The organism is Metabacillus sp. 84 (assembly GCF_050107715.1).
GTDB lineage: Bacteria > Bacillota > Bacilli > Bacillales > Bacillaceae > Metabacillus_B.
Genome location: NZ_JBNILN010000016.1, coordinates 1 through 57,671, shown reverse-complemented (window position 1 = coordinate 57,671; position 57,671 = coordinate 1). Strand labels below are relative to the sequence as shown.

The 57,671-nt window shown below is 44.1% G+C and carries 57 protein-coding genes; 38 read left to right on the top strand and 19 right to left on the bottom strand.

The genetic code is table 11. The annotated features are described in order from the left end of the window. The first annotated feature begins 163 nt into the window (after positions 1-163). Positions 164-457 carry a hypothetical protein gene (locus tag ACQCV8_RS18580; RefSeq protein ID WP_426846947.1) on the top strand — a complete coding sequence of 98 codons (294 nt, stop codon included), beginning with the start codon at positions 164-166 and terminating at the stop codon, positions 455-457. Then, on the top strand, positions 457-756 hold the full coding sequence (locus ACQCV8_RS18575; RefSeq protein WP_426846946.1) for a hypothetical protein: 300 nt from the start codon (positions 457-459) through the stop codon (positions 754-756). The genes ACQCV8_RS18580 and ACQCV8_RS18575 overlap by 1 nt, the downstream gene beginning before the upstream one ends. 54 nt (positions 757-810) lie before the next feature. Here ACQCV8_RS18575 and ACQCV8_RS18570 read toward each other — a convergent pair whose 3' ends face one another. Continuing rightward, complete coding sequence (locus ACQCV8_RS18570; RefSeq protein ID WP_426846945.1) at positions 811-969, bottom strand: hypothetical protein; 159 nt, start codon at positions 967-969, stop codon at positions 811-813. Positions 970-1,226: 257 nt separating this feature from the next. Here ACQCV8_RS18570 and ACQCV8_RS18565 point away from each other — a divergent pair, with 257 nt between their 5' ends. Continuing rightward, positions 1,227-2,651, top strand: coding sequence for an NAD-dependent succinate-semialdehyde dehydrogenase (locus ACQCV8_RS18565; RefSeq protein ID WP_426846944.1), 1,425 nt, complete (start codon positions 1,227-1,229; stop codon positions 2,649-2,651). A 103-nt stretch (positions 2,652-2,754) separates the two neighbouring features. Next, positions 2,755-3,291 (top strand): YtxH domain-containing protein, encoded by a 537-nt coding sequence (locus tag ACQCV8_RS18560; protein ID WP_426846943.1) that lies wholly within the window; start codon positions 2,755-2,757, stop codon positions 3,289-3,291. Positions 3,292-3,386: 95 nt separating this feature from the next. Here the strand turns inward: ACQCV8_RS18560 and ACQCV8_RS18555 are convergent, their stop codons facing one another. After that, positions 3,387-5,966, bottom strand: a complete 2,580-nt coding sequence (locus tag ACQCV8_RS18555; RefSeq protein ID WP_426846942.1) for a PAS domain S-box protein — start codon at positions 5,964-5,966, stop codon at positions 3,387-3,389. Between the two features lie 126 nt (positions 5,967-6,092). Between ACQCV8_RS18555 and ACQCV8_RS18550 the strand changes: the two genes are divergently transcribed. Both ACQCV8_RS18550 and ACQCV8_RS18545 read left to right on the top strand, forming a co-directional pair. After that, positions 6,093-7,976, top strand: a complete 1,884-nt coding sequence (locus ACQCV8_RS18550; RefSeq protein WP_426846941.1) for a squalene--hopene cyclase — start codon at positions 6,093-6,095, stop codon at positions 7,974-7,976. Between the two features lie 39 nt (positions 7,977-8,015). Then, positions 8,016-8,429: an Hsp20/alpha crystallin family protein gene (locus ACQCV8_RS18545; protein ID WP_426846940.1), complete on the top strand. Its 414-nt coding sequence runs from the start codon at positions 8,016-8,018 to the stop codon at positions 8,427-8,429. A gap of 318 nt (positions 8,430-8,747) precedes the next feature. On the opposite strand, the gene ACQCV8_RS18540 is transcribed toward ACQCV8_RS18545, so the two are convergent. After that, positions 8,748-8,999 (bottom strand): hypothetical protein, encoded by a 252-nt coding sequence (locus ACQCV8_RS18540; RefSeq protein WP_426846939.1) that lies wholly within the window; start codon positions 8,997-8,999, stop codon positions 8,748-8,750. Positions 9,000-9,237: 238 nt separating this feature from the next. Here ACQCV8_RS18540 and ACQCV8_RS18535 point away from each other — a divergent pair, with 238 nt between their 5' ends. Continuing rightward, complete coding sequence (locus tag ACQCV8_RS18535; RefSeq protein WP_426846938.1) at positions 9,238-9,753, top strand: acyl-CoA thioesterase; 516 nt, start codon at positions 9,238-9,240, stop codon at positions 9,751-9,753. A gap of 130 nt (positions 9,754-9,883) precedes the next feature. After that, positions 9,884-10,309: a hypothetical protein gene (locus ACQCV8_RS18530; RefSeq protein WP_426846937.1), complete on the top strand. Its 426-nt coding sequence runs from the start codon at positions 9,884-9,886 to the stop codon at positions 10,307-10,309. 210 nt (positions 10,310-10,519) lie between these two features. Here the strand turns inward: ACQCV8_RS18530 and ACQCV8_RS18525 are convergent, their stop codons facing one another. Then, the gene (locus tag ACQCV8_RS18525; protein WP_426846936.1) at positions 10,520-11,569 is read right to left on the bottom strand and encodes an AbrB family transcriptional regulator; all 1,050 of its coding nucleotides are present in this window, start codon (positions 11,567-11,569) and stop codon (positions 10,520-10,522) included. 55 nt (positions 11,570-11,624) lie between these two features. Between ACQCV8_RS18525 and ACQCV8_RS18520 the strand changes: the two genes are divergently transcribed. The 4 genes from ACQCV8_RS18520 to ade all read left to right on the top strand — a co-directional run bounded on the left by ACQCV8_RS18520 (position 11,625) and on the right by ade (position 16,754). Then, on the top strand, positions 11,625-13,085 hold the full coding sequence (locus ACQCV8_RS18520) for an NAD(P)H-hydrate dehydratase (RefSeq protein WP_426846935.1): 1,461 nt from the start codon (positions 11,625-11,627) through the stop codon (positions 13,083-13,085). Then, entirely contained in the window at positions 13,085-13,552 is a 468-nt protein-coding gene (locus tag ACQCV8_RS18515) for a DUF6884 domain-containing protein (protein WP_426846934.1), read from the top strand. Before ACQCV8_RS18520 ends, ACQCV8_RS18515 begins: the two co-directional genes overlap by 1 nt. Before the next feature lie 469 nt (positions 13,553-14,021). Further along, complete coding sequence (locus ACQCV8_RS18510; RefSeq protein ID WP_426846933.1) at positions 14,022-14,684, top strand: potassium channel family protein; 663 nt, start codon at positions 14,022-14,024, stop codon at positions 14,682-14,684. 336 nt (positions 14,685-15,020) lie between these two features. Continuing rightward, positions 15,021-16,754: an adenine deaminase gene (gene ade / locus ACQCV8_RS18505; RefSeq protein ID WP_426846932.1), complete on the top strand. Its 1,734-nt coding sequence runs from the start codon at positions 15,021-15,023 to the stop codon at positions 16,752-16,754. A 66-nt stretch (positions 16,755-16,820) separates the two neighbouring features. Here ade and rnjA read toward each other — a convergent pair whose 3' ends face one another. Together rnjA and ACQCV8_RS18495 are read right to left on the bottom strand one after the other, a co-directional pair. After that, entirely contained in the window at positions 16,821-18,488 is a 1,668-nt protein-coding gene (rnjA, locus tag ACQCV8_RS18500; RefSeq protein ID WP_426846931.1) for a ribonuclease J1, read from the bottom strand. Positions 18,489-18,491: 3 nt separating this feature from the next. Beyond that, positions 18,492-18,701 carry a DNA-dependent RNA polymerase subunit epsilon gene (locus tag ACQCV8_RS18495; protein WP_426846930.1) on the bottom strand — a complete coding sequence of 70 codons (210 nt, stop codon included), beginning with the start codon at positions 18,699-18,701 and terminating at the stop codon, positions 18,492-18,494. A 406-nt stretch (positions 18,702-19,107) separates the two neighbouring features. On the opposite strand from ACQCV8_RS18495, the gene ACQCV8_RS18490 reads away from it, so the two are divergent. Further along, positions 19,108-19,899: a Cof-type HAD-IIB family hydrolase gene (locus tag ACQCV8_RS18490; RefSeq protein ID WP_426846960.1), complete on the top strand. Its 792-nt coding sequence runs from the start codon at positions 19,108-19,110 to the stop codon at positions 19,897-19,899. Between the two features lie 149 nt (positions 19,900-20,048). Here ACQCV8_RS18490 and def read toward each other — a convergent pair whose 3' ends face one another. Beyond that, positions 20,049-20,600, bottom strand: a complete 552-nt coding sequence (gene def, locus ACQCV8_RS18485; protein ID WP_426846929.1) for a peptide deformylase — start codon at positions 20,598-20,600, stop codon at positions 20,049-20,051. 901 nt (positions 20,601-21,501) lie between these two features. Further along, positions 21,502-21,636: a YjcZ family sporulation protein gene (locus ACQCV8_RS18480; RefSeq protein ID WP_426846928.1), complete on the bottom strand. Its 135-nt coding sequence runs from the start codon at positions 21,634-21,636 to the stop codon at positions 21,502-21,504. A gap of 244 nt (positions 21,637-21,880) precedes the next feature. On the opposite strand from ACQCV8_RS18480, the gene ACQCV8_RS18475 reads away from it, so the two are divergent. The 5 genes from ACQCV8_RS18475 (at position 21,881) to lpdA (ending at position 27,960) form a co-directional block, all read left to right on the top strand. After that, positions 21,881-22,543 (top strand): YkyA family protein, encoded by a 663-nt coding sequence (locus tag ACQCV8_RS18475; protein ID WP_426846927.1) that lies wholly within the window; start codon positions 21,881-21,883, stop codon positions 22,541-22,543. 454 nt (positions 22,544-22,997) lie between these two features. Continuing rightward, on the top strand, positions 22,998-24,113 hold the full coding sequence (pdhA, locus tag ACQCV8_RS18470) for a pyruvate dehydrogenase (acetyl-transferring) E1 component subunit alpha (protein WP_426846926.1): 1,116 nt from the start codon (positions 22,998-23,000) through the stop codon (positions 24,111-24,113). A 3-nt stretch (positions 24,114-24,116) separates the two neighbouring features. Further along, the gene (locus ACQCV8_RS18465; protein WP_426846925.1) at positions 24,117-25,094 is read left to right on the top strand and encodes an alpha-ketoacid dehydrogenase subunit beta; all 978 of its coding nucleotides are present in this window, start codon (positions 24,117-24,119) and stop codon (positions 25,092-25,094) included. A 94-nt stretch (positions 25,095-25,188) separates the two neighbouring features. After that, positions 25,189-26,544, top strand: coding sequence for a dihydrolipoamide acetyltransferase family protein (locus ACQCV8_RS18460; RefSeq protein ID WP_426846924.1), 1,356 nt, complete (start codon positions 25,189-25,191; stop codon positions 26,542-26,544). A 3-nt stretch (positions 26,545-26,547) separates the two neighbouring features. Next, positions 26,548-27,960, top strand: coding sequence for a dihydrolipoyl dehydrogenase (gene lpdA / locus ACQCV8_RS18455; protein WP_426846923.1), 1,413 nt, complete (start codon positions 26,548-26,550; stop codon positions 27,958-27,960). Between the two features lie 32 nt (positions 27,961-27,992). On the opposite strand, the gene ACQCV8_RS18450 is transcribed toward lpdA, so the two are convergent. The 3 genes from ACQCV8_RS18450 to ACQCV8_RS18440 all read right to left on the bottom strand — a co-directional run bounded on the left by ACQCV8_RS18450 (position 27,993) and on the right by ACQCV8_RS18440 (position 30,735). Next, the gene (locus ACQCV8_RS18450) at positions 27,993-28,391 is read right to left on the bottom strand and encodes a hypothetical protein (protein WP_426846922.1); all 399 of its coding nucleotides are present in this window, start codon (positions 28,389-28,391) and stop codon (positions 27,993-27,995) included. 168 nt (positions 28,392-28,559) lie between these two features. Further along, a complete protein-coding gene (locus tag ACQCV8_RS18445; RefSeq protein ID WP_426846921.1) occupies positions 28,560-30,116 on the bottom strand; it encodes a glycine betaine uptake BCCT transporter in 1,557 nt (518 codons plus the stop codon). 244 nt (positions 30,117-30,360) lie between these two features. Further along, positions 30,361-30,735 carry a DUF1885 family protein gene (locus ACQCV8_RS18440; RefSeq protein WP_426846920.1) on the bottom strand — a complete coding sequence of 125 codons (375 nt, stop codon included), beginning with the start codon at positions 30,733-30,735 and terminating at the stop codon, positions 30,361-30,363. Between the two features lie 255 nt (positions 30,736-30,990). Here ACQCV8_RS18440 and ACQCV8_RS18435 point away from each other — a divergent pair, with 255 nt between their 5' ends. Further along, positions 30,991-31,113: a GapA-binding peptide SR1P gene (locus tag ACQCV8_RS18435; RefSeq protein ID WP_426846919.1), complete on the top strand. Its 123-nt coding sequence runs from the start codon at positions 30,991-30,993 to the stop codon at positions 31,111-31,113. Between the two features lie 73 nt (positions 31,114-31,186). Here ACQCV8_RS18435 and ACQCV8_RS18430 read toward each other — a convergent pair whose 3' ends face one another. After that, positions 31,187-32,662 (bottom strand): aminotransferase class I/II-fold pyridoxal phosphate-dependent enzyme, encoded by a 1,476-nt coding sequence (locus ACQCV8_RS18430; RefSeq protein ID WP_426846918.1) that lies wholly within the window; start codon positions 32,660-32,662, stop codon positions 31,187-31,189. Between the two features lie 152 nt (positions 32,663-32,814). Between ACQCV8_RS18430 and ACQCV8_RS18425 the strand changes: the two genes are divergently transcribed. Continuing rightward, entirely contained in the window at positions 32,815-33,774 is a 960-nt protein-coding gene (locus ACQCV8_RS18425) for an NAD(P)H-dependent flavin oxidoreductase (RefSeq protein ID WP_426846917.1), read from the top strand. 23 nt (positions 33,775-33,797) lie between these two features. Beyond that, positions 33,798-34,070 (top strand): UPF0223 family protein, encoded by a 273-nt coding sequence (locus ACQCV8_RS18420; RefSeq protein ID WP_426846916.1) that lies wholly within the window; start codon positions 33,798-33,800, stop codon positions 34,068-34,070. 37 nt (positions 34,071-34,107) lie between these two features. Here ACQCV8_RS18420 and ACQCV8_RS18415 read toward each other — a convergent pair whose 3' ends face one another. Continuing rightward, positions 34,108-34,737, bottom strand: coding sequence for a YktB family protein (locus tag ACQCV8_RS18415; RefSeq protein ID WP_426846915.1), 630 nt, complete (start codon positions 34,735-34,737; stop codon positions 34,108-34,110). A 251-nt stretch (positions 34,738-34,988) separates the two neighbouring features. Here ACQCV8_RS18415 and ACQCV8_RS18410 point away from each other — a divergent pair, with 251 nt between their 5' ends. The 3 genes from ACQCV8_RS18410 (at position 34,989) to ACQCV8_RS18400 (ending at position 36,592) form a co-directional block, all read left to right on the top strand. After that, positions 34,989-35,177 (top strand): hypothetical protein, encoded by a 189-nt coding sequence (locus tag ACQCV8_RS18410; protein ID WP_426846914.1) that lies wholly within the window; start codon positions 34,989-34,991, stop codon positions 35,175-35,177. 166 nt (positions 35,178-35,343) lie between these two features. Then, positions 35,344-36,138, top strand: a complete 795-nt coding sequence (locus tag ACQCV8_RS18405; protein WP_426846913.1) for an inositol monophosphatase family protein — start codon at positions 35,344-35,346, stop codon at positions 36,136-36,138. Between the two features lies 1 nt (position 36,139). Continuing rightward, positions 36,140-36,592 (top strand): N-acetyltransferase family protein, encoded by a 453-nt coding sequence (locus ACQCV8_RS18400; protein WP_426846912.1) that lies wholly within the window; start codon positions 36,140-36,142, stop codon positions 36,590-36,592. 69 nt (positions 36,593-36,661) lie between these two features. Here ACQCV8_RS18400 and ACQCV8_RS18395 read toward each other — a convergent pair whose 3' ends face one another. Further along, a complete protein-coding gene (locus ACQCV8_RS18395) occupies positions 36,662-36,847 on the bottom strand; it encodes a YlaF family protein (protein ID WP_426846911.1) in 186 nt (61 codons plus the stop codon). A gap of 119 nt (positions 36,848-36,966) precedes the next feature. Between ACQCV8_RS18395 and typA the strand changes: the two genes are divergently transcribed. From typA to ACQCV8_RS18380, 3 genes are all read left to right on the top strand, one after another. After that, positions 36,967-38,808: a translational GTPase TypA gene (typA, locus tag ACQCV8_RS18390; protein WP_426846910.1), complete on the top strand. Its 1,842-nt coding sequence runs from the start codon at positions 36,967-36,969 to the stop codon at positions 38,806-38,808. Between the two features lie 116 nt (positions 38,809-38,924). Next, positions 38,925-39,218, top strand: coding sequence for a YlaH-like family protein (locus ACQCV8_RS18385; RefSeq protein ID WP_426846959.1), 294 nt, complete (start codon positions 38,925-38,927; stop codon positions 39,216-39,218). After that, entirely contained in the window at positions 39,215-39,502 is a 288-nt protein-coding gene (locus ACQCV8_RS18380) for a hypothetical protein (RefSeq protein ID WP_426846909.1), read from the top strand. The genes ACQCV8_RS18385 and ACQCV8_RS18380 overlap by 4 nt, the downstream gene beginning before the upstream one ends. 271 nt (positions 39,503-39,773) lie before the next feature. Here the strand turns inward: ACQCV8_RS18380 and ACQCV8_RS18375 are convergent, their stop codons facing one another. Beyond that, complete coding sequence (locus tag ACQCV8_RS18375; RefSeq protein ID WP_426846908.1) at positions 39,774-40,205, bottom strand: hypothetical protein; 432 nt, start codon at positions 40,203-40,205, stop codon at positions 39,774-39,776. Continuing rightward, positions 40,202-40,405 carry a YlaI family protein gene (locus ACQCV8_RS18370; protein ID WP_426846907.1) on the bottom strand — a complete coding sequence of 68 codons (204 nt, stop codon included), beginning with the start codon at positions 40,403-40,405 and terminating at the stop codon, positions 40,202-40,204. The genes ACQCV8_RS18375 and ACQCV8_RS18370 overlap by 4 nt, the downstream gene beginning before the upstream one ends. Positions 40,406-40,551: 146 nt before the next feature. Here ACQCV8_RS18370 and ACQCV8_RS18365 point away from each other — a divergent pair, with 146 nt between their 5' ends. Then, positions 40,552-41,007, top strand: coding sequence for a pyridoxamine 5'-phosphate oxidase family protein (locus ACQCV8_RS18365; RefSeq protein ID WP_426846906.1), 456 nt, complete (start codon positions 40,552-40,554; stop codon positions 41,005-41,007). Between the two features lie 96 nt (positions 41,008-41,103). On the opposite strand, the gene ACQCV8_RS18360 is transcribed toward ACQCV8_RS18365, so the two are convergent. Beyond that, a complete protein-coding gene (locus ACQCV8_RS18360) occupies positions 41,104-41,715 on the bottom strand; it encodes a YhcN/YlaJ family sporulation lipoprotein (protein WP_426846905.1) in 612 nt (203 codons plus the stop codon). A 159-nt stretch (positions 41,716-41,874) separates the two neighbouring features. Here ACQCV8_RS18360 and ACQCV8_RS18355 point away from each other — a divergent pair, with 159 nt between their 5' ends. After that, the gene (locus tag ACQCV8_RS18355) at positions 41,875-43,206 is read left to right on the top strand and encodes a PhoH family protein (RefSeq protein ID WP_426846958.1); all 1,332 of its coding nucleotides are present in this window, start codon (positions 41,875-41,877) and stop codon (positions 43,204-43,206) included. 148 nt (positions 43,207-43,354) lie between these two features. Here ACQCV8_RS18355 and ACQCV8_RS18350 read toward each other — a convergent pair whose 3' ends face one another. Beyond that, the gene (locus tag ACQCV8_RS18350) at positions 43,355-43,849 is read right to left on the bottom strand and encodes a peptidyl-prolyl cis-trans isomerase (protein WP_426846904.1); all 495 of its coding nucleotides are present in this window, start codon (positions 43,847-43,849) and stop codon (positions 43,355-43,357) included. Between the two features lie 199 nt (positions 43,850-44,048). Here ACQCV8_RS18350 and ACQCV8_RS18345 point away from each other — a divergent pair, with 199 nt between their 5' ends. The 4 genes from ACQCV8_RS18345 (at position 44,049) to ACQCV8_RS18330 (ending at position 50,841) form a co-directional block, all read left to right on the top strand. Further along, the gene (locus tag ACQCV8_RS18345) at positions 44,049-44,330 is read left to right on the top strand and encodes a YlaN family protein (protein WP_426846903.1); all 282 of its coding nucleotides are present in this window, start codon (positions 44,049-44,051) and stop codon (positions 44,328-44,330) included. A 240-nt stretch (positions 44,331-44,570) separates the two neighbouring features. After that, complete coding sequence (gene ftsW / locus ACQCV8_RS18340) at positions 44,571-45,788, top strand: putative lipid II flippase FtsW (RefSeq protein ID WP_426846902.1); 1,218 nt, start codon at positions 44,571-44,573, stop codon at positions 45,786-45,788. 57 nt (positions 45,789-45,845) lie between these two features. Beyond that, a complete protein-coding gene (gene pyc / locus ACQCV8_RS18335; RefSeq protein WP_426846901.1) occupies positions 45,846-49,283 on the top strand; it encodes a pyruvate carboxylase in 3,438 nt (1,145 codons plus the stop codon). Between the two features lie 133 nt (positions 49,284-49,416). Beyond that, positions 49,417-50,841 (top strand): cryptochrome/photolyase family protein, encoded by a 1,425-nt coding sequence (locus ACQCV8_RS18330; protein ID WP_426846900.1) that lies wholly within the window; start codon positions 49,417-49,419, stop codon positions 50,839-50,841. Positions 50,842-51,073: 232 nt separating this feature from the next. Here the strand turns inward: ACQCV8_RS18330 and ACQCV8_RS18325 are convergent, their stop codons facing one another. Beyond that, positions 51,074-52,042: a COX15/CtaA family protein gene (locus ACQCV8_RS18325; protein WP_426846957.1), complete on the bottom strand. Its 969-nt coding sequence runs from the start codon at positions 52,040-52,042 to the stop codon at positions 51,074-51,076. A gap of 482 nt (positions 52,043-52,524) precedes the next feature. On the opposite strand from ACQCV8_RS18325, the gene cyoE reads away from it, so the two are divergent. The 5 genes from cyoE to ctaF all read left to right on the top strand — a co-directional run bounded on the left by cyoE (position 52,525) and on the right by ctaF (position 57,545). Then, the gene (gene cyoE / locus ACQCV8_RS18320; RefSeq protein WP_426846899.1) at positions 52,525-53,454 is read left to right on the top strand and encodes a heme o synthase; all 930 of its coding nucleotides are present in this window, start codon (positions 52,525-52,527) and stop codon (positions 53,452-53,454) included. Between the two features lie 167 nt (positions 53,455-53,621). Then, complete coding sequence (gene coxB, locus ACQCV8_RS18315) at positions 53,622-54,695, top strand: cytochrome c oxidase subunit II (protein ID WP_426846956.1); 1,074 nt, start codon at positions 53,622-53,624, stop codon at positions 54,693-54,695. A gap of 82 nt (positions 54,696-54,777) precedes the next feature. Next, positions 54,778-56,592 carry a cytochrome c oxidase subunit I gene (ctaD, locus tag ACQCV8_RS18310; protein ID WP_426846955.1) on the top strand — a complete coding sequence of 605 codons (1,815 nt, stop codon included), beginning with the start codon at positions 54,778-54,780 and terminating at the stop codon, positions 56,590-56,592. Continuing rightward, positions 56,592-57,212, top strand: coding sequence for a cytochrome c oxidase subunit III (gene ctaE / locus ACQCV8_RS18305; protein WP_426846898.1), 621 nt, complete (start codon positions 56,592-56,594; stop codon positions 57,210-57,212). Before ctaD ends, ctaE begins: the two co-directional genes overlap by 1 nt. After that, positions 57,213-57,545 (top strand): cytochrome c oxidase subunit IVB, encoded by a 333-nt coding sequence (ctaF, locus tag ACQCV8_RS18300; protein ID WP_426846897.1) that lies wholly within the window; start codon positions 57,213-57,215, stop codon positions 57,543-57,545. The last annotated feature ends 126 nt before the right edge of the window (positions 57,546-57,671 follow it).

The following is a 57,671-nucleotide window of genomic DNA, read 5'->3' as shown; positions in this document are numbered from 1 at the left end:
ATTCGACTTAAATCGACAAAATCTTCAGGTGTTCTTCCTATTATAATAATCCAAATTTCCGTTGTGCTTATTTCAAAATATCTCCTATACTTGAAGAAAGAAGAAGATGGGGTGAAAAATGGTGAATGAGATGGATCGCTTCAATCAGCTTATGAGGAGCGTAATGAACACGGAAGGTGATTGCTATGCGGTACAGCTGCTCAGAGGCGAACTCGTTTTACTTATGGACCAGTTTACCGGTATTATTCACCAGACAACCAACCATGTATCGGAAGCAGCTTATGATTGGACAGGGAAAAGCGCGGATGGATTTAACAGGGTAATGGAAGATGCAACAGATGCATTTGTCTCGATATACAACCATATGAATCAAATGATTTCCGGTCTGCAAAACGAGGAAGTGCGGCTGTCGGAGCTTGCTGAACAGCTAGAAGAGAAAGCGAGAGATACCATTTAATGAGCCATCAAATTAAATTACGCGCCGATGAATTGACTGCTTTAAGCAGCCAGCTGAAAGCGCGTGAAAAAGAATTGCTTGAAGTACAGCAGGGGTTTGTGCATTCATACTATAAAGCTTCCTCCCATTATCCCAACCTTAAACTGCTGGAGGTTTCATACCATTCTGATTGCATAAAAAAAGAGCTCGAAAAATTGATTGAAGCCATGTCTCAGCTGTCAGAAATCGCAGAAAAGACTCCTTCAGAAATGTCCCGATCTGATCAAGAAGCAGCCCGGCAATTTGAAAACACCTATTAATCACTAAATGGATAGAGCCGGCCCGATTATCCCGGCCCGGCTCTTTGAGGCTCTTTAATGCTCTTTTCCTTCATTTTTCCCGCTCTTTTCAGTGCACCATTCCCGCCCGCCTGATCGTTTCAATTCCTTTTTAAACTTATTGAACTCATTCCAGGCTAGAAAGGCGAAAAGACCGATTCCGCAAGCAGCTTTCCATCCATCCTTCTTATCCATATGTTTCATTCCTCCTTTTTTTCCATTCGTTCTGCTGAACTCAGCTGTTAAAAGCAACTGACAGGCTGTGCGCCTATCCAAAGGCGTGTGAGCCCCCTCATCAATGTGCGGCCAAGGTGCTCCATCAGGCGTCTTACGCTTTCCGCTCCAATTAAAACAATAAGCTTTATCAAAGCCTTCAAATTTAAAAATTAATGTTTACTAGCATCTAGTTTAGTGGAAAAAAACAGAAAGTAAAGTTTACAGGAGGGTTCCTTATGAAAGCTTGGCCAGCGTATATAAATGGAAACTGGATGAACAAGGATGAGAAAATCAGTATAGAAAACCCTGCAACCAGAGAGGTGTTTGCTACCGTACCAAAAGGCGGGGCAATTGAAGCGAAAGCAGCTGCGGATGCAGCCCATGATGCACTGTCTGAATGGTCAGCTCTGACTGCCTATGACCGTGCAGAATATCTGGAGAAATGGTATGCCTTGATAAAGGAGCACCAGAATGAAATCGGGGCAATTATGACAGAAGAGCAGGGAAAACCCTTGAAGGAAGCAATCGGTGAGGTCGGCTATGCCAACAGTTTTATTAAATGGTATGCAGAAGAGGGAAAGAGGGTCTACGGTGAGACCATTCCGGCATCTTCCCCCGATAAACGTCTATTTGTCATTAAACAGCCTGTGGGGGTAGTGGCGGCCATCACTCCATGGAATTTCCCTGCTGCCATGATTACGAGGAAAGTAGGACCTGCCCTTGCAGCTGGCTGTACAGTTGTGGTTAAACCAGCTTCAGCCACTCCCCTGACAGCCCTGAGATTAGCCGAGCTGGCAGAGGAAGCCGGCCTGCCGAAAGGTGTATTGAATGTCATCACAGGGTCCTCCAAGGAAATCTCTGAAACATGGCTTGCTGATGAAAGAATAAAAAAGCTGTCTTTTACAGGCTCAACAGAGGTCGGAAAAACGCTGATGAAGGGTTCGGCTGATACAATGAAAAAGGTTTCCCTTGAACTGGGAGGCCATGCCCCGTTTATCGTAATGGATGATGCTAATCTTCAAAACGCAGCCAGGGCAATGGCAGCTTCTAAATTCAGAAACTCCGGCCAGACCTGCATATGCACGAACAGAGCCTATGTCCACGAAGCAGTTTATGAAGAGTTTATAGAAAAATTTAAACAGGCTGTATTTGAATTAAAAGTTGGGAATGGAATGGATGAGGATGTCGCTGTCGGTCCTCTAATTGATGATGATGGCTTAGAAAAAGTAAAAGAGCATATAGCAGATGCGGAAAAAAAAGGAGCCACATTGCTAAGAAGTCCTCAGGGCATTCCTGATTTAAAAGGGTATTACATCGAGCCGGTTATAGTCAGTGAAGCAACGGATGATATGCTCTGCATGAATGAAGAAACATTTGGCCCGGTTGCTCCTGTCACAAAGGTTCAGAGCATGGAAGAGGCTATCAGGAGGGCGAACGGTTCTCCATTCGGTCTTGCTGCCTATGTATACACGGAAAATATATCACAGGGTGTTAAGATTGTAGAAGCACTCCAATACGGAATTGTCGGTTTGAATGACGGACTCCCTTCTACTGCTCAAGCTCCTTTCGGCGGAATGAAAGAGAGCGGACTTGGCAGGGAAGGCGGGAGACAGGGAATCGAAGAGTATCTGGAAGTGAAATACATTTCTCTGGGTCTATAGAGACTTCTGATCCAAAGCAATATAAAAAGTACATCTTTCGTGTTTACCCCTGCTTAAGCAGGGGTATTGTAAGACAAATCGATTTTAAGGAGGAATTCAGGCAATGACTCAAGTTACGATTCAGGACAGTAAAAAACAGACCGCAAAAAACAGCAAGCTTGTAAGAGGGATGATTATAGGTGCTGTAATTGGCGGGGCAGTAGCTATGCTTGATTCCAATACAAGGAAAAAAGTAACAAAAGGTGCCACTGGTTTAAAGGATTCCACGGTGGGAATCGTCCAAAATGTAAAGGATAATCCGGGAGAAGTGAAGAACCAATTTGTATCCCAATTCAATACGGCAAAAAACACACTCGAGTCCGCAATCAGGGATGCGCAGAATATTTATGAGAGCTTAAATAACGGGGTGTTTAAAAAATTGAATGAAGCTGCTTCCACATCTCAGGAAGCCTTCGAGAATGTAAAAGAAGCAGCAGAAGATGTTAAAGAGGTTGGCGGAAAAGTAGCAGAAGCCGGTTCGGAACTGACTGAACCCCTCAGTTCTGAAACAGAGAAAACAACCTCCTCTATAAGCACAGATAACTTTGAATCCTCTGTGCCAAGCCAATCCAATCGCTCAAAGGATTCTGCAAATCTCTAACTCAGAATGTTACATAGAACGGACAGCAGCTGCTGTCCGTTTTTATTTGTTTATTAATCAATAGAAAAACAGATCCTGGAGCAGGATCTGTTGACTCATGCTGTTTCGCTGTTTGTCCCAGAAGAAGCGGGAAGAGTTACAATCACCTTCGTTCCGGTGCCCGGGGTACTTTCAATAGTCAAATCCCCCATATGATCCTCCAGGATTTTCCGGCAGATAAGAAGACCTAAACCGGTTCCTTTTTCTTTTATGGAATAAAAGGGCTCTCCTAAAAATGGGATCCGTTCCTCCGGTATTCCAATGCCGGTGTCTTCGATTGAAATGATCAGCTTATTTTCGCTTTGCATCACTCCGATGGTTATGGTCCCTTTATTAGGTATGGCTTCTATAGAGTTGGTTAAGAAATTTAAAAATAATTGCTTAAGGGAATCCGCTTTTCCATCTATAAAAAAGGCTTCATCAGGGTTACGGATGAACTCAACTGCAATGCCGCGGTCATGCAAATCTGGCAATAGCATCCGAATCAGCGGTTCGATAATTTCTGTTTCGAGGTTCAGCTTTACCACTTCGGCGTCTTCAGGTTTTGCTAAAGTTAAAAACTCATTGGTTATGAGTCTGATATGTTCAAGCTCCTTTTTCATAACTCTTAAATACTCTCTGTTCAGCTCATCAGAAGATTCCAGCAGCTGAACGAATCCAAGAACAGAGGTAAGCGGATTGCGCACCTCGTGTGCAACGGCGGTAGCCATATTCCCTGCAAGTGCCAGTTTTTCCTGGCTTTTCAGCATTTTTTCCATTTCAATGCGGTCCGTAATGTCCTGAAAGGTAGCGATGATGTATTCGACCGCTTCGCCCTGATCCGCATAAAGGATTCGTGTATCAAGTAATATCCACCGGTTTTGTCTCCGTTCCGGGTTATATACCCCCATAACAAAATGGGAAATTTCTTTTTTTGTCCGCAGTGTTGTCATAGAGGGGTGCTCCTGGCCTTTTAGGAGCTGTCCTGTTTCATCCCTTGCCTGCCATTCCTCGTTGAAGGAATTCATATTTAATATATCGGAGCTGGAATATCCAAGTATTTCTGAGGCGCATTCGTTGGCAAAAATGATGTCTCCATCTGCGTTTTGCACCGTTATTCCGCATGTTATGGCATTGTAGTACCGATATTTAACATTCTCTAAAAGAATTCGGTCTGTCTGATCATAGAATGTCAGGACATGGCCTTTCCCATTTCGCATCGGGTTTGCGGAGAGCTCAAAATATTTGGTTGCTCCGTCGGTTTCAATAGCGGCTTCAATGGGCTGGCCTTCTGAAAGAAGCTGCTTTAAGCTGCTGTCGGTCAGGATCTTATTAAGAAAAGTTTCAACAGGCTTGCCAATGATCTGAGAGTTGTCCAAATGTAAAGCAAGTGAAAGAGAAGAGTTTGCGAAAACTGCTTCGCCCTGGTCATTCATTCCCAATATGCCTTCTACGCTTGAGCACAATATATCCTGAATCTGATTAAAGGCAGTTTGAATTTCTGCTTCCGCTTTTTTGCGCTGGGTAATGTCCCGCATCATCACGAGAGCAGAAGCTTCATTTTGATTCCAATCAGAAATGCCTTTTGCTTCCACAGTCGCGATGCTTCCATCATCCATTGAAAAATTTAATTCAACCGGACCGGCGATTTCTGTTTCATGCTGGAGAAGTGATCGGATCGATTCATAAGCGAGCTTTTGATCTGCAGGATGAATTCGATCCAGTAAAGACCCGGAGGCCTGGTCGCAGCGAATTCCAAGCATCTTTTCCGCTTCAGGATTTAAATAGGTTAGCTTGCCGTTCTCATAAATGGCAATTCCATCGGGGTTGTGCTCAATAAGCTGCTGGATTTTATCATGACTTTCTTTTAATTTTCTTTCATAGGACTTGTTTTCTGTTAAATCAATGCCGGTGCATACGATGTACAGGACATTCCCATCCCCATCATAGATTTCTTTATTTGACCACCGGATCAGCATTTTCCCTCCGGTCTTCGTCACCCAGTAATTCTCGTAGTACTTTGGGAAGGGGTCGATTTTGCCTGAGAAATAGTCCATCGCGCTTTTTCTGTGCTCTTTCTCAAGCATTAAATCCCAAATGAATGCTCCCGCCGCTTCCTTATACGAATATCCAGTATGATACGTGCAATGCCAGTTCCAATCCTCTATTTGGCCATTCGGTCTGAGCAGAACCACAAAGGCCTGTATGGTGTTCATAATTACATGGGAAGTTTCTTTTTCTGAAAGGAGCTGATAAAACTCTCTCTTTCTTCGGGCAATTTGTTTGATTGAATAAAAAATGAAGTGTTTTTCCCCAGCCTCAAGCAAATGGCAGCTGGCTTCTATGGGGATGCTCTCCTGGTATTTGTTTTCTATTTCCATTTCTATCGTGATATGGGTGTCTGCTATCAGCTTTTCCTCGATGGAGCGGTAAACTTTCGGAGCAATCTTGCTGAAAAAAAGAGAGTGTGGATCGATTTGAAGTATTTCTTCACTCGTGCAGCCGAGAATTTCACATGCTCTTCTATTTACGTGATAAAAATGTGCAGTAAGGGGCCGCAATGATGTGAGTTCCGTAATAACGATTGCATCATTGGTTTGATTGAAATAGATCTGCAGCAGCTTGCTCAAATTTTCGTCCGTTATTGAATCCTTCATTATCCCGCCCCCCTAAGATTAGTTACTACTATCTTATTTGATTCTTACCCGAATTACTAACTCCTGATCATAAAAATTTTACAAGACTCATATATTTTTACTTATTCCATAATAAGGGGTGTGCTTATGATTCGGGAAGCGGAACAGGGGCGGCTGTATTTAGCAGAGAAATTAAGAAAAGAACAGCTTTCCAATGGCTCCTGGGATTATCTATTTGATACAGGCATCAAAACGGACTGTTTTATGATTGTGCTTATCCGGTCATTGAACCTTCATGATTTTAAGCTGACGAAACCAATAGCTGAGAGAATAGCCGGGAGACAGGAGCAGGATGGCTCCTGGAGACTCTTTCATGACCAGGAAGATGGGGATTTGTCTACAGCGATTGAAGCTTATTATGCACTAATTCTCTCAGGATATTACGCAGAATCCTCTCCCCAGATGGTTGCTGCACGAGAATTCATTTTGTCTAAAGGGGGAATCAAAAAGGCAGGATTGTTTACGAAAATTCTTCTGGCCCTTACCTCGCAGGAAAGCTGGCCGGCGCTGCTGCCGGTTCCGGTTGAAGCGATATTGCTCCCGAAAAACTTCCCGGTAAATATGTACGACATTTCAGTCTACGGCAGGGCAAATCTAGTGCCGATCCTTGTTGCTGCAGGAAAAAAATTTCAGCTGGAAATCCAGGATGCTCCGGATCTTTCCTGTTTAAAAGAGGAGAGAGTCACGGAGCCTGAGCTCTACAGAAGCGGAGAGTGGAGAGGGATTTTCAGTCTTATATCATCCGGAGTTCAATCCATGGCAGAAGGACCAGGCAGACTAAAGGAAGCTGCCTTTAAAAAAGCTGAAACGTATATGCTTTCAAGACTCGAATCAGACGGGACCCTATACAGTTATTTCAGCTGCACATTTTTAATGATTTATGCCCTAATGGCTTTAGGATATGAGAAAACGCATCCTGTTATTGTGAAAGCTGTCCGGGGACTGGCAGCTATGGCCGCTCAATCTTATGATGGGGTGCATATGCAATATACGACAGCCCATATCTGGAACACTTCTCTGCTATCCTGCGCCCTTCAGGAAGCCGGAGTGAAAGATGAAATGGTTAAGAGGGCCAACCGCTACCTTCTTGTCAGGCAGCACAGCCGCTTTGGAGACTGGGTGATTCATAACCCTCAAGGAATTCCTGGAGGATGGGGTTTTTCAGATATTAATTCGATGAATCCGGATGTCGATGATACGTGTGCCTCTCTAAGGGCAATACAAAAAGAAGCAGCATCAGATCCGCTAAGTCTTCAAGCCTGGAAAAGAGGGCTTAATTGGGTCCTCAGCATGCAAAATGGGGATGGTGGATGGGCCTCATTCGAGCGGAATGCCAATCCTCCTTATGTACATTTTATTCCGATTAGCAGGGCAGAGTTTATTATTTCAGATGCCTCATCAGCTGATCTGACTGGCAGAACGATCGAATTTTTATGCGGCTATGCAGAAATGGACATGGAAAGTGAAGCTGTAGCCAAGGGTATCCAGTGGCTGCTTAATAATCAGGAGCGGGACGGTTCCTGGAAATCCAGATGGGGGATTTGTTATATATATGGAACGTGGGCTGCCCTTACCGGTCTAAGAGCTGCAGGGTATGAAGCGGAGAAGACTGCGGTTCGCCGTGCCCGTAAATGGCTGGAGACGATTCAAAACCGTGATGGCGGATGGGGTGAATCCTGTAAAAGCGACGTATATTCGAGGTATATCCCATTGGGAGCAAGCACTCTAACTCATACTGCCTGGGCACTCGAAGCGCTTATTTGCTGTACGGAGCACCCTTCCTCTGCTATTGAAAAAGGGATGGGCTATTTGCTGAGCAATCTGAATAAGACGGATTGGACCTCTCATTATCCAAAGGGCCAAGGCTTTGCAGGCCAGTTTTATATCCACTACCACAGCTACGATCTTATTTTTCCTCTTCTTGCTATATCCAAGTATTTAAAATGGTCAAAAGATAGGGAAAACGCATAGGCTATAGCAGGAATAACACTGAAAGGAGCTGCTGAAGCCGTGGAAGAAGGAAAAAACAGGAACAGCCAGAATCCAATGAAGATGATTAACGATTTTTTTGAACAGCGTCCTTCTAAATCCCTGCTTGATACGATCGATGGATTATTTACAAGGCAGGCAGGGAAGCTGTATTTTAATGCCGAGATGACCGAAACCATGTCCCATTACATGATTAAGGCAGAGCTGCCAGGTTTGACAAAAGAAGAAATCGATCTGGAATTAAAGTTCCGCCAGCTCACTATCAGCTTATTCCCTTCTAAGAAGAACAAAGATGGGGCCAAATGGGAGGGAGCCAGCCGCACGATCGATCTCCCGGGGAATGCCATGCTGCAGGAGATGAAAGCTCAGTACCGTAATGGACTTCTCACAGTCCGCTTTCCAAAAAAGAAAGGGAGAAAAATCACAGTAGAATAAATGAGAGCTGTCCGAAAGATGCAGGCAGCTTTTTTTGATGCCATAATATAGCGCGGCAGCAGCGGCCTTACGAACCGGGGTTCAGCAGATAAGAAAAATGTATGCGGCTGGAACCTGAGGCAGCTTTGCCGCATAAAGGGTGTACTCTGCGGACTGATAAGCCTGTTATATACAGATTTTGAATAAAGCCATTGTTTCCGCAGCGTTTTCACGCATATAGAGCAGATTGTTTTTAGATACCGATTGATCCCTTAGGTCTGCGAAAGCTTACTGCCCGTTCCACTCTGCATCCGCAAACGGACATGGACGTGCTGGGAGCTAATAAATGAAAAACATACAAATCCCAATTGCTGCAAACCCTGCAAGAAAAACAAGCCAAAAAGCATGCCTCTCTTCTGAAGTCCTTTTTGTTAGTATATGACCGGTTCCTGCAATGAGGAAAGCAGCCACTGTCCAGAACACCGCCACTCTCACGGGCTCTTTGTCCATGTTTCCAAGCTGTCTGATGAAAAAAATCAGCAGCGCAAAAATCAGCAGATTAAGTAATATTCCAATTGTCCACTTTTTCATGGCAGCTCCTATTCTGTCATCCGATTTACTAATAGTATCTGATTTCGTATGCAGATTTCAACTTCATAAGAAATTTAATGTACTGATGCCCGGTCAGACACTAAACATTTATCTTTCAGAATAGTAATGAAGCCTGCCTGCTTCGGGAAACCTCTGGCAGAAGCCTCATGCCCGCATGAATGAACTGCGGAGTGATATAATAAATTTCGATAGACTATTCTGGAAAGGGGATACAGAAATGACAACTCCAACAAAGTCCTGCAAGGAATCCTTCGTAGTCAAAACATCAATGGTTTTGCCGCCTGATACAAATAATCATGGTACACTTTTCGGCGGAAGACTGATGGCTTACATTGATGATGTTGCGGCTATAGCGGCTACCAGACATTCAAGAACGCTTGTTGTTACAGCATCAACGGACTCAGTTGATTTTTTGCATCCCATTATGGTTGGTCATTCTGTTTGTTTAGAAGCTTTTGTGACCTATACCGGGAGAACATCCATGGAGATATTTGTAAAAGTGGTAGCCGAGGATATGCTTTCAGGAGACCGAAACGTTTGCGCTTTAAGCTTTTTGACATTCGTCGCAGTGGATGCGAACAATAAACCGACACCCGTTCCGCAGGTGGTGCCGCAAACAGAAATGGAAAAGCAGTTGAATGAAACAGCCAAAGCAAGAGCACAGGCGAGAAGAAACAGAAAACAGGAGTTTGAAAAAATGGCTGAGATGTTTGGCACTGATATGCCCTGGTAAAGGAAGCGAGTGTAACGTTTCACTCCATTCCATAATCTGGGCAGAAAATTTAAGCGGCGGCTCTTCTTTTTAACAGTCAACTGTGCTTTAATGAGGGTATAAAGCATTACGGTTCAGGGAGGATCCATTTATGAAGATTAATTTTACAAAACAGCAATATCACACTCTTTTGAAAATGCTTTACCTCTCAACTTGGGTGGGGGCAAGAGAAGAGCATGAAGATGAGGCGGAGGAGTTTTTTGATCTTGAAAATTATGTTCTCTCCTTTGCAAAATCATATGGTGTAGAGCACCTCGTTGATTATGATTCTCTTGAAGACAAATACTATGCTTCCCGCCAGCTTGATGAGGAACTGGAGGATATTATTGCAGATTATGAAGAGGAAGTTTTTTGGGACAAGCTGTGCGCTTTGCTGGCACGCCGGGATTTAATGAAAGAAGAAACGGTTGTCAATACATACAGTCCTGAACAGCGTTTTGAACGGCTTATGGAAATTGAAGAAAAATACCACCAGTACTTTGAAGAATTTGGTCTTGAAAAGCTTAACATAGAGTAGGATGTTGAAAAGGTTCCTGTACAGGGACCTTTTTTGTTCGTGTATTTTCAATCTATTTTCAAATAACTCAATACGCGCTATCCTTTTTACTGAATTCCGATAGAATTGATCAGTATGCTAAGCCGTTCACAATAAATGGATCCGCATCTCTTCCGGAGTATAATCCATATTCTGTACTAAAAAACGGACCGCTTACCTATAGCGGTCCGGTTAGCTATGAAGATTTTTCCGGTTAAAGTACCACTTCAGCAAGGCAGGTACAGCAAGAACAATGAATAAAAACCGAATCAATTGCAGCGAGCTGACGACTGCAGCATCCCCGCCTATGCTCTCAGCGGTCAGAACCATTTCGACGAGCCCCCCTGGAGCAAGACTGAGGAGCCCGGTTTCAATTGGCACTCCTGTTATGTGGGAGAATAGCCAACCGAGTCCAAGGCTTAAAGAGATCAGCAAAATTGTGTAGGCAAAAAAAGGCGGACCTGCTTTACCTGCCTTTCTAAGGTCGGAAATGGACATTTTTGAGCCTATGCTAGTTCCGATGATTACCTGCGCCGCTGTCACAAGCCAATGTGGAAGCTGCGGAACGGGCATACCAAAAATGTTCAGCAAGGCAGATGCAAGCAGCGGCATAACAATAAAGGAAGCAGGAATGCTTTTTCTAAACAGAAAGCCGCACAAAATAGGAATGATCCATAACAGGTACGCTTCGGGATGATCAGCGCCAGAATAGGCAGCAGGGGAATTGAATGCTCCTGCATTTATATCAGCAAACGCATAGGTCACGAAAAAAGGAATGAGAAATACAACGGACAGAATTCTGATTGTCTGAAGAACGGATACAATGCCGACATTCCCTTTTAAAGAGTCACTTGCTGCCACCATTTCAGAGAGTCCGCCGGGGATCGCTGCAAATACACTGGTGATTTGATCAAGACCTGTTTTTTTTGCAAGAAAAAATCCCGAGGCTGTGCTGAACGTCAATAGAATGATGGTTAAAAGGGTATATGGTAAAAAATAAGGGCCTGCTGCTGCAAGAGCTTCGATCGTAAAGGATGCGCCAAAATAAATACCAGTGATCGTAAAGGCTGTATTCTTTAAAAAACCAGGAGTATAAAATGTACCTGGACGAATGGATTTATAGAGCAGCAGAGTGGAAAGCGGACCTAAAATCCATGGGAGCGGCAAATGCAGAAAATAAAAGATCAGCCCGCCCGATACGGATGCTACAAAGGTTTTTGCGAGAGCTAAGGTTGATTTCATCCTAAAAACACTCCAATCATCTGACTATATCTTATCATGAGGGGGTCCTAAGGACATGTTTATCTATACAAAAGACGAAATTCGCCAGTTTGACAAATTAGCAGAGGAAAGAGGGATGGATGATTTCACCCTAATGGAAAATTCCGGAGCTGCCCTATTTAGAGAGATAACGAATTTTATATCTCACGACGACAAAATCTGTATTTTTGCAGGAAGGGGTAACAATGGAGGAGATGGAATTGTTCTCGCCCGGTACTTGCTTCAAAATGGTTATCAGACTGAACTTGTCTTTCCGCTGGGGATGCCAGCTGAAGGAGGACCTTCTGACCGTCATTGGAAGTACGCTTTAGCATCCGGATATTCCTTCAGCGGGGGGCAGGGAGAGGCGGATATATTGATTGATGCTCTTTTGGGCATTGGTTTCCGTTACCCCTTGGACGAGAAGGTGCGTGATGTAATCCGTAAACTAAACCTTCAAAAGGGAAGGAAAATTTCCATTGATATTCCTTCGGGAGTGGAGGCTGACCGGGGAATTGCAGATCAAGAAGCTTTTCAGGCAGAAATGACCATCTGCCTGCATGGATACAAGCCATCTGCATTCCTGCTTCCTTCCTTAAAGCACTACGGAAAAACGTTTATCGCAGATATAGGCCTTCCGCAGCGGGGGAAAGTGAGGCTATGGACAGAGAAAGAAGCGGCTGCAGCTTTGCCTGAAATGGATAGTTCTGCACATAAAGGAACGTTTGGTACAGGATATATCATAGCAGGAAGCGACCATATGCCCGGTAGCGCACTCCTTGCAGCGAAGGGAGCGTTACGTAGCGGAATTGGCAAACTGATTGTAGGCACCAGTGAGACTGCAGCCGGGATAATTGCCGGTCAGATTCCGGAAGCTACTTATGAATGGGATGCCCTGGAAAAAGCGGCAGGAGGAGAACTTCCTGAAAACCTTAAAGCGGCTGCGATTGGGCCTGGCTTGGAACAAAATGACGCCATAGAACATGCCATTCAGACTCTGCTGCAAAAAGAACTTCCAATTGTTCTTGATGCAGGTGCCTTAAATCAGAGAGAATATCCGCAGAGACCGCACCCTGTTATCCTCACTCCTCACCCAGGTGAATTCAGCAGAATGACAGGGTTAACAGGTAAAGAGGTTCAAAGCACAAGGCTTTCTGCAGCTTTGAATTATGCAAAAGAAAATCGCACGATTGTGATCTTAAAAGGAATGTATACCATCCTTGCTTTTCCGGACGGGGAGGCAATCATCAATTCCTCAGGAAGTCAGGCATTGGCTAAGGGGGGGAGCGGTGATACATTAACCGGCATGCTTCTTGCATTCCTATGCACTCATAATGGTATAAAAGAAGCAGCTGCAAACGCTGTATACGCTCATGGCAGAACAGCTGAGTTATGGACTGAAAAGTATGGAAAGCGGACGATGATGGCAAGTGATATCTGTGAGCTGATTCCTGAAGTCATGAAAGAGCTTGAAGAGAGAAAAAGGAAGGAATGCTGATGAGAAGGATCTGTATCATTCCGTGCGGTAAGAGAAAAATCTGGAAGGACCAGCCGGATCACGGTCCTGCAAAGGCGCACTATGCCTATACAGGTATTTTCCATAAATTGTGCCAGCAATATGCAAGACAATTCTATGAAGAATGGATCATTCTATCCGCCAAACACGGCTTTCTGAAGCCTGAAGACATCGTTCCGGGTGATTACGATCTCGGCTTCCACATGGACGATCAGGATATAATAACCCTTCTGGAGCTAAAAAAGCAAGCGGCAAGACTGAGGCTGGAAGAAGCTGATAAGGTAATCATGCTGGGAGGCAAAAAGTATGAGCCGATTCTTCGCAGTCTTGTTGATAATGAGATCCATTTTCCTTTGGCCGGTTCGAAAGGGATTGGTGACATGCAGAGCAAGCTTAAATCGTCCATCGTGACAAATGCTGAACTAGGAGAGGGTTTCAAGGATCATTAGTATAAATTAATGAAAAAATCTGGCTGGCAAGCAGCTTATGGGTGCGGAGTATGTATTGCCATAAGAGAAGGAAGATAGGGTGCTGCCGTTCAATGACTGTTACAGAAGTGATTTTGCTTGCCAAGGGCTAAGAATATATGGGGGATTTGGAAACAGAATTTTCAGAAATTATTTCCAGAGAAATAATTATATTCTTGCCAATGAAAGGAACGGTAAAGAAGCATTCTTATTAAAGAACTTTGTTGTAGTCTATTGTTTGAAGCGTTAAACTCCGAACTGAGAGCAGAGCGGGATCCGCGAAGCAAAGAGAAGGCTCACCTCAGGACCCGTGGAAGAGCGAACGTCTGTTAGCTGTAATCAACAGCCAGTTTTAAAGACCTTAAAAAATGAACACCATTGGTATTTCATAATTAGGAATGGTAAAATCTGATTTAGAAGATTCACACGAATAAGCTGGAGGAACTTACAAATGAAAAAAGAATTTGCTGTTATAGGTCTTGGACGATTTGGCGGCAGCATCTGCCGTGCTCTTAGTGAGGAAGGCATGGAAGTCATGGCTATTGACAGTGACGAAGACCGTGTAAATGAATTTGCTAACATTGCCTCCCATGCTGTCGTAGGGGATACGACAGATGAAGCAGTGCTTAAGAGTCTGGGAATTCGAAACTTCGATCACGTAATTGTAGCAATTGGGGAAAACATTCAGGCAAGTATCCTCACCACCCTGATTCTTAAAGATCTAGGGGTGAAGAATATTACTGTAAAAGCCCAGAATGATTACCATGAAAAAGTGCTGGCGAAAATAGGGGCCGATAAAATTGTTCATCCTGAACGGGACATGGGCCGGCGGATTGCTCACAATATTATTTCAAACAATGTACTCGACTATTTAGAGCTATCTGATGAGCATAGTATTGTTGAGATTGTGGCCGATAAAAAGCTCGCGGGTAATACACTAATCAACCTGGATATCCGTGCGAACTATGGAATTAACATCGTCGCAATAAAACGCAGTAAAGATATTATCGTTTCCCCGCAGGCTGATGAAACAATCGAATTGAATGATATTTTAATTGTTATCGGAGCCGATACCGACATTGACCGCTTTGAACGAAAAGTCCTTAATGTTTAACCGGCTAATTTATGGATGCTGCCTTAATTAAGATCTCACAGCCTGTTCCGTGTTTCCTGCCGCTTCCTCAAAGGTTCTCCCAATATGTTCTGGCCAGTTTACCTTATTAGTTTATAACATAATCCCCGGGTTGCTCACAGCGGTCCGGGGTTTCTATTCCAATTATTTCAGCTTCAGCAGTTTCCGCGGACTCTTTTTAGCTAATCCGCTATGTTTTGTTTGTTTTATTTTAGGGGGAAGGCTGATAAGCTTCCGTCTTTGCCGCACACAGTATAAATGTGGAGGGGAATCAGCTGCTCTGTTCAAAATCCCAGCATGGTTGAGAGGAGTTTTTTTATGTTTACAGATGACTTGAATGCAAGAATGGAGGCAGCAGCTGGAGATGGAGCGGCTGATCTAGTTATGTTAAATGTTACGGTTGCAGATGTGTTCAGCCATGAGTGGATGAAGGCAGATGTTGCCATTAAAAATGGTGAGTTTGTCGGGTTCAACCGCATGAAGTCTGACCGAGTGGTAAATGGAGAAGGCATGTATATGATCCCTTCTTTTATTGATTCGCATGTTCATATTGAATCTTCCATGGTAGCCCCGCCGGAATTTGCTAAAGTTGTTCTGCCTCATGGTGTCACAACCGTCATTGCGGATCCGCATGAAATAGCCAATGTGGCAGGGGGAAAGGGCATTCAGTTTATGCTGGACCAATCAGAGAATCTCCCTTTGGATGTGCGTATTATGCTGCCTTCATCGGTTCCGGCTGTGAGCTTTGAAGAAAATGGAGCGGTCCTTGCCGCAGAAGATTTAAAGGCTTTTACAGATCATCCGCGTGTGCTGGGGCTAGCAGAAATCATGGATTATCCATCCCTTGTCCATAGAGAAAAGCAAATGCTTGATAAGCTCGCGCTGGCCAGGGGGCACAATATGCCGATTGATGGACATCTGGCAGGGCTTTCTCATGAAATGATTGATTTATACCGCACTTCCGGAGTGAGAACCGACCATGAAGTGACTACTGCAGAAGAGGCAATAGCCCGGATTAGCCGGGGAATGTACGTGCAAATCCGGCAAGGGTCCGTTGCCAGGAATTTGCCTGCCGTAATAAAGGCGGTCACATTAAAAAATTCAAGGCGGTTTATTTTTTGTACGGATGATAAACATTTAGATGAATTGCAGGAAGAGGGAAGCATTGATCACCTTGTCAGATTATCCATCCAAAGCGGGATCGAGCCCTTAACCGTGTTCCAAATGGCTTCACTTAATGCGGCGGAATGCTATGGGCTTTCAAAAAAAGGGGCCATTGCTCCGGGCTATGAAGCGGATTTTATTCTAACAGATGACGTGGAAAACCTCCAGGTGAGAGCCGTGTACAGACTTGGAAAAGAGATAGCTGCAGATGGAAAAATCACTGCAAAGGACTGGCCGGTCCAAACTAAAATGGAAGAGGAATTGCTTAACACAGTGAAGATGGACAGGTTTTCCAAAAAGAATTTGAATCTGGAAATCCAGCCTGAGAGGAATGTGCCCATCATTCGTATTATTCCGAATGAACTTGTAACTATAATGGATATGGAAAAAACGAATAGTCAAAATCGAATCTTTATTCCAGATACCGGGCTTGATCATTTAAAGCTTGTCTGCGCCGACCGTTATCGAGCTGATGGAAAAACCGGAACAGGGATCGTAAAGGGGTTTAGGCTGAAGCGCGGGGCTATTGCTGCATCAATTTCGCATGATTCACATAACATTATGGCTTTGGGCACGAATGATGACGCGATTTATGAAGCCATCGTTCGTCTCCAGGAAATGAACGGGGGGATGGCTGTTGCTGACGAAGATGGTTCAATCCTGGCATCGCTGCCCTTGCCTGTCGGCGGACTAATGTCCTGCCGCCGGTATGAAGAAGTTATTGAAAATATGGCGCAGGTCCATAAGGCATTGCAGCAAATCGGCTTTAAGGAAGCCTTTAATCCATTTGTTATGATGTCATTCCTAGCATTGCCTGTTATCCCCGAGATCAAGCTAACGGTAAACGGCTTATTCCAAGTGAATGAATTTAAATGGATCTCCTATTAATGGGATCCATTTCATTCTGCTTTAAATGAAAAAAAGCGTCCGCTCATTGTAAGCGGACGCTTTTCATTATACCTCCATGATAATCGGAAGAATCATTGGGCGGCGTTTTGTTTTTTCATAAAGGAAAGGAGCAAGGGTGTCGGTGATTTCGTTTTTGATTTCTGACCACTGGCTTGTTCTTCTATCCATTATCTTTGTTAAATGCTTTGTGATTAAGTCTTGAGCATCGTTGATCAGATCTCCTGATTCTCTCATATAGACAAAACCTCTGGAAATCAAATCAGGGCCGGCTGCTATTTTGAAATCTTTCATGTTGATGCTGACTACAACGATAACCAGCCCTTCCTCTGAGAGGATACGGCGGTCGCGCAGAACGATGTTGCCAATATCTCCAATCCCGCTTCCGTCAATATAGACGGACCCGGAAGGGATTTTACCGGTAACGCCGGCTTCGCTTCCACCAAGTGCAAGCACTTCGCCGTTATCCATAATAAAGCAGTTTTCGGCAGGTACTCCGCAATCAGTAGCATGCTTCATATGCATTTTCTGCATACGGTGTTCGCCGTGAATTGGCATGAAATATTTTGGTTTCATCAGACGCAGCATGAGCTTTTGTTCTTCCTGTCCTCCGTGTCCGGATGTATGGATGTCATTCAATGGTCCATGAATGACTTCAGCCCCTGCACGGAAAAGCTTGTTGATCGTACGGCTTACACTGACTGTATTTCCTGGAATCGGGGAAGAAGAAAATACGACGGTATCACCCTGAATAATCTGAATTTGCCTGTGTGTGCCGTTGGCGATTCTTGAAAGGGCCGCCATCGGTTCCCCCTGGCTTCCGGTACACAGAATAACGACCCGGTTAGCTGGCATCCGGTTAATTGCATTCGGTTCAATAAACGTATCCTTTGGACATTGGATGTACCCCAGGTCTTGTCCGATTGAAATTGCGGCTTCCATGCTTCTGCCAAAAACAGCTACTTTACGGTTGTTGATGACAGCTGCTTCCACCACCTGCTGCAGTCTGTGAATATTGGAAGCGAAGGTGGCGAAAATAAGACGGCCGTCAATTTTTCTGAAAATCTCGTTAATGCTGTCTCCGACCTTGCGTTCAGACATAGTGAAATGAGGCACTTCACTGTTTGTGCTATCAGAAAGCAGACATAGAACGCCGTCTTTTCCGATCTCAGCCATCTTGGTTAAGTTCGCAGGTTCTCCAACGGGAGTAAAGTCGAACTTGAAATCTCCAGTATGTACGATGCTGCCGGGAGGAGTTTTTACGACAACCCCGTAAGAATCTGGAATACTGTGTGTTGTTCTGAAGAAGGTAACGGACGTCTTTCTGAATTTTATGATGTCCTCTTCCTGAATTTCATGAAGCTTTGCTGATCTGAGCAGTCCGTGCTCCTCAAGTTTGTTCTTGATAAGGCCCAGTGCAAGCTTACCGCCATAAATCGGAATGTTCACCTGACGAAGCAAATAAGGAATTCCGCCAATATGGTCTTCATGTCCGTGCGTAATGAAAAGCCCTTTAATTTTGTCTTCGTTCTTAACTAAATATGTGTAGTCAGGAATTACATAGTCAATTCCGAGAAGTTCCTCTTCCGGGAATTTGATTCCTGCATCGATCAGAATGATTTCATCCTGAAATTGAACACCGTACGTGTTCTTTCCGATTTCACCCAAACCTCCGAGGGCAAAAACGGCCACCTGGTCATTTTTTACGAATTTCATTGATCATAGCTCCAATACTTTATAATTTTCACTCTTCTCTTCATATTGAAGATAAGAATTTTTAACAAGTTCCACAAACTCAATATTGTAATTCCGGTCTTTAAGCTTTAGCCGGACATCCCGTTCAGAGTCTGCTTCTGCATAGAGGGTTTGTGTCTTTTCCCGTACAGGCACCTCAAGTGCAGATTCTTGAAAATATACTTTGTAAATCATTTGCCAAATCTCTCCTTAGATACCGTTTGTTAGATTGCCTTCTAACATTATATTCGATAACTCCCCGTAAGAAAAGGGGGCCGACCCTCTCAATGAGTCTGACCCCTAAGCGATTGACTTTTTTCGAAGCAAATGTTTCCATTGGTCCTTAAGTTTATTTCTCAATCTTCTGAGCACAGCAAACCCTCCTTTGAAGGAAACTTGTCCAAAACGCTTTATTCCGGTGCATTTTTCTTTATTACTTCTATTATATGAAAAATCCGCTGATAATTTCATGGGTAATCGTGGAAATTGCCGTTTGCCCCCACTTTGCAGGGAAATAAATGTTTTGCCGGCCATTCAAACTTTGTTATAGTATATCTGATATGGACTTAGCAAAAGTCATCGTGAAAAGGAGAGTCTGATGATGAAAGAAAAAGTAGTTTTTTTTGATATTGACGGAACACTGCTTGACCACGATAAGAAAGTTCCAGCGTCCACCAGGCAGACTTTAGATGACTTGCGCGAAGCAGGACATCATGTAGCCATTGCAACAGGGCGGGCTCCATTTATGTTTAAAGACCTTCGTGAAGAACTTGGAATCTATTCCTTTGTATCGTTTAACGGCCAATACGTCGTGTTTGAAGGCGAAGTTATTTACAAGAACCCCCTGAAAACTGAAACCCTGGAAAAAGTGCTGGAATTTTCTGAAGAGACAAAACATCCTCTCGTATTTATGAATCATGAAACCATGATGGCTTCAGAGAGTAATCACCCGTATATAGAGGAAAGCATGGGCTCTCTTAAATTCCCGCATCCGGAAGTGAACCCTTCTTTTTTTAATGAAGCTGAGATTTATCAGACCCTGCTTTTCTGCAAAACAGGGGAAGAGGAGCCATATAAAAAATATAAGGATTTGAATTTTATACGCTGGCATGAATTGGCTACTGATATTTTGCCAACGGGCGGTTCCAAAGCAGAAGGAATAAAAAAACTTGTTGAGCGTCTAAAATTTGACCGCGAAGACATTTATGCATTTGGGGACGAATTAAACGACTTAGAGATGATTAAATATGCAGGTACCGGCGTAGCCATGGGCAATGCCAATCCGAAACTGAAAGAAATTGCAGATTATATAACCAGACCTGTGGATGACAATGGTATCCAATACGCGGTTCAGCAGCTGGGGCTGCTGTCCTCTAAGGCCGAAAAAATATAAATAAAAAGAAAAGGGGTCCTAAAAGTCAGAATCTTTTAGGACCCTCTTTTTTTTCAAGCCTTGTAAAAAGAGATGCCATCTTCACTTAACCCATTTACCGCACATCCTGATACCGGGCTTAACATAGCAGCCTGGATGAGGAGGCCTTCTTAGCGTTCAACTGCTATAGCGCCCTCAGGAATTGAAAAAGGCTCCGTTTCACTCATATGGTCATAAAACATTACTCCGTTAAGGTGATCAATTTCATGCTGCAGCACGATGGCTGCCATCCCTTTTAATTTCAAATCCAGCTCTGTTCCGTCCAGTAAGGTCGCTTTCACCCGTATTTTCGAATAGCGGGGGACGTAGCCCGGAACGGGTCTGTCAACTGAAAGACAGCCTTCTCCCGACGTAAGAAAACTCTGCTGAACAGAGTGGCTGATTATTCGGGGATTAATAAGACCATAGCTGTATTTTTTGCCTTCATCTTCAAAATGAACGGCGATCATCCTCTTGCTTACATTAATTTGCGGGGCAGCAAGCCCGACCCCCGGGCGGAGATCATGTTTTTCTGCAAGCTCAGGGTCCTGGCTTTGTTTTAGATATTCCAGCATTTCTTCAAGGGTTTTTCTGTCTTCTTGAGATGCGGGAAGAGGCACTTCCTTTGCTGTTTCCCTCAAAGTTGGATGGCCTTCTCTAATGATGTCTTTGCTGGTAAGCATATTGAGCACTTCCTCTCATCGTTTCAACACGTATCTTTCTTATTATATAGAATCCATATTTTGAATGAAAGATGATATAAATTATTTTAATTGGGATAATTTCTTATCTCCCCTTGGCTTATTGCAGCTGCCGGCGTTCGCCCTTCTGCTGTGTTTAAAAAATGCTATTCCAAAGCCATATTTTAAATAACAGGTTAAAGTCTGTCCAATCATTTATTTTATTTAAAAGTTCTGTTAAACTTGGCTGTTGATTTCCGCTCCAATTAACAGGTGTGAAAAATCAACACCATGCTTTAACAAAGTCTATTTAAAAATACGGTTCAAGACAAATGAAGATTTCTTTTGAGGGAAAAAGAAAAACAGGGACAGATACCTGCGAGTAGCCTGGTTGTTATCAGACAGCAGGTCCGTTCTGCGTTGCGGAAGGACGCCGCGCACTTAGCAGAACATCCTTACCTCAGCGCCCTCCGCTTTTCTTATTTATGTAGAGCTATGCACCGGGATTGGTGTCTAGCTCCGGGCGCTAGCCCCTCGAGGTCATAAGCCACTCAGGCCCGCAGGACGCGGGTCAGTTCGGGAGAGCGGCAGGACGCCGCGCACTTCTCCCGAACTTCCTTTTCCCGCCATCCTACGGCTGATTGTCTTATGCTTGTCGGGGGCCTGCAGGAGGCAGGTCCGTTCTGCGTTGCGGCAGGACGCCGCGCACTTAGCAGAACATCCTTATCTCAGCGCCCTCCGCTTTTCTTATTTATGTAGAGCTATGCACCGGGATTTGGTGTCTAGCTCCGGGCGCTAGCCCCTCGAGGTCATAAGCCACTCATCCTGCGGAAGGAAAAGCGCCTTCCTACGGCTGATTGTCTTATGCTTGTCGGGGCTGTGCGAGCGCCCTCCGCTTTTCTTATTAGCAGCCTCCGCCGAGGTATGCTGCTCCAACGATGATCAATAGGATGAACAATACGACGATTAGAGCAAATGTGCGTCCGCCGCCGTAGCCGCCGCCGCAGCCATATGCAGGATATGCAGGATAACAATACATAGTGGTGACCTCCTTTTAAATAGCGCTCTTGCTTGAGCGTCTGATATACCATATGCTCAGGGGGCAGATGTGTATAGTCATCCGCCCAATTTCAAATTTTTTAGGCAAAAGACCAGCGGATAGAAGATAAGTACCGTCTAATTACCTATTTTTTACGTTTTAGGATTAAAACTTTCTCCGGATGTATTGTGTTCCAACCTAAGAGATTTTATAGTTAGTTATTGTATAGTAAGGGGGATTAGTTGTGATAAAAACGAATAAGTGGCTCATGCTTGGCATGGGGGCTGTGCTGACAGGCTCACTTCTGACAGGGTGTATGGGGGCTTCGCCATCCGAACAGGCTTATGAAGCACTGGAAAATGTGGTGTCGAAGGAAAGTTCATTCAAAGAGGAGCAAAAACCTCTTATTGAACTTGAAAAAAAAGAAAATGAAATCTACAGCGAAATTATTGCACTTGGCATGAAGGATTTTGAAAAAATCAAATCTCTTTCTGAAGATGCGCTCGAGATTGTAAAAAACCGCAAGGAGAAAATCGAAGCAGAGCGAAATAGCATTGAAGAATCCGAGAAAGCATTTAAAGAGGCTGAAGAAGCACTAAACAAAATTGAAAATGAAAAAGCGTCCAAAGAAGCAGAAGAACTGAAAAAACTGATGGCTGAACGCTATAAATCCTATGACAGCCTCGCAAAGTCATACAGCACAGCGATCGCTCTTGATGAAGAGCTTTATAAAATGTTTCAAAATAAAGACCTTAAGCTCGAAGACCTGGAGGCGCACATTTCCAAAATCAATACAGCTTATGACGAAGTAAAGGAACTGAATGAAGATTTTAACAGCTATACTGAAAAGTATAACGCAGGAAAAAAGGAATTTTATCAGGCAGCAGACATTAATACGGAAGAATAAAGATTGTGCCGGAACAGACGGCTGCAGACACTCCGAGGTTTGCAGAGGTTTCTCCGGCATTTTGTTTTTTAAAATGAAAACGCTACTATTGTAGTACAGTTATAGTTTTTGTACTAATACAGTTTTATTCATTTCCATAATAAGGTATTAGCAAATTCCATTTTAATACTGAAATAATCCTGATGTAAACCGATTGACTTCCATTTTTATGAGGTGTAAACTATGGTTGTGATAATTGGATTGTATTAATTTTGTCTGTAATAAAATTAATACAGTTTCTGTAGCTTAAAATATTGCATACATAAAAGTTTTAAGTTGCTCCAATGTGGTAAATGGTAGTGGAATGTATTTGAAAAAATGTGTCTGTGAGTTAATTTAGGGTATCCTAAATCTGTATATGACTTGTATCATTCTGCTATCAAATTTGTCTAAATGAAAGGAAGAGGTGACTTAGATGGCTGCTAAAACTAAATCTGCACTTGTAGACGGCAAAAAGCAATTTGATGCGATTGCCGAGCAGTTCCAAACGTTACAAATTTTAAATGAAAAAGGCGAAGTCGTGAATGAAGCGGCAATGCCGGATCTGTCTGATGATCAATTGAAAGAGCTTATGCGCCGTATGGTATATACTCGTATCCTTGATCAGCGTTCAATTTCTCTTAACCGTCAGGGACGTCTTGGCTTCTATGCTCCGACTGCCGGACAGGAAGCTTCTCAGATTGCTTCCCATTTTGCATTGGAAAAAGATGACTTTATCCTTCCTGGTTACCGTGATGTGCCTCAAATCATTTGGCATGGTCTTCCGCTTTATCAGGCGTTCCTATTCTCCCGCGGACATTTCCACGGCAACCAAATGCCTGAAGATGTATATGCATTGTCGCCTCAAATCATCATTGGAGCTCAATACATCCAGACAGCCGGTGTAGCGCTTGGAATGAAAAAGCGTGGAAAAGAAGCAGTTGCCATCACATATACTGGGGACGGCGGAGCTTCACAAGGTGATTTCTATGAAGGAATTAACTTTGCCGGAGCATTTAAGGCTCCTGCAATTTTCGTTGTGCAAAACAACCGCTATGCAATTTCTACTCCGGTTGAAAAACAATCTGCTGCACGTACAATTGCTCAGAAAGCAGTTGCAGCAGGAATCGTAGGGATTCAAGTAGACGGCATGGACCCGCTTGCTGTGTATGCTGCTACAGCTGAAGCGCGCAAACGTGCAATCGACGGAGAAGGCCCAACATTAATCGAAACCCTTACGTTCCGTTATGGCCCTCATACAATGGCTGGGGATGACCCGACACGCTACCGTACAAAAGACATTGAAAATGAGTGGGAAGAAAAGGATCCTCTTGTCCGTTTCCGTAAGTTCCTAGAAGGCAAAAAGCTTTGGAGCGAGGAAGAAGAGAACAAAGTAATCGAACAGGCGAAAGAAGAAATTAAAGAAGCAATCAAAAAAGCCGACGATTATCCAAAACAAAAAGTAACTGACCTTATGGGCATTATGTACGAAGAAATGCCTAATAATCTCAAGGAGCAGTTTGAAATTTATAAAGCGAAGGAGTCGAAGTAAGCCATGGCGCAAATGACAATGATTCAGGCAATCACTGATGCGTTACGCACAGAACTAAAAAATGACGAAAACGTTCTAGTATTTGGAGAAGACGTTGGCGTAAACGGCGGGGTTTTCCGCGCGACTGAAGGATTGCAGAAGGAATTTGGCGAAGACCGTGTATTCGATACTCCGCTTGCAGAATCCGGAATCGGCGGACTTGCACTTGGACTTGGTCTTCAAGGCTACCGTCCAGTACCTGAAATTCAGTTCTTCGGATTTGTATATGAAGTAATGGATTCCATTTCCGGCCAAATGGCTCGTATGCGTTACCGTTCTGGCGGAAGATGGACATCACCTGTCACAATCCGTTCCCCATTTGGCGGAGGAGTACATACTCCGGAAATGCATGCTGACAGCCTGGAAGGTCTTATGACTCAACAGCCTGGTCTGAAAGTGGTTATTCCTTCAACGCCTTATGATGCAAAAGGCCTTTTGATTTCTGCTATTCGTGATAACGACCCGGTTATCTTCCTTGAGCACATGAAGCTTTACCGCTCTTTCCGTCAGGAAGTTCCTGAAGAAGAGTATACGATTGAACTTGGCAAAGCTGAAGTAAAACGCGAAGGAACAGATCTATCCATTATCACGTATGGTGCAATGGTTCATGAATCTCTTAAAGCAGCTGAAGAGCTTGAAAAAGAAGGCAAATCCGTAGAGGTTATTGACCTTCGTACAGTTCAGCCGCTGGATATCGATACAATCATTGCTTCTGTTGAGAAAACAGGCCGTGCAATCGTTGTTCAAGAAGCTCAAAAGCAAGCGGGCGTAGGAGCAAACGTTGTGGCTGAAATAAATGACCGCGCTATCCTAAGCCTTGAAGCTCCTGTTCTTCGTGTTACAGCTTCTGATACAGTATTCCCTTTCTCTCAAGCAGAGGGTGTATGGCTGCCTAACCACAAGGATGTAATTGAAACAGCTAAAAAAGTTTTGGAATTTTAATCAAACAGGACGAAACATCAATCGAAAAGAAATCAGTGAAGCTGGTTTCTTTTCGTTCATAGCAAATCACACAAAACTGGGAGGTTGAAAAACCGTGTCATTCGAATTTAAAATGCCGGATATCGGTGAAGGAATCCATGAAGGCGAGATCGTAAAATGGTTTGTTAAGCCAGGTGACGAAATTGAAGAGGACGACGTACTGGCAGAAGTGCAAAATGATAAAGCAGTCGTTGAAATTCCTTCTCCTGTAAAAGGAAAAGTAGTAGAACTTAAAGTAGAAGAGGGAACAGTTGCAACTGTTGGACAAACTCTAATCACTTTTGACGCTCCAGGCTACGAAAACCTTAAGTTTAAAGGTGACGATCATGGAAGCGATGAGAAGAAAGAAGAAAAAACTGAGGCTCAGGTTCAATCAACAGGTGAAGCGGGCCAAGATGTGAAAAAAGAAGAAGCTCCAAAGCAGGAACCTGCTGACGAAACAGGTGCAGGAAGCCAGGATCAGGTTGAAGCTGACCCAAATAAACGCATTGTAGCTATGCCATCTGTGCGTAAATATGCACGCGAGCAAGGAATTGATATCCGTCAAGTAAACGGATCCGGCAAAAATGGCCGCGTATCTAAAGAAGATATCGATGCATTCGGCAAAGGCGGAGCTGCGAAGCCGGCAGAAGCCCCAGCAGCAGAGGAAAGCAAACAAGAATCTAAACAAGAGTCAAAACCGGCTGCACAACCAATTCCGGAAGGTGAGCTTCCTGAAACCCGTGAAAAGATGTCCGGAATGAGAAGAGCGATTGCCAAAGCTATGGTGAACTCGAAGCATACGGCTCCTCACGTTACGCTAATGGATGAAATAGATGTATCCGAGCTTGTTGCACACCGCAAAAAGTTTAAAGGTGTTGCGGCAGACCAGGGTATTAAGTTAACATATTTACCGTACGTTGTGAAAGCTCTTACTTCCGCGCTGAAGAAGTTCCCAGTGCTTAATACATCTCTAGATGACAGCACGGACGAAATTGTTCAGAAACACTATTACAACATCGGGATCGCTGCAGACACTGAAAAAGGTCTTTTAGTACCAGTTGTTAAAAATGCTGACCGCAAATCTGTATTTGAAATCTCTGATGAGATCAACCAGCTTGCAGTTAAAGCGCGCGACGGTAAACTTTCCGGTGCCGAAATGAAAGGTGCATCCTGCACAATCTCTAACATCGGTTCTGCCGGCGGACAATGGTTTACACCAGTAATCAACCACCCTGAGGTTGCAATCCTTGGAATTGGCCGCATTGCTGAAAAAGCTGTTGTACGCGATGGAGAAATCGTTGTAGCTCCGGTTCTTGCTCTATCCTTGAGCTTTGATCACCGTATGATTGATGGTGCTACTGCACAAAATGCAATGAACCACATCAAGCGTTTGCTGAATGACCCACAACTTATTTTAATGGAGGCGTAATCAATGGTAGTAGGAGATTTCCCTATTGAGACAGACACTCTTGTCATTGGTGCGGGACCTGGCGGCTATGTAGCCGCCATCCGCGCTGCACAGCTAGGACAAAAAGTTACAATCGTTGAAAAAGGAACTTTAGGCGGAGTTTGCCTGAACGTTGGTTGTATTCCTTCCAAAGCATTGATCTCAGCTGGCCACCGCTTCGAAAATGCTAAGCATTCCGAAGACATGGGAATCACGGCTGAAAACGTAAAAGTTGATTTTACAAAGGTCCAAGAGTGGAAAGGCAGTGTTGTCAACAAGCTTACAAGCGGTGTTGAAGGCCTTCTAAAAGGAAACAAAGTAGAAATCGTCCGCGGAGAAGCATACTTCGTAGATGGAGAGTCCATTAAAGTAATGGATGATAATTCTTCCCAAACTTATAAGTTTAAAAATGCAATCATTGCGACGGGTTCCCGTCCAATCGAACTTCCAGCATTCAAGTACTCTGACCGTGTCATCCATTCTACCGGGGCTCTTGCTCTTAAAGATGTTCCAAAGAAACTGGTTGTAATCGGCGGAGGCTACATCGGTACGGAGCTTGGAACGGCTTATGCTAACTTTGGTACTGAAGTAACCATCATTGAAGCTTTGGATGATATTTTAATGGGCTTTGAGAAACAAATGAGCTCACTGGTTAAACGCAACCTGAAGAAAAAAGGGAACGTTGACATTCATACAAAAGCGATGGCTAAATCTGTTGAAGAAACAGAAAATGGCGTGAAAGTAACATTTGAAGTGAAAGGCGAAGAGCAAACAGTCGAAGCGGATTACGTATTGGTAACGGTAGGCCGCCGTCCGAACACTGATGAGCTTGGCCTTGAGCAGGTTGGTGTTGAAATGAGTGACCGCGGCGTTATCAAAATTGACAAGCAGTGCCGCACAAGCGTTTCCAACATTTTTGCAATCGGTGATATCGTAGAAGGGCCGCCTCTTGCACATAAGGCATCCTACGAAGGCAAAATAGCTGCAGAAGTGATCGCAGGCGAGCCGGCCGAAATCGATTATCTTGGAATTCCAGCTGTGGTCTTCTCTGAGCCAGAGCTGGCTACTGTAGGCTATACAGAAGCTCAGGCTAAAGAAGAAGGACTTGAAGTAACTGCGGCTAAATTCCCATTCGCAGCGAATGGACGTGCCCTGTCACTTAACGAGACAGACGGTTTCATGAAGCTCGTGACGACTAAAGAGGACGGAATTGTAATCGGAGCTCAAATTGCTGGTGCAAACGCTTCTGATATGATCTCTGAACTTGGTCTTGCCATTGAATCCGGCATGACTGCTGAAGATATCGCTATGACCATTCATGCTCACCCTACTTTGGGAGAAATTACAATGGAAGCAGCAGAAGTTGCTCTTGGAAGCCCGATCCACATCGTAAAATAACAAAAAAACCTCCGCTCTTGCGGAGGTTTTTTCTATGGACTCAATGCTTTTTTGATTGGAGCAAGTATTTCATCCTTGCTATTCACTATTCCTTCAATTCTTACAACAATTTCGTGATTTTCCATGATCATTAAAGCAGGATAAGTGCTTACTCCGTAAGGATTTTTTTGCTCCTCCTGATAAATCCTCATTTTCTTATACTCCGCAGGATACTTGTCCTTTATAGCAAGCAGCGCATCATAGTACTGCTCTTCCTCCTCTATTTTCTTTTCATCCGAGAAGAAAAGAATAACCTTTTCTTTTGAATGAACAGGGGGGACTGCAGTCTGGGAAATGACTCCCGGGAATGTGCAGGAAGAGAGAATTAGAACGGGTCCAATCAAGGCGGCAAGAAGGATCCGATTGAACTGAAGCATTCTGTCTGTGAACACAATTTTCCCTCCCGAGGCCCAGAAAGACCTATCAAATTAATCCCATTTTACCATACTGTTTTCATGTTCTAGATCATGTCATCAAAATGTTACTCAAATGATAAATTGAATTTTCAATAAATAAAGATTAAATAAAACCCTCCGCTAGTAAGACGGAGGGAAGAGGAATTATGTTTCATTTTTATCTAATTTATCTAATGTCTCTTTATCGACTGGCTTGTATATCATAACCTTTTCTTTGCGTAATGATTTGGCCAGAGAGAACACCATCATGATCATAATAATCGCAAATGGCAGTGCTGCTATTATGGATGCTGTCTGAAGAGCCTCCAATCCTCCTGTAAACAAAAGGATGGCAGCAATACTTGATTGGATAATGCCCCATACAAGTTTAACTGAATTCTTTGGATTCAAATCACCGTTCGTAGTCTGCATGCCCAGTACGAATGTAGCTGAATCGGCAGAAGTAATAAAGAATGTAGCAATCAGGAAAATAGCGAGCAGGGATAATACTGTACCCAGCGGAAAGTTGCTGAGAGTTTCAAACAAAGCAATCTCTGTACCGCCTTCTGTCATCGCTTCAACAAGATTCACGTTTTGGAAATGCTCAAGGTAGATCGCTGAGCCTCCGAATACAGAAAACCATAATGCTCCAAATATTGTCGGGACAGCTAGAACTCCAATAACGAATTCACGGATGGTTCTTCCTTTTGACACCCTGGCAATAAATGTACCAACGAATGGCGCCCAAGAAATCCACCAGGCCCAATAGAACAATGTCCAATCCTGAATCCATGTATTTTCTTCCTGGAAAGGAAGCAGTCTAAAGCTTTGTGCGGGAAGGTTTTGGATATAGCCTCCCAAAGTTGTAACAAAGAAGTCCATTATAAAATTAGTAGGTCCGATGAATAAAAGTGCAGCCATAAGAAGAATGGCTAAAATGACATTCAGGTTGCTCAAATATTTAATACCTTTATCAAGTCCGGTTTGGGCGGATATTGTGAATAGAACCGTTACAATCGCAATAATGATAAGCTGTGTGGTCAAATTGTTCTGGATGACCGGGAATACGTGTGAAACCCCGCCGGAAATTTGAGTGGCCCCTAACCCTAAGGAAGTGGCAACTCCAAAAATCGTTGCGAAAACAGCAACAAAATTAATGAGGATTCCGAAGCCGCCTTCAGATCTTTTCCCAATCAATGGCTCAAGCGTTTTGCTGATGACTCCATTCTGGCCTTTTCTGAAGGTGAAATAAGCTAAGGCGAGTGCGATTACAGAGTAAATACCCCACGGGTGCAATCCCCAATGAAAGAATGAGTACCTGAGAGCTCCTCTGGCTGCTTCATCTGTACCGCCTTCTCCGAGAGGAGGTGTCATATAATGATTTAATGGTTCTGCAGCTCCCCAGAAAACTAAGCCGATCCCCATGCCGGCACTGAACAGCATGGCGAACCATGATATGTACGAGTATTCAGGTTTATCGTCGTCTTTTCCAAGCTTAATGTTCCCGTACTTAGTAAAGATAAGGCCTAAAGCGAAAATCAGAAAGAATGTTGCCGTGAGAAGATAAAACCAGCCAAACTTCTCAATAATAAAACCGTGCACTGCTGCTGTAACCTTAGAGAGAGTGAAATTGCCCAAAAAACTATCGGGTAAGACTCCCCATAAGATAAACAGAGCGGAGACGATCAGTGAAACAGTAAATACAGGTGTTACGCGTTTCATACGCATCAGCTCCTTTTATCTTAGTCTGTGTTATAAACACAACGTTTCATATTGTAACATGTCCTGAGATTAGTTTGAAGCATCACAGTTCAATCTATACAGTCTAACGCATCTTTAAACTGTAAAATATGAAACATTGCATATGATATTTAGCCTATATCAAAAAAAAATAAACCCGAATGATGGTATCCGGGCATAAATTATTCGGCAGATCGTTATATACTTTGTCGGAATATAGGATTTCTCAGCCGAACCTCATTACTTTTCCGCTGAAGAGATGAAGTTCCGCTCCCAGTTTCCGGGCAAAAAACTTACACAATTCATTTGCCTTTGCCTTATCCCCATGTGCTGAATTCTCAGGAAGATAAAATTGAATGACAGCTGGCTCCCCATTAGCAAGACCAATAAAGATTTGATGAAAACCCCGCTCACTGCTTTCCAGCACCATCAGTTTATCATTCTGCTCAGATATGTGATAAGGAAATGCAGATGAGCCGTATTCCCACCCAAGCTGCTGGCCGGTTTTTTCTGTAATCTCCCTATAATAACCGATCAGACTCTTGATATCGCTTAAAGAAATTTCAGTCTGGCTTTTTAAAACAATACTCGCATGCTTCATCAGAAATCCTCCCCGTTTGTTTGAATAATCTGATTCCTTCTATTATATAGGATATACCAGGAGAGATGGTCCATTCTTTCTTCATAGTTTAGCCCCGAGCCTCATTGAGCCATCGCATCCAAAATTGGTTTATTTAGGACCCCAAAAAAATCAAATGTGACATACTTTTTCTACTTGACGAATACAATGTGACATAATAATATAGAAACAACAGATAATTAAAACCGCTTACAATAATGTAAAGGGGATGGGAAGATGGGAACAATCGTATGTCAGGAATGCAGCAGCACAATCAGCCACTTTGATGATGAGAAAGTATCCACGCTGTATGGAAAATGCTTGAATTGTGATTGTGAAAAGACAGAATTAGAACGGTAATAAATAACAGGGGTTAAGCATAAAAAGGGGAAAAGCATGCATGGAATACTCCATGCATGCTTTTTAATATGTGCTATCTGATCGCTTTATGCTCTTTAATAACACGAAGGGAATTCAGGTTAGGGTCTTCAGGGCCCTGTACCGGCAATCCCACTTCCATGTTTTTTTGAATGTAGGCAAGATTGTCTTCTGTAATAATTTCTCCTGGGATAAAAATTGGAATGCCAGGAGGATAAACCATAATAAATTCTGCGATAATCCTTCCCGCTGATTCCTGGAACGGAACGAGTTCGGTCTGAGCGTAGAAAGCATCCCTCGGCGTGAGAGCAAGCACTGGAATATCAGGCAGCAATACGGACGTTTCTTCAGCCTGGCCGGGATTGCGCTGCTTAAACCTCTCAGACAGCTCTTTTAAGGCTTGCACGAGCAGGCTCGTTTCTTCTTCTGTGTCGCCGGGGGTTATAATGCAAAGAATATTATAAAGATCAGAAAGTTCGACTTCAATTTTATGCTTTTCACGAAGCCATTTTTCTACATCGTAACCGTTTATGCCAAGGCTTTTAACAGAAATAATCAATTTAGTCGGGTCATAATCAAAAGTGGATTTAGTCCCTAAAATTTCAGGACCCACACAATAAATATCTTCTATTTGGTTCAGCTGATGCCTTGTTTTCTGCGCAAGCTGTATCGTTTGATCGATCAGCTCTCTCCCTTCCATTGCAAGCCGCTTGCGAGCCACATCAAGGGATGAGAGGAGAAGGTAAGAAGTGGAGGTTGTGGTCATCATGCTTAAAATGGATTGAACCCGCTGGGCAGAAACAAGACCTTCCCGAACATTAAGCACAGAGCTCTGAGTCATCGATCCTCCTAATTTATGGACGCTTGTAGCAGCCATATCAGCTCCCGCCTGCATGGCTGATAACGGGAGTTCTTCATGAAAATGAATGTGAACCCCATGAGCCTCATCGACTAATACGGGCACATGGCAGGAATGGGCAATTTCCACGATCTTCTGTAAATCAGCCGATATGCCGAAATACGTTGGATTAATCACCAGGACTCCTTTAGCATCGGGGTTTTGATCAAGAGCTGTCTGCACGGCATCGGTCGTAATTCCGTGGGAGATCCCAAGTTCCTTATCCACTTCAGGGTGAATAAAAACAGGGATGGCTCCTGAAAATACGATAGCTGTCATGACTGATTTATGGACATTCCTCGGAACGATGATTTTGTCTCCCGGTCTGCAGACTGCCATTACCATCGTCATAATGGCCCCGCTGGTTCCCTGGACCGAAAAAAATGTATAGTCTGCACCGAATGCTTCAGCCGCAAGCTCCTGAGCGTCTTTTATAATGCCTTTAGGAGAATGAAGGTCATCAAGCGGACCAATATTTATGAGATCCATTTTCAAAGCGTTCTCGCCAATATATTCTCTGAAATCCGGGTCGATTCCAGCGCCTTTTTTGTGTCCTGGTATATGAAATTGAACAGGATTCCGGTCAATATGCTTTTTTAATCCGGTATAAAGCGGTGTAAGGTTTTGATTCAATTTGTAATTCCACCTTCTTATTCAAAATGCGTCCTAATCTAAAACAAATGAATTATATCACTTGTGCTCTTAATAATAAAGAAAATTTTCAAGGATCTTGTCAGAGGGCTTTATATGCCTTCTATCAAAAAAGGATATGGGGGGGATGAAAAATGAATTGGAAAACAAGAGTGACAGAGCTGCTTGGGATTCGGTATCCAATCGTTCAAGGAGGACTTGCCTACCTTGCCTACTCGGAGCTTGCAGCAGCCGTTTCCAATGCCGGGGGACTCGGCCAGATCACGGCGATGTCACTAAGTTCACCTGAAGAACTGAAAAAAGAGATACAAAAGACAAGGGAGAAAACCGTTCAGCCCTTTGGTGTCAATTTTGCTATTGGGCAGCATGGGAGGCCGTTTTCCCGGATGCTGCAGGCAGCCATCGACGAGGAGGTCCAGGTCATTTCCATGACTGGCGGGAATCCGGCCCCTGTTTTTCAGCAGCTTGAGGGAGTACCCGTGAGGAAACTGGTTTTAGTTGCAGCAAGAAGGCAGGCCGAAAAAGCAGAGGAGCTCGGAGCTGATGCAGTAATGGCTGTGGGACATGAAGGAGGAGGGCATCTTGGAAAAACAGATACTGGCACGATGGTGCTGATTCCAAGTATTGTTGAGTCCGTATCTATCCCTGTCATAGCGTCCGGAGGAATTGCTGATGGAAAGGGATTAATGGCTGCTTTAGCTCTTGGGGCTGAAGGAATTGAAATGGGCACAAGGTTCATCGCGGTAAAAGAGTGCATCCATGCCCATTCTGCCTATAAGGAGGATCTTCTCAATGCAGATGAGAACGGGACTGTACTGATTAAAAAAACAATTGGAGCACCCGGGCGCGCGCTCTCAAATGACTGGACCACCAGGATTTTGGATTTGGAGGACACAAAAGCAGCATTTGAAGGGTTAAGGGCGTATATAGACGGGGCTGCCAATAAAAAATACATAAATGAGGGCAAAAGGGGGGAAGGCTTCGGATGGGCTGGCCAGGCTGCAGGAATAATCCATGACATTCCCTCTGTAAAGGAATTATTTGATAGAATGATGAGTGAGGGAGAAATCATCCGGAAACAGTGGGGAGAATAAATTGAATGGTTTGAGGTGAACCGATGGACTACCAATATCCTTTGTCGGCTGATTGGTCAACAGAAGAAATTATTGACGCCGTACAATTTTTTGAGAACGTAGAAAAAGCATATGAAACAGGAATACTAAGAGAAGAATTGATGAACAGCTACAGAAGGTTTAAAGAAATTGTCCCTGGCAAAGCGGAAGAGAAGAATCTGTGCGATGAGTTTGAAGAGGCGAGCGGCTATTCCTCCTATCGGACGGTTAAAAAAGCAAAAGCAAGCGACAGCGGCGAAAAAATTAAAATGACTTAATAAAAATCCCGGGATTATATGCATCCCGGGATTTTTGCTATGCTCTCTGGGCGAGCTGGTAAAGGGGAAGAAGAGTTTGGAAGGATTGTTCAATCCTTGTAATCATCTCCTCGCCGCTCATAGCTTCTGCCTCTTGTCTGTTTATATGCACTCCGCAGAGCATTTCAGCTTTTTTAACAGACTGGAGGCGTTCAGCCATTTTTTTCAGGCCGGCTTTTCCCAGCTCTTCTTGAGGTGAGGCACCGGGTTTTGTGTGATCATCTGACCAGACATAGTGCCCCGGGATCTGTTTTACAATGGTCGGGATCTTCTTCTCAGCGGCTTTTCCAAAAGCTTCTTTTCCTGGCGCTTCATAAATCATGGCGAACCATATAAAAACATGCGTTTCCCAAAGGCCTATTTGAAAATGAGGAAGCATTTTATACCCTCTTTTACTGCTTGCGAAGGCCACCCACGTGTCATTGGGAGGATTTACAGAGCGGCGGGCATGCTTCGCAACATGCGGAAACATCTCCTCCCCGGTCAACTGGGACAGCATTGCACTGAAGTGCACCCCCAGTGCTTCAAGTTTCGGCCTTACCGTTTCAACGAGCATTTCCATCCTCTCTTCCAGCCCGTTTACTGCAAATACTTCAAAATCTTCTGCTTCGAATCCTGTAAAATTCATGATGAGTGCAACCTCCTGTTTATGGGTAAAAATATTGTAGCACACCCCCAGCGGAGGTCCAATCAAGTTGCACGTTTCGCGCGGTCAGCAAAGTGGTAAAGTATTGATAACACCTTCTAATTATAGGTAGATACACAATTTTTTTTACCGTGTTCCCTGTCATAATAAATAAACATAAGATATACAAAATCTTATCGGTCCAACCATTAGAAGTTTTATAAAGGAAATAAGCATGAAAGGGGAGTTTTTCAATGAAGCAGGTCATTAAAGCCGCTCAGCCAGGAGAAATAAAAAATCGTATTGGTGTGATCCAGCTGGAATTGGATTATGAACTGGCCACATTATTCGAAGCGATGGAGGAAAACAACGAAGATCAAAAATCCGCAAGTAAACAAAGACTTGAAAAACTCAGAAGAGAATGGCTAAAGCTGCAGGCATAGCCTGAAGATGTTTTAAACGAACCTCTAAAAGGTTCGTTTTTATCTGCGTCTTCGCCCTCCCCCTTCATGCTTGAATTAGGAAACCCCATGAAGTATCCTGAAAACATAACGATTACATAATATGGACAGGCTTATCTGACTAGTCCTAACAGAAAAGAGGCTAACCATGACAATTTGGAAAGAAATTGACGGGAAAGCAAAGAGCTGGGTAAGAGAAGCCGGTGAACGCATCAGAAGTTCTTTTGCAACTTCTCTTTCTATTCAAACAAAATCCAATCCAAATGACCTTGTTACAAATATGGACAAAGAAACAGAACAATTTTTTATCAGCAAAATTAAAGAAACGTATCCGGATCACCGCATTTTAGGAGAAGAAGGCTATGGCCATGAAATAGAGGATGAAAAAGGAATAATCTGGATCATCGATCCGATCGACGGCACAATGAATTTTGTTCATCAGCAAAGAAATTTTGCCATATCCATTGGAATTTACGAGGATGGAATAGGGATGATCGGTCTTATTTACGACGTGGTCCAAGATGAGCTTTATCATGCAGTGAAAGGCCAGGGGGCATTTATGAATGAAACCCCATTGCCTGTGCTGGAAAAAAGAGAAGTGAAAGAATCCATCATCGGCTTAAATGCAACCTGGATCACGGAAAACAAAAGAATTGATCCTTCTGTTTTAGCGCCGCTGGTTCGCCATTCTCGCGGTACTAGATCATATGGCTCAGCGGCACTGGAGTTTGCTTACGTCGCATCAGGTCGCCTGGATTGCTATATTACGATGAGACTCGCTCCCTGGGATTTTGCAGCCGGATTAATTTTGCTTGAGGAAACCGGTGCGGTAGCAACAACAGTGGATGGGGAAGATGTGAATGTAATCGGCCCGAACAGCATACTGGCAGCAAGAGACGGTCTTCATCAGGAAATATTCAGCACGTACCTGAAGAAATCATAGCATGCTTCAATACAGGGCTTTTCACGAAGAAGACCTTCATTTTTTTAAACAATGCGCGCAAAATAGTCCTGATTGGATTAAGGAAGAATCAGATCCAGACGAATTATCTGATTATATGAAGCGGCATGAAATGTACCAGGGAGAATGGAGAATATGGGAGAAGAATGGCATTCCGCTGGCCATTTCCTTTTTAGCAGAGTGGGTTCCTTCCAATGAAAAGGCCTGGCTTGGCACCATTTTGGTTCATCCGGATTTCAGAGGCCGCGGAACGGGAAAAGAGATCCTTTCTCTGATCGGAAAGGAATTGAGGCTTCAAGGACACAAAGTTTTGTTCGCTGGAGTTCCGGAAGCCAGGCTTGAGTGGATCCGATTTTTAAGCGCAGGCGGATTTGAGCAATACAAGCTTGAGAAAATCGGGGATAAGGAATATATGGTATTAATTTTTCCTTTGTAGATGCTGAAACAGCAGAATCGCGTATACAAAAATAAGACCGCAGAGGCTGTCCTCCCGGTCTTATTTATATTATAAAAGTCCCTTTTCCCGCATTCTCTTCTTCGTTGCAAAACCAAAGCCCATTACTGCGCACAATCCAATAATAGAGGCCACGATGCCAAGGATACTCCTCAGACCGACAGAAATTCCAATCATCATCATCATCACGGCTGCCAGAACGGCCAGCACTAAAAATCTCCATTTAACCGATTTCATTTGCTGCATCCCCTAACATAAAAAAAGATTCTGAATTAAGTTTACTTAAAAACTTTCTATTTTACCAGCAGTGTGTGTTATAATATCGAGGGTATTTTGAAATTATAGGAGATGAAATTGTGAAACTTCGAAACGATCTTCGCAATATTGCGATTATTGCCCACGTTGACCATGGGAAAACGACGCTGGTAGACAAACTGCTTCATCAAGCTGGAACATTCCGTGCGAACGAGCAGGTTGCTGAACGTGCCATGGACTCCAATGATTTGGAACGTGAACGCGGAATAACAATCTTGGCCAAAAACACGGCTATTCAATATAAAGACACACGCATCAATATTCTGGACACGCCGGGCCATGCCGACTTTGGCGGCGAAGTAGAACGGATCATGAAAATGGTGGACGGTGTACTTCTCGTTGTTGATGCGTATGAGGGATGCATGCCTCAAACACGTTTTGTTCTGAAAAAAGCATTGGAGCAAAAATTGACTCCGATTGTTGTTGTGAACAAAATCGATAAAGATTCTGCCCGCCCGCAGGAAGTGGTAGATGAAGTAATCGACCTGTTCATTGAGCTGGATGCAACTGAAGAACAGCTGGAATTCCCGGTTGTATTTGCTTCTGCTGTCAACGGGACCGCGAGCATGAACCCGGATCCTGCTGAACAGGAAGAAAACATGGAGTGCATCTTTGAGTCAATCATGGAAACCATTCCGACACCTATTGATAACAGTGAAGATCCGCTTCAGTTCCAAGTAGCCCTTCTAGATTACAACGACTACGTTGGCCGTATTGGAATTGGCCGGGTATTCAGAGGAACGATGCAAGTTGGCCAGCAAGTCTCCCTCATGAAGCTTGACGGGTCAGTGAAAAACTTCCGCGTAACAAAAATCTTTGGTTTCCAAGGGTTGAAGCGTGTTGAAATTGAAGAAGCACGCGCCGGAGACCTCGTTGCTGTCTCCGGAATGGAAGACATCAATGTAGGAGAAACCGTTTGCCCGGTAGAACACCAGGAAGCACTTCCTATCCTGCGTATTGATGAGCCGACACTTCAAATGACTTTCCTTGTAAACAACAGTCCATTTGCTGGACGCGAAGGGAAATTCGTTACCTCCCGTAAAATTGAAGAGCGCCTTATGCAGCAGCTTCAGACAGACGTCAGCCTGCGCGTAGAAAATACGGATTCTCCAGATGCATGGACAGTTTCGGGACGCGGAGAGCTTCATCTTTCTATCCTGATTGAAAACATGCGCCGCGAAAACTACGAGCTTCAAGTGTCAAAGCCTGAAGTTATTGTCCGGGAAATCGACGGTGTCCGCTGCGAGCCTGTGGAGCGCGTTCAAATTGATGTTCCAGAAGATTATACAGGAGCAGTAATGGAATCCATCGGTGCCCGTAAAGGTGAAATGCTGGACATGATCAATAATGGAAACGGCCAAGTAAGAATGATCTTCATGGTTCCATCACGCGGATTGATCGGCTATTCTACAGAGTTCCTTTCTCTGACTCGCGGCTATGGAATTATCAATCATACGTTTGACAGTTACCAGCCAATGGCGACCGGCCAGGTTGGAGGACGCCGTCAGGGTGTACTTGTATCCATGGAGAACGGCAAGTCATCCGGTTACGGAATCATGGGAATTGAAGACCGCGGCGTAATCTTTGTTGAACCAGGCACAGACGTTTACCAGGGAATGATCGTTGGAGAACATAACCGTGACAGCGACCTTGTCGTAAACATCTGCAGAATGAAACAGCAAACAAACGTCCGTTCAGCAACAAAAGATCAAACAACAACGATGAAAAAACCGCGCATCATGACACTAGAGGAATCCCTCGAGTACTTGAATGATGATGAATACTGTGAAGTAACGCCTGAGTCCATTCGTTTGAGAAAGAAAATTCTCGATAAAAACGAACGTGAAAGAGCTGCCAAGAAAAAGAAACTCTCTGGCATGTAAACTGAATAAAAGCTTGTCCGAAAATGGTTTCTTTGCTACTCTGAAAGAAACCATTTTCTTTTATATGGAAAACAGAATAGGAGGAAATCGATGTGGAACCGGATGTATACAGCAGCATGTGGCCGGTGGCGAAATTAATTTATACTGCATTGAACCCGGCTGCCGGTGGATGGACGATGCTCACAGTTGTCCTAATTCTTTCTATTATTGTGTTTAAGCTGGGCTTCGCAAAAAAATTGCCGCCTCTTAAAGCCGCGCTCATTTATCTGTTCCTTTTTCTCGGCTGCATCATCTTGACCTTCCTAGCTATCTTTCTCCCGATAGCCGAAGGGCTAATCATCGCATCCCTGATCCTGATCATTTATAAAATCCGGCTAAGACGCCATAAAAAAATGGAGCAGTCCGTATGAGATCCCTGCAGGATGCCCTCTATAACTGGCTCTCTATTAAAGTAGTAGCTCTCGACAGACCTGACGATCTATCTGCCGCTGAAACCGCAGCACTTTTTGAAAGCGTTCTCAAAGAGGATCATGGAATCAATCAGCTCTCCTATAAAATGGAGGAGGGCCTTTATTGGATCACCTGCCTGCAGAACGGAAAAGAATACCGCACCCGCTTCCCTGCGGAGCTGATTGATGTGATGAAAGACCAGATGCGGCGTGAACCGGACCGGTATCAAAATTATTGTTTGTGAACCCCTTGGATTGGGGTTTTTTTGGTTTGGAAGTCTATCTATATAAATAGGATAGGGGTATGTATATACATGCCTGTGTCCAGGCTGCTCCACGTGCAAAAGCGTACCTGCTCTATAAAGGCACGGACAAATTACATGATTGTGGAAAATGAAATAAAATGCATGTGGGTCTAATTCATTCATCTAAAGCTGAATAAAACACTCTTTCTAGAAACGATGGGTCAAATAAAATTCCATGTATAAGGAGAGTATTGCGAGGGGAAGCAGATATCTAATTTGTTCTTTTTGAAGTAAATGCCCATACGCCCCCGCACATAGCTAAGACAAAAACAGCATGCCCCGCTGACCACCATCCAAAAGCGGCAGCATTCCAGATAGAGGGGACACTTTTGATGGCTAGTAATGAGAGTGGAAAGTATAAGAACACAGCTGGCAAAGTTATGAGAGAAGCAAGTAAGAGCTGGTTTCTGAAACGTGAAATCCGGGTTTTTTTAACGATTGCTCCAAACCCGGCTCCGATTAAAACAGCTACCCCTAAATGAATCGCAAATTCAACCCACTCGGGCAGCGGGTATGGATACAAAAAATCGATATTCAGGAGCAGGGTATAAACGGTGAGTCCTGTTACGCCCTGCGTCCATTTTAGAAAAAAACCAAGAGCAAAACCGCCGGCCAGACCGCAAAGCCCGCCCCGCAAGATCATGATAGGAAGTCACCGGTTTCTTTATCGCGGTATAACCTGAAGTTTCCAGTTTTTAGGCGTTCTTTCGTTCGCACCTCAATGCGGTCGTAGCATTCCGGGCATGTATAGGTATGAATGGGCCTGTTGCGGAGTCTTTTAGCCAGCAGGGTTTCATCATCTATGGTGTGGACTTGGTCGCATATTACACATTTTACTCTCATGGATAGCACCTCTAAACAGTTTATATAGACCGATTATAACACAGGCAGAAAAAGTTGCTTTACGGTAAGAGTTTTTATTGGAACATTTGTGAAAAATCGGTATGATAGGTATGATAGATCTATACCGCAGCATTGGAGGGATGAATATGGCGAACAAAGTAGAGAATCAGCTTATTGACCCGCTTTTTAATGCTTTGCAGAAGGAAAGGTTTGTGACAATAGCAACGATTGATCAAGAGACGGGGGCACCTAATGTAAATGCAATATCATGGGTGCTTGCGCCGGATCGGCAGAGGATTTATTTCGCTTTGGATACCCGCTCAAGTATTTTAGAAAATATACATAAGCATCCTGCTGCTGTTATTAATCTTTTGGCGAACGAGTCTGCGTATTCGATCATTGGAAATGCTCATGTAAAACAAGAGAAGCTTGAAAATGTCCCTCTAAAGCTTGCTTTGGTGGAGCTTGAAATTTCTGAGGTCCGGGATGTCATGTTTTACGGTTCCCGAATATCTGCTGAACCGCAGTATGCAAAGACGTATGACGAAAAGGCGGCTGCCCGGCTTGATCAGCAGGTTATGGACGCAATGAAAAAAGCTTAGCCCAAAATTTTCAGGCTAAGCTTTTATGCGTTTACCTGCTGCATGTTTTAATGGAATCTAAAGCTCAAACTGCTTGCGTCTGCACCCTGTATGGAATCAATTCTTTTGAATTTCTTTTCTGGATTGGTCGTTTTGTTCATTGTCCAGTTCATCCTGCTCTTTTTTAGGCAGCTGGTCATTGTCCTGCTCGGTTGGTTCTTTTTCCTGATTATCAATCGTATCATTAGGTACATCCGGCATTACGCGGCCAACGATTGAAGCCAGCTCATCAAGGATGCCGCCGATCGGACGCCCCTGCTGGATTTCATTCGCCATTTGGCGCAGACGCTGGTTCGTATCTGCATCTGCTACAACAATGGCAGTGGCCCCGTATGGATCGTCCTTAAGACTTTCTGCCACGGCGTATTTGATGGATTCTACTTTGCTTCTATCCAGTTTTGCATTCACATCAATCCCAACGATGGCATATTTGCCCAGGACAACGGCGGTCGCATCATTTACGTCAGGCACACGGTTGGCGATTTCCACAAGATGCTTCGAAATCTGCTGTCCTGTTTGACGCTCTACCGGGCGTTCGATGCTGTTCTTGACTGTAATGGGCTTAGATTTGTAATCGCTGGAGGTCTCACCTTGGGAATTTTCATTTGCTGAGCAGGCTGTCAGCATGAAAAGGGCAGTAATGACGGAATATAGTAACGATCGCAGCATAAGAGCACTCCTTTTGAATGGCTTTTTACTTTATTGTCTAATTAACCTTCTATCTTTATTCACAAAATCATATATTTTAGCAACGATTAGTGAACAGGCTTTGCACTGGTGACGAGAGGGAAGGCGGCTCAGGCTGCCATATGCGGATTAGGAGGCGGAATATTGAATAAGGTTTATGTTCTGGACACAAATGTTTTGCTGCAAGACCCGAATTCAATTTTTTCATTTGATGACAATGAAGTAGTCATCCCAGCCGTTGTGCTGGAGGAAGTGGACTCCAAAAAACGCTATATGGATGAAGTAGGACGTAATGCACGCCAGGTTTCGAAGCTGATTGACGGGCTTCGGGAAGAAGGGAAGCTTCATGAAAAAATACCGCTCCGTAATGGCGGAGTTTTAAGAATAGAGCTTAACCACCGGTCTTTCCATGAATTACAGGACATTTTTGTGGAAAAGACGAACGACAACCGCATCCTGGCTGTAGCCAATAACCTTTCAAACGAAGAGAAAACGAAAGAAAACGGCCGGCCTGTAATAATAGTCAGCAAAGACACGCTCGTCCGTGTAAAGGCTGATGCCCTCGGGTTAATTGCAGAAGATTTTCTAAGCGACCGCGTTGTGGAAGTGGATCATATTTATACGGGTTTCCTCGACCTATACATAGACAAGGGAAACTTGGACAGGTTTTATGAGAAAAATGAGCTTACTTTGACAGAAGTTACGAACCATCCGTTTTATCCGAATCAGTTTGTCATTATGAAGGATGCCCTTGGCGGATCTGCCTCAGCAGTGGGAATGGTTGATAAGACCGGAAAAAAAGTGAAAAGGCTCTTTACAGACCATGATCATATTTGGGGGATAAGGCCGAGAAATGTCCAGCAGACGATGGCGCTCGAGCTTTTGCTGAGAAACGATTTGCCGCTTGTTACCCTTATAGGAAAAGCCGGTACCGGCAAAACTCTTCTTGCTCTTGCGGCAGGACTGCTTCAAACAGAGGATATGGGGACGTTTAAAAAGCTTCTTGTTGCAAGACCCATCGTTCCGGTTGGAAAAGATATCGGATTTCTTCCGGGGGAAAAAGAAGAAAAGCTCCGTCCTTGGATGCAGCCTATTTATGACAATCTTGAGTTTCTATTTAACACAAAAAAACCCGGGGAACTGGATGCGATCCTCGCCGGTATGGGATCCATCGAGGTGGAGGCTTTGACATATATCAGAGGGAGAAGCATTCCGGACCAGTTTATTATCATTGATGAAGCGCAGAATCTTACAAAGCATGAGGTTAAGACCATTTTGACTCGGGTAGGGGAAAGAAGCAAAATTGTGCTGATGGGGGATCCTGAACAGATTGATCACCCGTATTTGGATGAATACAATAACGGTTTAACGTATGTGGTGGAAAAATTTAAGGATCAGCAGATCGCAGGACACGTTAAGCTTGTAAAAGGTGAGCGTTCCGGCCTGGCCCAGCTCGCTGCAGATTTACTGTAAGGCATTTGTCTGGTCTTCACAAGGCTTGAGTCATGGCCGCAAACAGAAAATGCTGTCTCGTTAAAGCGCTGGGAAAGACCTCCGGATAGCAAAAAGTGCTCAGAGTCATACTCTGAGCACTTTTTTGCATTTGCCTCTGCTTAGTTTGTTAAGCTACGATGATCTTTGTAACCCCTTTAATTGGGCGATCTTTATTGGAACCATCTCCGAAATAAAAATGTAAAGGTCCGTCATCTTTCAGAGGTTTTCCATTTTTGCTGAATAAAGCGACTAGTTCCTCTGCTTCACGCAAAGAGAGGACAGCGGTTCCATTTTTTGAGAGAATCTGAACTTCGGAAGCGGATTCCTCCAGCTCTGCGTTCAGCAAGAAGGGAGCAAAACGAATCCCGAAAGTCCCGTTTGCTATTTCCTGTTTCTTAAACGTTTTTTTCTCAGGCTGGGCAGGGGCTTCATTTCCTTGCATGATCTCGCGGTCCCAATGCTTAGAAATGGCTTTCGTATACGCTTCGTCATTATGGCAGGTTTCATCATTCACAGTAAAAAAGGTTTCAAGATCAGCTTTGCGTTCGTCAAAGATCCACACACTTGGATCAATGGTAATCGGATGTTTTACTTTGCCTGTCAATGTAATGATACTATGCATGGCTATCACTCCTCAAAACCCATTATAAGCGCTTTCTCAGAGGTTGTCATGGATCGCGCAGCGGCAGATCCGGCAGCTGTGCCGGTAATTGGCGAAGAACAGCACGATTTGTCCTCCATTATACCTTGCTTTTTTCCTTTTTTCCCTTTAATATTAATAGATAGATTAGAGGTAATCGCTCGGGAACGGAGGGATTCATTTGGCTTCTGAGATTGCGATTGATCATCGTGAGAAGGCGCTTGCTCTATTAAAAGCGGATGCTGAAAAAATCATGAAATTGATCAAGGTTCAGATGGACAATTTAACTATGCCGCAATGCCCTCTCTATGAAGAGGTTTTAGATACGCAAATGTTCGGATTATCCAGGGAAATTGACTTTGCCGTTCGTCTCGGACTGGTATTTGAGCACGAAGGAAAAGTTCTTCTGGATTCCCTTGAACGCGAGTTATCTGCTTTGCATGAGGCATTTACGAAAAAATAAAAACCTTAGAACTCAAACTGTTTGCAAGACAATGGTTTGAGTTTTTTTAGCTTATAAAGACATTCTTTAGACTCGGTATGTTTCCGGAATTTTAGATGGCCAATTCCTCCATTCGTTCGTTGTGCGATGCCGCTTACCCTGATAGGATAGTTTTAAAGGCTGTGAAACGTCTTGTATTTAAATATACGGAAAATATTAAATTTTTTGAAGAATTAATTGAAAAAGTAGGGAAGAGAGTTTATGATAAGAAAAATCCTAAAATCATATGATTATACTTTGATTTTTACAGTTTTTTTGCTGTGTGTATTTGGTCTGGTGATGGTTTACAGCTCCAGCATGATTACGGCAGCAGCAAGATTTGGAACGGAAAACGATTACTTCTTCAAAAAACAGCTGATTACGGTTTGTATCGGTACCATCGCTTTTATTATGGCCGCAGCAATTCCTTACCGGGTCTTGTTAACTGACAAGCTATTAAAAATGATTATGCTTCTTTCGATTGGGCTTTTGCTGCTGCTGTTTGTATACGGCCACACGGCAGGCAACGCCCAAAGCTGGATTAAGGTTGCCGGTTTTACGATGCAGCCGGCGGAATTTGTGAAGTTGAGCATTATTATCTATCTGGCGGCTATTTATGAGAAAAAGCAGGCATACATAAATCACTTTGGACAAGCCGTTATGCCTCCGCTCATTTTTACTACAGCAATCTGTTTTTTAATCATCATCCAGCCTGATATCGGGACGGCTATGATTATTGCTTTGATTATGTCGGCAATGGTTTCAGCTTCAGGGATGAATTGGAAAAGCCTGATGAAAATTGTGCTGGCGGGACTGGCTATCCTCGCTTTATTCAGTCCCTTTATCCTTATGAACTGGGATAACTTTGCCACACCCGAGCGGGTATCAAGATTCGCAGGCTACACCGACCCGTTCAGCAACGAGGACGACGCTGGATTCCATCTGGCAAATTCTCTGTACGCGATCGGATCAGGCGGCATTACCGGTCTTGGCCTTGGGAATAGCGTACAGAAATATGGTTACCTCCCAGAGTCTCATACAGACTTTATAATGTCGATTGTTGCGGAGGAACTTGGCATTCTAGGAGTGCTTTTCGTGCTTGGTCTACTCGGCACGCTCATTTTCAGAGGGTTTTACATTGCCAGGCAGTGTGAAGACGCATTCGGTACGCTGCTGGCAGTCGGCATATCCAGTATGATCGCCATTCAGGCAGGCATTAATCTCGGCGGTCTTACCGGACTGATACCAATCACGGGTGTCACATTGCCATTCATAAGCTATGGCGGTTCTTCTATGCTTGTGTTAATGACTTCGGCAGGCCTGCTTGTCAACGTATCCATGTTTGTGAATTATCGAAAGAAGTATAAAAGCGGGGCTGTAAAGGCTCCAGTTAAAAAGGCGTCATCAGGCTTTAAAAAACCTTTGTCCAGCAAAATGTGATATACTATTATTAAAAGTGACATACTAATATAATTGCCTTAGGAGGAGAAATATCTCATGCAGACAATCCAAAAAGTGCTTGTTGCCAATCGAGGGGAAATCGCAATTAGGGTGTTCAGGGCTTGTACAGAGCTGAATATAAGGACGGTTGCCATTTATTCTAAAGAAGACGCTGGAGCCTACCACCGCTATAAAGCGGACGAAGCCTACCTCGTGGGAGAAGGCAAAAAACCGATTGATGCCTACTTGGATATCGATGGAATTATTGAAATAGCCAAGGCAAATGGCGTAGATGCCATCCACCCCGGCTATGGATTTCTTTCGGAAAATATTCATTTTGCCAGAAGATGTGAGCAGGAAGGCATTGTTTTTGTCGGACCCGAGTCAAAGCACTTAGATATGTTTGGAGATAAGGTCAAGGCAAGAAAACAGGCCGAGTCAGCAGGCATACCTGTTATTCCTGGAAGTGACGGCCCAGTTGAGACGGTGGAAGAAGTCATTCAGTTCGGGAATGAGCATGGCTACCCGTTTATCATTAAAGCTTCCCTGGGCGGAGGCGGACGGGGAATGAGAATTGTCCGTTCCAAAGCAAGCGTCAAGGAATCCTATGAGCGGGCAAAATCTGAAGCAAAAGCCGCATTTGGAAATGATGAGGTTTATGTTGAAAAGCTCATAGAAAATCCAAAGCACATTGAAGTACAGATCATCGGGGATAAAAGCGGAAACATCGTTCACTTGTACGAACGTGACTGCTCTATTCAGCGCCGGCATCAAAAGGTAGTGGAGGTTGCGCCCAGCGTATCCCTTCCAGAGGAATTCCGGCTCGAGATATGCCATTCAGCTGTAAGGCTAATGGAAAAAGTAGAGTATTTGAATGCAGGCACGGTGGAATTCCTCGTCTCCGGCGATGACTTTTATTTTATTGAAGTAAATCCGCGTGTTCAGGTTGAACATACCATTACGGAGATGATTACAGGGATCGATATCGTGCAGACGCAGCTAATGGTTGCTGAGGGGATGGATCTCCACAGCAAAGAAATCGGCATTCCTTCCCAGGAGCATATACATACGAACGGGTACGCAATACAATCCCGTGTAACAACTGAAGATCCCTTAAACAACTTTATGCCGGATACCGGGAAGATCATGGCGTACCGGACAGGCGGAGGATTCGGCGTTCGTCTTGATGCAGGGAACGGCTTCCAGGGCGCAGTTATCACTCCTTACTATGACTCATTATTGGTGAAGCTTTCCACATGGGCTTTAACGTTTGAACAGGCTGCAGCCAAAATGGTCCGTAATTTAAAAGAGTTCCGTATCCGCGGCATCAAAACGAACATTCCTTTCCTCGAAAACGTTGTAAAGCATGAACAGTTTTTGAGCGGACAATATGATACCACCTTTATTGACAGTTCACCTGAGCTTTTCATTTTCCCTAAAAAGAAAGACAGGGGAACGAAAATGCTCAGCTATATCGGCAATGTTACGGTTAATGGGTTTCCTGGGATTGGCAAGAAAAAGAAACCGGTCTTTGAAAAACCGCCTGTTCCTGGGATCAGCCTGCTGGACGACTATCCACGCGGCACAAAAAACATACTGGAAGAACGCGGAGCAGATGGGCTCGTTAGCTGGATTAAAGATCAGCATCAGGTTCTTTTGACCGATACGACGTTCCGGGATGCTCATCAGTCGCTTCTTGCCACCCGTTTAAGAACAGCCGATATAAAAAGAATTGCCGAACCGACTGCGAAGCTTTTGCCTGAGCTTTTCTCACTGGAAATGTGGGGCGGTGCTACATTTGATGTAGCCTACCGATTTCTTAAGGAAGATCCATGGGACCGTCTGCTGACCGTCAGAAAACAAGCACCCAATGTTCTGCTTCAAATGCTGCTTCGGGCTTCCAATGCCGTTGGCTATAAAAATTATCCGGACAATGTAATCAAAGAGTTTGTTGAAAAATCATCAAACGCCGGCATTGATGTATTCCGGATATTTGACAGCCTCAACTGGGTCAAAGGCATGACCCTGGCAATCGATGCGGTGCGGGACAGCGGAAAGCTAGCGGAGGCGGCAATTTGCTACACAGGGGATATTCTTGATCCATCACGCAGAAAGTACGATCTGCAATACTATAAAGAAATGGCGAAAGAGCTTGAACAGTCAGGTGCGCATATCCTTGCTATTAAAGATATGGCCGGTTTGCTGAAGCCTCAGGCTGCCTACGATTTGATTTCTGCTTTAAAAGAAACAGTGGACATTCCAATCCATCTCCATACGCATGATACGAGCGGGAATGGGACCTTTATGTACGCAAAAGCTGCTGAAGCAGGCGTAGATATTGTCGATGTAGCCGTGAGCTCGATGGCAGGCCTGACCTCACAGCCGAGTGCAAGCACCTTCTATTATGCTCTTGCCGGAATGGATAGGCAGCCAAAGCTGGATGTTGAGGTTCTGGAGCAGCTTTCCCATTACTGGGAGGGTATCAGAAAATACTATCAGGATTTCGAAAGCGGTATGATTTCTCCTCATACTGAGGTTTACCAGCATGAAATGCCGGGAGGTCAGTACAGCAATCTGCAGCAGCAGGCAAAGGCAGTCGGTCTCGGTGACCGCTGGAATGAAGTGAAGGAAATGTATCAGCGGGTGAACGAACTTTTCGGCGACATAGTAAAGGTCACTCCTTCTTCTAAAGTGGTCGGGGATATGGCATTGTTTATGGTCCAGAATAATCTGACCGAAGACGATGTCTATGAGCGTGGCGAATCACTCGATTTCCCTGATTCGGTAGTGGAGATGTTCGAAGGATATCTCGGACAGCCTCACGGCGGCTTTCCTAAAGAGCTGCAGCGAATAATTCTTAAAGGGAGAGAGCCAATAGGGGTAAGGCCAGGCGAATTGCTTAAACCTGTTGATTTTGACAGAAGCAAAGAGGAATTATTCCAAACCTTGAACAGACCTGTTACAAGCTTTGAAGCAATTGCACATGCACTGTATCCTAAGGTGTTTCTCGAATATGCGAAAACATTTGAGCAGTTTGGGGATGTTTCTGTACTGGATACTCCGACTTTCCTCTATGGCATGAGACTTGGAGAAGAAGTTGAGGTCGTGATCGAACACGGAAAGACACTGATCGTTAAGCTCGTGTCCATCGGTGAACCCCAAGCAGATGGGACAAGGGTCGTTTATTTTGAACTCAATGGACAGCCGCGCGAAGTAGTCATTAAAGATGAAAGCATTAAATCAGCCGTTGCTGCAAAAGCAAAGGCAGATCACGCGAATCAGGAACATATCGGTGCTTCTATGCCTGGTACAGTGATAAAAGTACTGGTGCAAAAAGGCGAGAAAGTCAATAAAGGGGATCACCTGATGATTACCGAAGCGATGAAAATGGAAACAACCGTTCAGGCACCGTACACCGGCACTGTAAAAGATATACATGTTGGAAATGGGGAAGCAATCCAAACCGGAGACCTATTAATAGAGCTATCCCACTAACTAACAAAAGAGCAGTCCTTAGGGGCTGCTCTTTTGCTGTAAGTTCCTCAGCACATCCAATCTATGTTCTTTTTAATGATTCCGTTACAATCTTTCCAATAAGGGAATGCATATGGAGAAAGGAGGAGGAGCAGTGGGAAGTGTTATCGTCTGGTTTCGGAGAGACTTCCGGTTTCAAGATAATAAAGCCTTGTCAGAAGCCTTATCTTACTGTAAAAAACATCATTTCGAACTAATATTTACCTTTCACTTAAACCGGAAATTTTTAAATGAAAGCAACAGCCTTCGCCATCAATTTTTTATGGCGACAATGCTGGACTTTGCAAAGAGATGCCGAAAGCTCGGAACAGAGCTCCAGGTGGTGGAAGGTGAGCCGGAAAAGGCATTTCAGCATCTTCTGTCCAAGCATAATGATGCAAAAGCTGTATATTTTAATCAAGATGAAGCGGGTTATGGCAAGGAACGGGATGAGCGCATAACCAGCTGGCTGGATGAAAAAGGAATTCATGTCTATTCTTTTCAGGATGCATACATACATGGTCCAAATGAAATTAGGAAAAAAGACGGTACGGTGTATAAAGTATTTTCCCCCTACTACAAAGCCTGGAAAAAACTTGACAAACCTGTGAGTGAAAAATTGTCATTTGATGAACTGGGCAAGTTTACCAGGAAAGCGGAGCCCTTTTCAAAAAATGCGATGAAAGATGCCGAAAAGCTATCTAAAGGATTTGATGAACAGGATTGGGAGATTGGTGAGAAAGCAGCAAGGGAGAGAATGAAGAAATTCATCGATCAATCCCTTGAAGAATACCCTGAAGGAAGAGATATACCCGGGATCGACGGCACCAGTCTGATGTCCAGATATTTAAAGACAGGGTGTATTTCTCCCCGGACCGTCTTTTCAGCTATTCAGCAGGCAGATGCTCCAGAAGACAGCAAAGAAGCATATATCAGAGAGCTGGCATTCAGAGATTTTTATCAGATGATTTTTGCGAATTACCCGGAAACGAAAGATCAGGAATTTATCGAGGCTTACCGGTCGCTTGATTGGAATAAGGATGAGCAGAAATTTCAGGCGTGGAAGGATGGTCAGACAGGCTATCCCATTGTGGATGCGGGCATGAGGCAGCTGAACAGAGAAGGCTGGATGCACAACCGCCTCCGGATGATTACTGCATCTTTCCTAACTAAGGATCTGCTGATTGACTGGAGGCTCGGAGAAAACTATTTTGCTTCCAAGCTTGTCGATTACGATCCCGGATCGAATATAGGCGGCTGGCAATGGGCAGCCTCCGTCGGTACAGATGCTGTCCCTTATTTCAGAGTGTTTAATCCTGTAACGCAATCCAAACGGTTTGACAGTAAAGGAGACTATATCCGTAAATATATAAACGAGCTTGCGGATATACCTTCCAAATACATACATGAACCATGGAAAATGCCTGACAAGGACCAGAGGGAAGCGGCATGCCTGATTGGAAAAGACTACCCGGAACCAATAGTAGACCATCAAAAACAAAGAAAATTGGCAATTGAAATGTTTAAGGATGAAAAATAAAGGTTCATATTTTTAATGAAGTTTCAGAAAAGGCTTTGGTTGCCCTCAATTCTATTTTGCACTGCCGTCTCCCTCTTATTATGATTGAGCGCTAAAGCTCTGGCATATGATCCTCAGCAACTGAAAGCGTACTGCCATGTAAATGGTGAAGGATAGATCGCATCTGAGGACAGACAGAAAAAAGGACCCAGAGCATGCTCTGGGTCCTTTTTTTCCTAGTAATGACGGATCTCTATCCAGCTTCATTTGTACCGGTTTGCTTTTCTGACAGCCTCATTTGATTTGCTTTGCTTCTCGAAATGAGCAACAGGAAGTAGCTTAATACTCCGAAAAGACATGAAATAAAAATGGCATGGGCGAGCGAAATAGCGAGGTTCAGCTCGGTCAATACAATTAGTGCTCCAGACAGTGCCTGAAGGGAAACGAGTATGAAGCAAATGATCCAGCCCCAGTATACTGCTTTTTGGTGCTTGTAATGCTTGATTGCCTGCCAAGCGGCATAGGCGATCCAGATGAAGATGAGTCCGGCTGCAAGTCTGTGGCCCATTTGTACCCATTCCTGGAAACGGACTGGCATCCCGAACGCTCCCTCATTGCAGAGCGGCCAGTTAGAGCACGACAGACTGGCTCCCCGATGGCGAACATATGCCCCGGTATACACAACAATATAGCTGTAGATCAGAACGCCAAGCATGTGAAACCGCATTTTCTTGTCGATAATAAGAGAATTGGCATCAAATTTTCTGTCTACTTCGAAAATAAGCAGGGCGAGCATAAGAACGGAAGCGAATGAAATGAGAGATACGCCAAAATGAATGGCCTTCATCGCACTTGATTGTCCCCACATGACAGCTCCCGCACCAAGAAAGGCCTGAAGCAATAAGAAGACAACTGCCAGCACGGCTAAAAATTTAGTCTCTCTAATATGGCCGATCAGCCTCCAGGATGCTATGGCAAGAGCCAGTACTAAAATTCCTGCGATGCCGCTCGCGGCACGATGGCTTAACTCTATGAGCAGTTCCGGTGTAACATCACCGGGCAGCAGAACAAATTTTCCATGGCAGAGTGGCCACGATCGTCCGCACCCCATTCCAGAACCGGTTTTTGTAACTAATGCTCCGCCCAATAGGACCACAAGCATAACCAGCGTGGTAATAACCGCCAGCCATTTTAATGCAATAACACGCTTCAAATCATTCACCTTCTTATTCTTATATCGAAACAAAACATTGGATCTTAATCGTATTTTGACATAATACGTCTTTGATTGTAAGAAATAAGCGGCTAAAATACAACAGGCTCGGCCTATTGTTCACAAAACGCTTGAAAAAAGACCGGTTTATTACCATTAAAATAGAAATAAACTAGTAAATGGAAGGTGATTTCCCAGAGACAGCAAGAAGGTTATAAAAACCTGAAAAAGCCTTTATCTTCCACTATCATTTTATGTTAAAATTAAATTGCTGGATTCCTGTCTAGTTTCACACAAATCTTCACTTTGCTGACACATAATGTTCACGATTTCGCCATAAATATTTGTCGATTTATTGTTTAAATCATTTAGAGCATTTTGTTCACAAAGCACTTCCTGTATCATTATGAGTAGATTCAGGCTAAATTTTTGGTGATAAGACAGGTTTTGGATGCCGGATAAGTGGCATCAACAGCAAAGGAGGATGTATTATGCCGAATACGAGGACAGCTGCCGAAACAGCAATGAGCGAACACGGTCCTCATGAGATCACTAAGGCTTCCGCCTGGAAGGACTTCCTGGCTCTCATAAAAATAGGAATTGTAAATTCGAATATGATCACTGCATTCGCGGGATTGTGGCTTGCATTTTATTTCAGCGGCCAGAGCTTTCTGGCGTCGCTGGATACAGTGGTATTTGCGCTCGTTGGTTCTGCGCTTGTCATGGCAGGCTCTTGTGCAGTAAACAATTATTACGACCGGGATATTGATCCCATTATGGAAAGAACGAAAAACCGCCCTACCGTTACAGGAAAGTATGAACCGAATCAGGCGCTATGGATTGGAATTTTTCTGATTGCTCTTGGTATGGCGGCTTTGATGATGACAACCATGATGGCTGCCGTAATCGGCGCAATCGGTGTCTTTTCGTATGTCTTTCTGTACACGATGTGGTCTAAAAGAAGGTATACGATCAACACTGTCATCGGAAGCCTTCCCGGAGCAGTTCCTCCGCTGATTGGCTGGACTGCTGTAGATCCGAATCTTACGGTGCAGGCCATGGTACTGTTTATGATCATGTTTATATGGCAGCCGCCGCATTTTCTTGCCCTTGCAATGAAAAGAGTGGATGAATATAAGGCAGCCAACATTCCAATGCTTCCGGCCGTACGCGGTTTTGCCATGACGAAAAGACAGATGATGGTCTGGGTCGCATGCCTTCTTCCACTTCCATTTTATCTGTATGATCTGGGAACAGGATTTCTGATTTTAGCTACCGCCCTGAATGCGGGCTGGATTGTACTGGCACTCTCCGGCTTCAAGATGAAGGATGATCTGGTTTGGGCCAAATGGATGTTTATATACTCACTCAACTATTTAACTATCCTCTTCGTATCTATGATCCTCTTCACGATCGTTTAAGCAAATGAATAAGCGTGGCAGTGTGCAGCTGCCGCGCATTATTCATCCTGATCCCTGTAAAAAATTCTTTTATTTAAAAGAATTTTCCATAAATTAATTTTTTTCAATATTCTAAAGGTTTGCAGTAGCGCATCATTAAATTACTGGAAGAGGGGTATGATTTGGGTATGAAAAAATGGCGGACAACAGGGCGTCTGTTGAGCTTATTTATTTTATCAGCGCTCATTATGGCCGGATGCGGAGAACCGTTTCTTTCTACCTTGCAGCCTGCAGGAGAAGTAGCGGAAAACCAGTTTGGGATCATGATGTTAAGCACGATTATCATGGTGGTTGTAGTAGCGGTCGTAACGGTAATTTTTTTCTATGTTATCGTACGCTTCCGAAAACGAAAAGGGGATGAAGCGAAAATCCCGGAGCAAGTGGAAGGAAATCAGCGTTTAGAAATCATTTGGACTGTTATTCCTATTTTACTTTTGCTTATCCTTGCGGTGCCAGTTGTAGCAGCAACCTTTGAACTTGCAAACGTAGAACCGATGGAAGATAAAAACCGTAAACCGGAAGATGCTTTAGTCGTGAATGTCAGAGCGAGTCTTTACTGGTGGGAGTTTGAATACCCGGACCACAAAATCATTACTAGCCAGGATTTAATTGTGCCGACAGATGAAAGGGTTTACTTTAATCTTGTAGCTTCGGATGTGAAACATTCGTTCTGGATTCCTTCAGCCGGAGGCAAAATGGATACGAATACAGAGAGTGAAAATAAGTTTTGGCTTACTTTTGACTCAGATAAGGTGAGTAAAGCCGGAGAATACCTTTACGGTAAGTGTGCTGAGCTATGCGGTCCATCACATGCATTGATGGATTTTAAAGTGAAGGCAGTACCCCGGGAAGAATTCAATCAGTGGACTGAGAAAATGAAATCGGCAAAGTCTGCACCTCAAACTGCTTTAGAAAGACAGGGAGAACAGCTTTTCCAGGAAAAGAGCTGCATCGGCTGCCATGCTGTAACCCCATCCGATGAGCGGCCTGAAGAAGTCCGGACAGCTCCGAACCTTGGGAATTTTGGCGATCGAACCAAAGTTGCCGGTATTTTGCCGAATACGGATGAAAACGTTCGAAAGTGGCTTGAAGATCCTGAAAAATACAAGCCGGGCAATACGATGACCGGAAAATATCCGGAATTAACCGGCGATGAAATTGAAGCGCTTACAGCTTACATGAATGGATTGAAAGTGGAGTAGGCATTGCTGCTATAAAGGGGGAGGGTTTGAATTGAGTACAATCGCACAAAAAAAGGGGTTTGGAGCAACGGTTTGGGATTATATGACGACCGTTGATCATAAAAAAATCGCGATTTTATATTTAATCGCAGGGGGATTTTTCTTTCTGGTTGGCGGACTTGAGGCCATGCTGATCCGTATACAGCTTGCTGTACCGGAAAACGGTTTTCTGCAGGCAGGATTATACAACGAGATTATTACGATGCATGGAACGACCATGATTTTTCTGGCTTCCATGCCCTTGCTTTTCGCATTCATGAATGCTGTCGTGCCTCTTCAGATAGGAGCGCGTGATGTGGCGTTCCCATTCCTGAACTCACTGGGATTCTGGCTTTTCTTCTTTGGGGGGATATTTCTAAACCTTAGCTGGTTCTTAGGCGGGGCTCCTGATGCAGGGTGGACGTCATACGCATCACTATCTCTTTATTCAGAAGGGCACGGCATCGATTTTTATGTGCTCGGTCTGCAGATTTCCGGGATTGGTACCTTGATTGCGGGAATTAATTTTCTCGTTACGATTATCAACATGAGAGCTCCCGGCATGACATTTATGAGAATGCCGCTCTTTACATGGACGACATTTGTAGCCTCTGCACTTATCCTATTTGCCTTTCCTGCTTTGACAGTAGGCCTTGCACTCATGATGTTTGACAGATTGTTTGATACAAACTTTTTCGTGGCAGAAAAAGGAGGGAATACGGTTATTTGGGAGCACTTATTCTGGATATTCGGACACCCTGAAGTTTACATACTCATCCTTCCTGCCTTTGGTATATTTTCTGATATTATTCCTGTATTTGCAAAGAAGAGGCTCTTTGGCTATTCTTCCATGGTATTTGCAACAGTTCTGATTGGGTTTTTAGGGTTTATGGTATGGGCACACCATATGTTCACGACTGGGCTTGGACCGATTGCTAACGCCATCTTTGCAGTCGCTACAATGGCCATTGCCGTACCAACGGGCATTAAAATATTCAACTGGCTGTTCACCATGTGGGGAGGCATAATCAGGTATTCGACTGCCATGATTTGGTCAGTGGCATTTATCCCTTCTTTCGTACTCGGGGGAGTGACAGGAGTTATGCTTGCCAGTGCTGCAGCGGATTACCAGTATCACGACAGTTACTTTGTAGTGGCTCACTTTCACTATGTCATTGTTGGCGGAGTTGTGTTCGCACTGTTTGCCGGGGCGCATTATTGGTGGCCACTGATGTTTAACAAGATCCTTAACGAAACGCTCGGGAAAATAACATTTGTATTGTTTTTCATTGGATTTCACTTAACTTTCTTTATACAGCATTTCCTCGGCCTTTACGGAATGCCGAGAAGGGTTTTCACATTTCTGCCGAACCAGGGCTGGGAAACAGGAAATCTTGTCAGTTCGATTGGAGCTGCCTTTATGGCTGCCGCAACGATTGTCCTGCTGATCAATATTGTGATGACAGCTGTGAAAGGCAAAGCCGCCGGGAAAGATCCTTGGATCGATGGAAGAACACTGGAATGGGCCGTGGAAGCTCCAACACCGGAATACAATTTTAAGCAGACACCTCTTGTACGCGGCCTTGATGCGCTTTGGGTTGAAAAAACAGCCGGCAAAAAAGGGATGACACCTGCTGAGCCTGTATCGGATATTCATATGCCGAACTCTTCAATCGTTCCGCTTGTCATGGCATTTGGTTTGTTTGTAGCTGCTTTTGGCCTGATGTACCGTACGGAAGAGCCGTGGGCCATGATTGTACTGTTCCTTGGATTTGCCATTACACTTGGGGCGATGTTCCTCCGCTCTGTTGTTGACGATCACGGATACCATATTCATAAAGAAGATTTGGAAGATGATGAAAAAGGGGTGAAGGCGTAATGCAAGCAGAAGAAAAGCTGACTGCCGAAACATTCCCGGATTCTCCCGAAAAAGCAACCCTTGAAGGGAAAAACAAGTTTGTTGGATTCTGGCTCTTCCTCGGAGGAGAGACGGTCCTGTTTGCCTCCCTATTTGCCACTTTTCTTGCTCTAAGAGAATCCCCTACGGGAGGTCCGCCGGAAGAACTGTTTGAACTGCCTATTGTTTTTATTGCTACGATGATATTATTGACGAGCAGTTTGACCAGTGTGTATGCGATGTACCATATGAAAAACTTTAACTTTAAGCAGATGCAGATCTGGCTTGGCATCACCGTCCTTTTAGGAGCAGGGTTTCTTGCCCTCGAGATCTACGAATTTTACCATTACGTGTCTGAGAAAGACTTTACGATCACTACAAATGCATACAGCTCTGCATTCTACACACTTGTAGGAACGCACGGGGCTCACGTAACCTTCGGACTACTCTGGATTACGACCTTGATTATCCGGAACAATAAGCGGGGGCTCAGTCTTTATAACGCCCCAAAGTACTATGTAGCAAGTTTATACTGGCACTTTATTGACGTGGTTTGGGTATTTATTTTTACGGTTGTATATCTAATGGGGATGGTGGGATAAATGGCTCAACATCAGAACTCAGGAAATCCTAAAATCGATCTGGCCTACCGGAAAAAAAAGAATGCTGAAGACATGAAGTATCAGGTCGTTTCATTCGGTATGATGATTTTCCTCACGATCCTTGCTTTTATTGCAGTAGGCTACAAAGGAATCGAACACTGGTTCACCGTTCCGTTTATTCTGCTGCTTGCGGTGGTACAAGTGGCATTTCAGCTATATTATTTCATGCACATGAACCATAAAGGACACGAAGCTCCAGCCCTGTTCCTTTACTCAGGAGTTTTCGTAGCATTCCTAACCGTCCTAACCTTCATGACCATCATCTGGTGGTGAAAAGAAAAGCGGAGGGCGCTTGCCCAGCGCTGAGAGACGGTGGAGCTCTCGACCGAAAGGCGCATTTTGCCTTGACCGAGAGAGGGAAGCGGCCGAAGCGCTAGCGCCCGGAGCTGGACAAAAAGA

Coding starts and splice junctions, on each gene's coding strand:
- ACQCV8_RS18560 (WP_426846943.1), top strand. CDS start 2,755: ATGACTCAAGTTACGATTCAGGACAGTAAAAAACAGACCGCAAAAAAC.
- ACQCV8_RS18395 (WP_426846911.1), bottom strand. CDS start 36,847: ATGAAATCGGTTAAATGGAGATTTTTAGTGCTGGCCGTTCTGGCAGCC.
- ACQCV8_RS18465 (WP_426846925.1), top strand. CDS start 24,117: ATGGCGCAAATGACAATGATTCAGGCAATCACTGATGCGTTACGCACA.
- ACQCV8_RS18530 (WP_426846937.1), top strand. CDS start 9,884: ATGAAGATTAATTTTACAAAACAGCAATATCACACTCTTTTGAAAATG.
- ACQCV8_RS18525 (WP_426846936.1), bottom strand. CDS start 11,569: ATGAAATCAACCTTAGCTCTCGCAAAAACCTTTGTAGCATCCGTATCG.
- ACQCV8_RS18555 (WP_426846942.1), bottom strand. CDS start 5,966: ATGAAGGATTCAATAACGGACGAAAATTTGAGCAAGCTGCTGCAGATC.
- ACQCV8_RS18415 (WP_426846915.1), bottom strand. CDS start 34,737: ATGAATTTTACAGGATTCGAAGCAGAAGATTTTGAAGTATTTGCAGTA.
- ACQCV8_RS18550 (WP_426846941.1), top strand. CDS start 6,093: ATGATTCGGGAAGCGGAACAGGGGCGGCTGTATTTAGCAGAGAAATTA.
- ACQCV8_RS18440 (WP_426846920.1), bottom strand. CDS start 30,735: ATGAAGCATGCGAGTATTGTTTTAAAAAGCCAGACTGAAATTTCTTTA.
- pyc (WP_426846901.1), top strand. CDS start 45,846: ATGCAGACAATCCAAAAAGTGCTTGTTGCCAATCGAGGGGAAATCGCA.
- ACQCV8_RS18580 (WP_426846947.1), top strand. CDS start 164: ATGAACACGGAAGGTGATTGCTATGCGGTACAGCTGCTCAGAGGCGAA.
- ACQCV8_RS18535 (WP_426846938.1), top strand. CDS start 9,238: ATGACAACTCCAACAAAGTCCTGCAAGGAATCCTTCGTAGTCAAAACA.
- ACQCV8_RS18445 (WP_426846921.1), bottom strand. CDS start 30,116: ATGAAACGCGTAACACCTGTATTTACTGTTTCACTGATCGTCTCCGCT.
- ACQCV8_RS18410 (WP_426846914.1), top strand. CDS start 34,989: ATGAAGCAGGTCATTAAAGCCGCTCAGCCAGGAGAAATAAAAAATCGT.
- ACQCV8_RS18515 (WP_426846934.1), top strand. CDS start 13,085: ATGAGAAGGATCTGTATCATTCCGTGCGGTAAGAGAAAAATCTGGAAG.
- ACQCV8_RS18380 (WP_426846909.1), top strand. CDS start 39,215: ATGAGATCCCTGCAGGATGCCCTCTATAACTGGCTCTCTATTAAAGTA.
- coxB (WP_426846956.1), top strand. CDS start 53,622: ATGAAAAAATGGCGGACAACAGGGCGTCTGTTGAGCTTATTTATTTTA.
- ACQCV8_RS18480 (WP_426846928.1), bottom strand. CDS start 21,636: ATGTATTGTTATCCTGCATATCCTGCATATGGCTGCGGCGGCGGCTAC.
- ACQCV8_RS18575 (WP_426846946.1), top strand. CDS start 457: ATGAGCCATCAAATTAAATTACGCGCCGATGAATTGACTGCTTTAAGC.
- ACQCV8_RS18360 (WP_426846905.1), bottom strand. CDS start 41,715: ATGCTGCGATCGTTACTATATTCCGTCATTACTGCCCTTTTCATGCTG.
- ACQCV8_RS18495 (WP_426846930.1), bottom strand. CDS start 18,701: ATGATTTACAAAGTATATTTTCAAGAATCTGCACTTGAGGTGCCTGTA.
- ACQCV8_RS18405 (WP_426846913.1), top strand. CDS start 35,344: ATGACAATTTGGAAAGAAATTGACGGGAAAGCAAAGAGCTGGGTAAGA.
- ACQCV8_RS18400 (WP_426846912.1), top strand. CDS start 36,140: ATGCTTCAATACAGGGCTTTTCACGAAGAAGACCTTCATTTTTTTAAA.
- ftsW (WP_426846902.1), top strand. CDS start 44,571: ATGATAAGAAAAATCCTAAAATCATATGATTATACTTTGATTTTTACA.
- ACQCV8_RS18425 (WP_426846917.1), top strand. CDS start 32,815: ATGAATTGGAAAACAAGAGTGACAGAGCTGCTTGGGATTCGGTATCCA.
- pdhA (WP_426846926.1), top strand. CDS start 22,998: ATGGCTGCTAAAACTAAATCTGCACTTGTAGACGGCAAAAAGCAATTT.
- ctaD (WP_426846955.1), top strand. CDS start 54,778: ATGACGACCGTTGATCATAAAAAAATCGCGATTTTATATTTAATCGCA.
- def (WP_426846929.1), bottom strand. CDS start 20,600: ATGCTTACCAGCAAAGACATCATTAGAGAAGGCCATCCAACTTTGAGG.
- ACQCV8_RS18540 (WP_426846939.1), bottom strand. CDS start 8,999: ATGAAAAAGTGGACAATTGGAATATTACTTAATCTGCTGATTTTTGCG.
- ctaF (WP_426846897.1), top strand. CDS start 57,213: ATGGCTCAACATCAGAACTCAGGAAATCCTAAAATCGATCTGGCCTAC.
- ade (WP_426846932.1), top strand. CDS start 15,021: ATGTTTACAGATGACTTGAATGCAAGAATGGAGGCAGCAGCTGGAGAT.
- ACQCV8_RS18385 (WP_426846959.1), top strand. CDS start 38,925: ATGTGGCCGGTGGCGAAATTAATTTATACTGCATTGAACCCGGCTGCC.
- ACQCV8_RS18520 (WP_426846935.1), top strand. CDS start 11,625: ATGTTTATCTATACAAAAGACGAAATTCGCCAGTTTGACAAATTAGCA.
- ACQCV8_RS18490 (WP_426846960.1), top strand. CDS start 19,108: ATGAAAGAAAAAGTAGTTTTTTTTGATATTGACGGAACACTGCTTGAC.
- ACQCV8_RS18365 (WP_426846906.1), top strand. CDS start 40,552: ATGGCGAACAAAGTAGAGAATCAGCTTATTGACCCGCTTTTTAATGCT.
- ACQCV8_RS18375 (WP_426846908.1), bottom strand. CDS start 40,205: ATGATCTTGCGGGGCGGGCTTTGCGGTCTGGCCGGCGGTTTTGCTCTT.
- ACQCV8_RS18370 (WP_426846907.1), bottom strand. CDS start 40,405: ATGAGAGTAAAATGTGTAATATGCGACCAAGTCCACACCATAGATGAT.
- cyoE (WP_426846899.1), top strand. CDS start 52,525: ATGCCGAATACGAGGACAGCTGCCGAAACAGCAATGAGCGAACACGGT.
- ACQCV8_RS18420 (WP_426846916.1), top strand. CDS start 33,798: ATGGACTACCAATATCCTTTGTCGGCTGATTGGTCAACAGAAGAAATT.
- ACQCV8_RS18570 (WP_426846945.1), bottom strand. CDS start 969: ATGGATAAGAAGGATGGATGGAAAGCTGCTTGCGGAATCGGTCTTTTC.
- ACQCV8_RS18565 (WP_426846944.1), top strand. CDS start 1,227: ATGAAAGCTTGGCCAGCGTATATAAATGGAAACTGGATGAACAAGGAT.
- ctaE (WP_426846898.1), top strand. CDS start 56,592: ATGCAAGCAGAAGAAAAGCTGACTGCCGAAACATTCCCGGATTCTCCC.
- rnjA (WP_426846931.1), bottom strand. CDS start 18,488: ATGAAATTCGTAAAAAATGACCAGGTGGCCGTTTTTGCCCTCGGAGGT.
- ACQCV8_RS18510 (WP_426846933.1), top strand. CDS start 14,022: ATGAAAAAAGAATTTGCTGTTATAGGTCTTGGACGATTTGGCGGCAGC.
- ACQCV8_RS18350 (WP_426846904.1), bottom strand. CDS start 43,849: ATGCATAGTATCATTACATTGACAGGCAAAGTAAAACATCCGATTACC.
- ACQCV8_RS18435 (WP_426846919.1), top strand. CDS start 30,991: ATGGGAACAATCGTATGTCAGGAATGCAGCAGCACAATCAGCCACTTT.
- lpdA (WP_426846923.1), top strand. CDS start 26,548: ATGGTAGTAGGAGATTTCCCTATTGAGACAGACACTCTTGTCATTGGT.